The sequence below is a fragment of the Roseateles sp. PN1 genome (assembly GCF_038419725.1).
In the GTDB taxonomy this organism is placed as follows: Bacteria; Pseudomonadota; Gammaproteobacteria; order Burkholderiales; family Burkholderiaceae_C; genus Paucibacter_A.
The window spans coordinates 170,273-227,943 of sequence record NZ_JBCARA010000008.1 but is presented as its reverse complement, the minus strand read 5'-3'; the positions used below and the strand labels follow the sequence as shown (position 1 = coordinate 227,943).

Sequence of the window (57,671 nt, the reverse complement as noted above, 5' to 3'; positions counted from 1 at the left end):
CGCGCCCCCGTCAAAGACATGCTCTTCAATATGCAGGAGCTCGCCGGCCTGCAAGCCCTCAACAAGATCCCTGAGTTTGCCGACTTCGACATCGACACCGCCCAAGCCGTGTTGGAAGAGTGCGCCAAGATCAATGAAGACATCATCGCCCCGCTGAACTTCGAGAGCGATAAGAACCCCTCCTACCTGAAGGATGGCCAGGTGTACACCACGCCCGGCTTCAAGGAAGCCTTCCGCCAGTTCGCCGAAGGCGGTTGGCAAGGCCTGCAGCACCCCACGGCCTTTGGCGGCCAGGGCATGCCCAAGACCATTGGCGCCGCCTGCGGCGAGATGATGAACAGTGCCAGCATCAGCTTCGCCCTGTGCCCTTTGCTGACCGACGGCGCCATCGAGGCCTTGCTGACGGCCGGCAGCGATGAGCAGCGCAACACCTTCATCCCCAAGCTGATCGACGGCAGCTGGACCGGCACCATGAATCTGACCGAGCCCCAGGCCGGCTCCGATCTGGCCCTGGTGCGCACCCGCGCCGAGCCTCAGCCCGACGGCACCTACAAGATTTTCGGCACCAAGATCTTCATCACCTACGGTGATCACGATATGGCCGAGAACATCATCCATCTGGTGCTGGCCCGTGTGGCCGGTGCGCCGGAAGGCGTGAAGGGCATCAGCCTCTTCATCGTGCCCAAGTTCCTGGTCAATGCCGATGGCTCGCTGGGCGCGCGCAATGATGCGCATTGCGTGTCGATCGAGCACAAGATGGGCATCAAGGCCAGCCCTACGGCTGTGCTGCAGTTCGGCGACCACGGTGGCGCCATCGGTACGCTGATCGGCCAAGAAAACCGTGGCCTGGAGTACATGTTCATCATGATGAACGCGGCCCGCTTTGGCGTGGGCGTGCAAGGCATCGCGATCGCCGAGCGCGCCTATCAAAAAGCCGTGTCTTATGCCCGCGACCGCGTGCAAAGCCGCCCGGTCGATGGCTCGGTGGCCGGCAGCGCCGCCATCATTCATCACCCCGATGTGCGCCGCATGCTGATGACCATGCGCTCGCTGACCGAAGGCTGCCGCGCCATGGCCAGCGTGGCCGCATCGGCCTATGACGCCGCTCACCATCATCCGGACGCTGAGACGCGCAAGCAGAATCAGGCCTTCTACGAATTCATGGTCCCGCTGGTCAAGGGCTATAGCACCGAGATGAGCTTGGAGGTCACCGACCTGGGCGTGCAAATTCATGGCGGCATGGGCTTCATCGAGGAAACGGGTGCTGCCCAGCATTACCGCGATGCCAAGATCCTGACCATTTACGAAGGCACCACTGCCATTCAGGCCAATGACCTGGTGGGTCGCAAGACCAGCCGTGATGGCGGCCAGATGGCTCGCGCCTTCGCCGCCAATATCGAGGCGACTGAAAGCCTGCTAGCCAAGCGCGACAGTGCGGCCGCCAAGGCCATGCTCAAGCGCCTGAGCGCCGCGCGCCAGGCCTATCTGGACTCGGTGGACTTCATCGCCGCTCAAGGCAAGGGCAATCCGAATGCGGCCTATGCCGGCTCGGTGCCTTATCTGATGCTGGCCGGCAATCTGGTCGCCGGCTGGCAGCTGGCCCGCGCCTTGATGGTGGCTGAGGACAAGCTGGCCGCCGGTGAAGACGCGGCCTTCATGAGCGCCAAGGTTGCTACCGCGCGCTTCTACGCCGAGCACATTCTGACCCGTGCCGGTGGCCTGCGTGACGCCATCGTGGAAGGCGCCGACAGCGTCACCGCCCTGGCTCTGGACGCGTTCTGATTCGGCGGGTGGTGGGGCCGCTGATTCAGTTCAGTGGCCTCGCCACCGCCTTCGTTCCATCCCGCACAACAAAAGACATTTGGAGACTTTCGTGGCCCTGCCTCCCATTCTGCAAAACGCTCCCCTGCCCATCATCGGCTCGCCCCTGTTCATCATCAGCAACCCCAAGCTGGTAATCGCGCAGTGCAAGGCCGGTGTGATCGGCTCTATGCCTTCGCTCAATGCCCGCCCGGCTGAACTGCTGGACGAATGGCTCAATGAAATCACCACCGAGCTGGCCGCTTACAACAAGGCCAACCCGGACAAGCCGGCGGCGCCTTTCGCGATCAACCAGATCGTGCATAAGAGCAATGACCGCCTGGAGCATGACCTGGCCGTTTGCGCCAAGTACAAGGTGCCCATCATCATCACTTCGCTGGGCGCGCGTGAGGATGTCAACCAGGCCGTGCACGCCTGGGGCGGCATCGTGCTGCACGACATCATCAACAACAAGTTCGCCAAGAAGGCGATTGAGAAGGGCGCCGATGGCCTGATCGCCGTCGCCGCCGGTGCAGGCGGCCATGCTGGTGTGAAGAGCCCCTTCGCCCTGATCCAGGAAATCCGTCAATGGTTTGACGGCCCGCTGGCGCTGTCGGGCTCGATCGCTTCGGGCGACGCGGTGCTGGCGGCTCAGGCCATGGGGGCTGACTTCGCTTACATCGGCTCGGCCTTCATTGCCACCGATGAAGCGCGCGCGGCCGAGGGCTATAAGCAGATGATTGTTGAGAGCAATAGCGACGACATTGTCTATAGCAACCTCTTCACCGGCGTGCACGGCAACTATCTGCGCGGCTCCATCGTCAATGCCGGCATGGACCCCGACAACTTGCCCGAGAGCGACCCGAGCAAGATGAACTTCGGCGGCGACTCCAAAAAAGCATGGAAGGACATCTGGGGTTGCGGCCAAGGCATTGGCGCCATCGACAAGGTGCAACCCGCTGCCGAGCTGGTGGCTCGTTTGGTGAGCGAGTACCAGGCGGCGCGGCGCCGCCTCAGCCTGGGCTGATCAAGCCCCTCCAACCAGCCCGTGCTTGCGCATCAAGCGCTCGCGCTGGCTGGGCTCAAAGTTGATGCGTTGCGGGTCGCGGCCCACACTGTCCAGCAAACGCTGGTCCATCACTTTGAACCACAGAGGCGGTAGGTAGGCCACGCTGAACATGCCGAAGTAGCCATTGGGCAGTTGCGGCAGATTGTCGAAATGCCGCAGGGCCTGATAGCGCCGCAAAGGGTGGGCGTGGTGGTCCGAGTGCCGCTGCAGATGGAAGGTGGCCCAGTTGGACAGCAAGTGATTGCTGTTCCAGGAGTGATGGGGCTGGGTGGGCTCGTAGCGGCCGTCGGGTCGTTGCGCGCGCAGCAGGCCGTAGTGCTCGATGTAGTTGGCCGAGGTCAGCTGAAAGTTCGCCCAGAAGGCCGTGGCCAAAATGAAGGGCAAGACTTGCGGGCCCAGCCACAAGACCAGGGCGGTCCACAGGGCCACAGTGATCAGGGCGGGCTGCAAGATTTCGTTTTGCAAGGACCACACCGGCAACCCAGCCTTGCGCAGGCGGGTGGATTCCAGCACCCAGGCGCGGCGTGCGGCCCCCGGCATCTCGCGCAGCACAAAGCGGTAAATGCTTTCCCCCATGCGGGAAGAGGCGGGGTCCAGCGGCGTGGCTACGTCGCGGTGGTGGCCGCGGTTGTGCTCGATGAAGAAGTGGCCGTAGCCCGAGGGCGCCAGCACGATCTTGGCCAGCCAGCGCTCCAGCGCGGTCGGCTTGTGGCCCAGCTCATGGCCCAGATTGATGCAAAAGCCGCCCACCGAGCCAGCGATGATGACCATGGCCAGCAGGCCATACCAGGGCAGCGGATGCGTGGCCACAAACCAGACGCAGAACACAAACGAGGCCCACAGAATCGGCGCCAAGGCATAGGTGACGCGGCGATAGAAGGGGTCGGCCTGCAGGGCCGGCACCGCGTCTTCGGGGGGATTGCTGGTGTCCAGGCCCAGCGCCAAATCGAGCAGAGGCATCAGCCCGTAAAGCATCAACACCGGCAACCACAAGGTCCAGACCTGACCGGTCAGCAGCAGCAGGCCTGGCCCCAGCAGCACTGAGCTGGGCACCGCCAGGCTGAGCAGCCAGGCATAGCGTTTGGGGTCGCGGTAGGGCGGGCTGACCGCAATCGTTGTTGGCATGGCTGTCTCCTGGATTTGTGCTTGTTGGGAGGCGCCAGTGTGGCGCGGGGCAGCCGGGGCAAACACCGTAGCAAGTGGCAGGGTCTCGTCATAAAGTGCCAAGATGCATGTGTCGCCAGCCCCATCAGACGCCCTGGTTCACCCCACTTATGCCCGCTTGCTTTGCGTGCTGGTGCGTAGCCTGGGCGGCGATCTGGATGCGGTGCTGGATCAAGCGGGCCTGAGCTGGGAGCAGTTATCCACCCGCGAGCAGATGCTGGACTACCGCGTCGTCCAGGCCTTGGTGAGAACCGCTTTGCAGGTCAGCCAGCAGCCCAATCTCGGCTTGGCGCTGGGGCAGATGGCCCAGCTTTCCGCCCATGGCGCGATGGGTTATGCCGTAGTGGCCAGCCGCGATCTAGCGCAGGCGCTGGCCACGGCCTGCCGCTACGCCAGCTTGCGCAATAGCTTGCTGCGCTTTGATTTCGAGCTGCATGAGCCGCCGGAGGGATCGGGCGGCAACTGTGATGTGGGCGCCACCCTTCGCGTTCACGAAAGACTCGATCTTGGCGCGGCGCGCGGCTTTGTGCTGGACATGGCCTTGGGCACCGCGCTGCGCTTGATTGACTCGGTGGTGGGTCTGCGGCCCAGCGGCCTGCGAGTGGATGTTCCGCTGCCGGCGCCGGCCCAGCTCGCCCCGTATCTGCAGGTTTGCGGCGATGCGCAGCTGCAGTTCTCGGCCAGTCATCTGGCCCTGCATTTCAGCCCGGCCCAGCTGCGCTTGCCTTGCCTGACGGCCGATGCCAAGGTCTTCGAGCAAGCCAGTCAGGACTGCGAACAAGCCCTGCGCTTGGCGGGGCAGCATCTGGGCCATTGGTCGCAGAGAGTGCAAGCGCAGATGCGTTTGCGGCGGGAGGGCGAGCACTTTCAGGCCCTGGATGAGGTGGCCAAGGCCTGCCACGTCTCGGCGCGCACCCTGATCCGCCGCCTGCGCAGCGAGGGCCAGAGTTTTCAAGCCCTGCTGGACGCCGTGCGCCAGGAGCAGGCGCTGTGGCAGCTGCGCAATACCGCGCATCCCATCGAGGCCATCGCCGCCCAGCTGGGTTTTGAAGATGCCTCTAACTTCGCGCGCACGGTGCGCCGCTGGTATGGGCTCACGCCCTCGGCCCTGCGGGCCCAGTTGCAGGGTGAGCGGGCCTGAAATCAGGCCCGTGGGATTCGCTCAGGACCGGCGCTGCCGCCGAGCCCCGCGTGCCGCTTGAATGACCGACTCAGCGAATCGTGGTCCAGCGCGGCTCAGGCCTGTCGTCGGCGCGATGCGGTGTGTCCACATTGCTGCGCATGGCCCAAGGGCGCACTTGGTGGTGGATGGGGATGAACAGATATTCGTCCCGCACCCGCAACAAGGCCTCGCGGATCATGGCGTTACGCTTAGTTTGATCGCTTTCCACCTTCATGGCCTGCACCAGGGCGTCGAGCTTGGCATCGCTAACGCGGGCGTAGTTGCCCTTGCCGTCGGCGCCGCTGGTCTTGGTGTGGACGATGTCTTGCAAGGTGTACTGGGCGTCGAAAGTGTTGACGCCCCAGCCGTACAAATACAGCGGTGAATCCATGCGCTGCAGCAGCTGCGAGTGCTGCGACATCGGGCTGGTGCTGAGCTTGGCCTTGATGCCGACCTTGCTCCACATCGCCACCACCGCCTGGCAGATTTCTTCGTCATTGACGTAGCGGTCGTTCGGGCAGTTCAGCGGCACTTCAAAGCCGCTCGGGTAGCCGGCCTCGGCCAGCAGCTTCTTGGCCTTGTCGAGATCAACCTTGAGCGGCTGGTCGATATCGGCCGTGTGGCCATTCACCCCCGGCGCTACCATGATGGCTGCCGGCATGGATAGGCCCCGCATCAGGCTGCGCTTGATGGCTTCGCGGTCGATGGCCAGGTTCAGCGCTTCGCGCACTCGCTTGTCTTTGAAGGGGTTCTTGCCTTTGACATTGCTGCCCTTCAGTTCTTCGCTGCCCTCGTCCATGGCGATGAAGATGGTGCGGTTCTCATTGCCGTCCAGTACCTTGAGCTTGGGGTCGGCCTTGAGCTTGGCCACGTCTTGCGTGGGCAGGTCGGTTAGCAGATCAAGGTCGCCGGAGAGCAAGGCAGCCACTCGGGTGGCGTCGCTCTTGATGGGCAAATAGCTGATCTCGCTGATATTGCCGCTGGGCTTGTCCCACCAGTCTTTGTTGGCGACCAAGCTGATCTTCTGATCGGGCTGCCAGCCGGTGATCTTGTAGGGGCCGGTGCCCATGGCATTGCGGGAGGCGTAGGTGTCTTCCTTGGCCTTGTAGTCCTGGGTGTTGATGGCCTTGTTCTTCTCCGCCCAGCTCTTGCTCATGATGCGGAAGAAGACCAGATTGCGCAGCAGGATGGGGTTAGGCCCGTCCAGCAGCAGGTCGACGGTGTAGTCGTCGATCTTCTTGATCTCCTTGATGCCGCTGACAAAGATCTGCAAATTGGCCTGCGGCTGGCGGATGCGGGAAAAGCTGAACAGCACATCGTCGGCGGTGAAGGGCGTGCCGTCATGGAACTTGACACCGCGGCGCAGCTCGAAGCGCACTTGGGTGGGGCTGACTTGGGTCCACTTGGTGGCCAGGGCCGGTTCGGGTTGGAATTTGTCGCTGTAGCGGGTCAGGCCTTCGTAGGCAAAGCCGGCAATGGTGTTGGTGGTGGCGTGGTTCTGCGCGTGGGGGTCCAAGGTCTGGATATCGTTCTGCGCGGCCCAGCGCAGCGGTGAGGCCTGCACAAGCTGGCTGCTGAACCCGCCGCAGAGTGCGGCCACGCTGAGCAATAAGGCGTGGGCGGTGACTGGTTTGAATTTCAAGACGGGCCTCCTCGGGTTGATGAAGATGCTGATGATGCAGCTGATTACTTGAGCGTGGTGAAGCGGGCTTCGGGTCGGTCGTCCGAGCGATGCGTGGTGTCAACATTGGCGCGCATGGCCCAGGGGCGAACTTGGTGGTGGATGGGGATGAACAAGCTCTCATCACGAATGCGCTGCAAGGCCTCGCGGATCATGGCGTTGCGCTTGCTGAGGTCGGGCTCGACCTTCATCGCGTCGACCAGCCGGTCCATCGTTGCATCGCTGAGCTTGGCGAAGTTGAAGTTGCCATCCGCTCCGCTGGTCTTGGTGCGCGCCAAGGACTGCAGGGTGAACTGCGCGTCGTAGGTGGCCACGCCCCAGCCCAGCAGGAAGAGCGGTGCTTCAAAGCGCTGAAAGGTCTGGCTGTGCTGGGAGAAGGGCTGGGCGACCATATTCGCCTTGATGCCGACGCGTGCCCACATCGCCACCACCGCCTGGCAGATCGCCTCGTCATTGATGTAGCGGTTATTGGGGCAGTTCAGCGGGACCTCGAAGCCTTCCGGGTAGCCGGCCTCGGCCAGCAGCTTGCGGGCCTTGTCGGCATCCGCCTTGAGCGGCACGTCCAGATCGGGCGTGTTGCCATTGACGCCTGGCGCCACCATGATGCCGGCCGGAATCGACAGGCCGCGCATGATGCTGCGCTTGATGGCTTCACGGTCGATGGCCACACTCATCGCCTCACGCACGCGCCGGTCTTTGAAGGGGTTCTTGCCTTTGACGCTGGCGCCTTTGAGTTCCTCACTGCCTTGATCCATGACGAAGAAGATGGTGCGAACCTCGGGGCCTTCCATCAGCTTGAGCTTGGGGTCGGCGCGCAGCCGGGCCACGTCTTGGGTGGGCAGGTCGGTGAGCAGATCTACGTCGCCGGAGAGCAGGGCGGCCACGCGGGTGGCGTCGCTCTTGATCGGCAGATAGCTCAGTTCGGTGACATTGCTGCGCGTCTGGTCCCACCAGTCCTTGTTGGCGACCATGCTGATTTTCTGATCCGGCTGCCAGCTGGTGATTTTGTAGGGGCCGGTGCCGTTGACGTTGCGGGCCGCGAAGCTGTCTTCCTTGGACTTGTAGTCCTGGGTGTTGAGGGCCTTGTTCTTCTCGGCCCAGGTCTTGCTCATGATGCGGAAGTCGATGATGCTGCGCAGCAAGATGGGCTGCGGCGCGCTCAGAATGAAGTCGACGGTGTAGTTGTCGATCTTCTTCACTTCCTTGATGCCGGCCACATAGATTTGCAGCGTGCCCTGCGGCTGCATGATGCGGCCGAAGCTGAACACCACGTCATCGGCGGTGAAGGGCGAGCCGTCGTGAAACTTGACGCCCTGGCGCAGCTCGAAGCGGATCTGGGTCGGGCTGATGGCTGTCCACTTCGTCGCCAGCGCCGGCTCAATTTGATATTTCTCGTTGTAGCGCGTCAGTCCTTCATAGGCATGCATCAGCACCGCGATGGTGGTGGTGTGATTCTGCGAATGCGGGTCCAGGGTCAGGATGTCGTTCTGTGCGGCCCAGCGCAGATTGGCGGCTTGGCCGGGCAAGGACAAAGTGGCGGCCAAGGCCAGCAGCGCTTGCGCCAGGAATCGTGGGCGGACCAGGGTGGACTGCATCTTCTGCCTTGCATGGTTGGCCGGGGTGCCGCGATGCTAGCCCTGGCCGCCAGCGGATTGGCTAGAGGATTGCCCGCAGTGCTCGCCTCGTCTGGGCGCTCTGCGGCAGCCTCAGTCTTTGCGGAGCTCGGCGGCGGTCTCGGCCTGCAAGTCGGCATCGCAGCCAATGCCGGCGGCAATCCAGCGCCGGCTGCGCCGCGCCAGCCAGGGTGCCAGGTGGCGGTTGGGCCAGCCTTGCGGGCGCCAGCCCAGCACCTCGCCGGGTGCGAGCAACATGCCGCAGACATAGCGGCTTGATTCATCTGACCAACGCAGAGCGCTGCAAGCGCCGTGGCGGCGCCGGCTCACCAGCATGCCGATGGGGCAGGGCTCGCTCAGGCAACACAGGCCGCAGCCATTGCAGGCGGCACCGAGGGCCGGCTTGGGCGGCGCCTCGGGGTGGATGTGGATGACAGCGTGGCCCAGCGGCGCCCTCGCTTAAGTCTTGACGCCCAACTCGCGCAGCCGCTCTTGCAAATAGCTGTGGGCCGTGTGGCGGTCCGACAGCACCACTTCATTGCGCGGGTGCAGAAACAGCGGCAGCGAGACGCGGCTGCGGGTGGCGCCCTCGCCGGTGGGGTTCACCACCCGGTGCTGGGTGCTGGGGTAATAGCCTTGCGAGGCTTCTTCCAGCATGTCGCCGATATTGATGATCAGCATGCCGAAGTCGCAGGGTACGTCGAACCAAGCGCCGTCCATGTTTTGCACCTGCAGGCCCGGCTCGTTGGCGGCCGGCAGGATGGTCAGCAAGTTGATGTCGCCGTGCGCGGCGGCGCGCAGGGCGCCGGCCGGCTCTTGGCCGGTCAGCGGCGGGTAGCGCAGCACCCGCAGCAGGGTTTGCTGGCTGCCTTCAATCATCTGGGAGAGCGGCTCGCGATAGTGCTTGGCAATTTCGGGCGGGGTGTAACGCTCGACCCAGCTCAGCAACTCGCCGGCCAGGGCATTGGCCTCGCTGTAATACTGCAGCGCATCGGCTTTGAGGCTTTCCGGAATGCGGCCCCAGGGGTAGATGTGGAAGTATTCCTTGATGTCCTTCAGGCTGCTGCCCTTGGCTGTCTCGGAAATCTCGGTGGAGAAGTAGCCGTCTTGCTTTTCTTTAGAGAAGGGGAAGGCCAGCTTCTCGTCACCGTTGAAAAAGTTCAGCCAATCGGCGTAGATCTTTTCCACCAGGGTCTGCTGAATGGGGTGATTGACCAGCACCCCGAAACCCGTGTCGTGCAGCGACTGGGTGAATTTTTGGGCGGCATCGGGGGCGCGGTAATCAACGACTTGAACTTGCATCAGGCTTCCTGCGGCTGGAGAGAATCAGGCGGCGAGTTTAGGTTATCCCTGCCACCTTGGTTGCGGGCAAACCCGCCGCGACGGTGGGGCTGAAGGTGTTGGTCGAGGCGCAAGGGCAATGTGCGGCAATCTGCTCCGCGATGCGTTCAGGCCGCCCCTCGCACATTGGCATAGGTCAAGACAATTACCTCAATCTGACAGCGGAAATTAAGCCCACACGTGGCAGCAAGCGCTTCAGAATAGCCCCCTCGGGTCCGATATGGGCTCAGGTCTGCGTAGAGTCGCGTATGCCGCAATATGTCAACAGTGCTAAAGTGCCAGTTGTTTTTAAGACTTAGGTCCTTCCCGTCCCCTTTTCTGGCAACAGCGAAGGCGGGTCGCAATCCGCCAACCGGTCGAGCCGTGTCGCGGAAGGTTTCTCAACCAGCCAATGCCCTGGAAGCCGGGGTTAGAGGTGAGCGAAGATGATGCAGCAACACAGGTCAAATTCATACCTGTTCGGGGGCAATGCCCCTTACGTCGAAGAGATGTACGAGGCCTACCTCGACAACCCGGGTTCCGTGCCCGACAACTGGCGTTCGTATTTCGACGCGCTCCAGCATGTGCCGGCCACCGATGGTGGTGACGGTCGCGACGTGGCTCATGCCCCGGTGATCGAATCCTTCGCCCAGCGTGCCAAGGCCAATGCCTTTGCGAACAAGGCCTCCAGCGCCGATTTGGCCGTGGCCCGCAAGCAAGTGCATGTGCAAAGCCTGATCGCGGCCTATCGCTTCCTGGGCAATCGCTGGGCTGAGCTGGATCCGCTCAAGCGCGCTGAACGCCCCAAGATTCCCGAACTCGACCCGTCGTTCTACGACCTGACCGAGTCCGATATGGACATCAGCTTCTCGGCCTCCAACACCTATTTCGGTGGCGAGACGATGAGCTTGCGTCAAATCGTCCAAGCGCTGCGCGAAACCTATTGCAGCTCGGTCGGTTCCGAGTTCATGCACTGCACCGACCCCGGCGAAAAGCGCTGGTGGCAAGAGCGCCTGGAAAAGGCCCGCGGCAAGCCCACCTTCACCGCAGAAGAAAAGCGCCACATCCTTGACCGCCTGACCGCGGCCGAAGGCCTGGAGCGCTATCTGCACACCAAGTACGTCGGCCAGAAGCGCTTCTCGCTGGAAGGTGGTGAGAGCTTCATCGCCGCCATGGACGAACTGATCCAGCGCGCCGGCCAACGCGGCGTGCAAGAAATCGTCATCGGCATGGCCCACCGCGGCCGCCTGAACGTGCTGGTCAACACCCTGGGCAAGATGCCTGCCGACCTGTTCGCTGAGTTCGAACACAAGGCCGCCGAAGATCTGCCGGCCGGTGACGTCAAGTACCACCAAGGCTTCAGCTCCGATGTGTCGACCAAGGGCGGCCCGGTTCACCTGTCGCTGTCCTTCAACCCTTCGCACCTGGAGATCGTTAACCCGGTGGTCGAGGGCAGCGTCCGCGCTCGCCAAGAGCGCCGCGGTGACAAGATCGGTAGCCAAGTGCTGCCCGTGCTGGTGCACGGCGACGCCGCCTTCGGTGGTCAGGGCGTGGTGCAGGAAACCCTGTGCATGGCCCAGACCCGTGGCTACGGCACCGGCGGCACGGTGCACATCGTCATCAACAACCAGATCGGTTTCACGACCAGCGATCCGCGCGATCTGCGCTCCACCGCCTATTGCTCGGACGTCGTCAAGATGATCGAAGCGCCGGTGCTGCACGTCAACGGTGATGATCCAGAAGCGGTTGTGTGGGCCATGCAACTGGCCATGGACTACCGCGCCGAGTTCCGCAAGGACGTGGTGCTGGACATCGTCTGCTTCCGCAAGCTGGGCCACAACGAGCAGGACACCCCCTCGCTGACCCAGCCACTGATGTACAAGAAGATCGCGGCTCACCCCGGCACCCGCAAGGTCTATGCCGACAAGCTGGCTGCGCAAAACGTGGTCGATGCTGCCGGTGCCGATCAAATGATCAAGGCCTACCGCGCTGCCATGGACGAAGGCCGTCACACGGTCGATCCGGTGCTGACCAACTTCAAGAGCAAGTACGCCACCGACTGGTCGCCTTTCCTCGGCAAGAAGTGGACCGACAGCTGCGACACCGCGCTGCCGGTTTCCGAGTGGAAGCGCCTGGCCGACAAGCTGACCACGCTGCCCAAGGACCTGGTCGCTCACAACCTGGTGCAAAAGCTCTACGCCGATCGCGCCGCGATGGGCCGTGGTGAGATCAATGTGGACTGGGGCATGGGTGAGAGCATGGCTTTCGCCTCGCTGGTGGCCAGCGGCTATCCGATCCGCCTGTCGGGCGAAGACGCGGGCCGCGGTACCTTCACCCACCGTCACGCCGTCATTCACGACCAGAACCGGACCAACTGGGACGAAGGCGCCTACATTCCGCTGCAGAACGTGGCCGAAGGTCAGGCTCCATTCGTGGTGATCGACTCCATCCTCAGCGAAGAGGCGGTCTTGGGCTTCGAGTACGGCTATGCCGCTGCTGAACCCAATACGCTGACGATCTGGGAAGCGCAGTTCGGCGACTTCGTCAACGGCGCCCAAGTGGTGATCGACCAGTTCATCGCTTCCGGCGAAGTGAAGTGGGGCCGTTCCAACGGCTTGGTGATGATGTTGCCGCACGGCTATGAAGGCCAAGGCCCTGAGCACAGCTCGGCGCGCCTGGAGCGCTTCATGCAGCTGGCTGCTGACAACAATATGCAGATCGTGCAGCCGACCACGGCCAGCCAGATCTTCCACGTTCTGCGTCGTCAGATGCTGCGCATGTTCCGCAAGCCTTTGGTGATCATGACACCGAAGAGCCTGCTGCGTGCCAAGGATGCGACCTCGGCACTGACCGAGTTCACCAAGGGTGAGTTCCGCACCGTCATCGGTGAGCAGGATGCTGCGATCAGCGCCGACAAGGTCAAGCGCGTGGTTGTTTGCTCGGGCAAGGTCTATTACGACCTGGTGCGCAAGCGCGAGGAGAAGAAGGCCAGCGACGTGGCCATCATCCGCGTCGAGCAGCTGTATCCCTTCCCGCACAAGGCTTTCGCCGCCGAGATCAAGAAGTATCCCGGTGCGACCGAGTTGGTGTGGTGCCAAGACGAGCCGCAAAACCAAGGCGCTTGGTTCTTCGTTCAGCACTATGTGCATGAAAACATGAACGAAGGCCAGAAGCTGGGCTACGCGGGTCGCCCCGCCTCGGCTTCGCCGGCTTGCGGCTATGCCCACCTGCACCAGGAGCAGCAGAAGTCGCTGCTGGACCAGGCTTTCGGCAAGCTCAAGGGCTTCATCCTCACCAAGTAAGAGCAAGGCGGCGCCGGATGGCGCCGCTTTGTTCTCGGTCGTTTGATCGTTTGGCGTTTGGCCCGATCAGCACTCCGAACAAATAGAAAGTTAGAACATCATGGCAATCATCGAAGTCAAAGTCCCCCAGCTGTCTGAATCTGTGTCCGAAGGCACGCTGCTGACCTGGAAGAAAAAGCCCGGCGAAGCCGTGGCCATCGACGAGATCCTGGTTGAAATCGAGACCGACAAGGTCGTGCTGGAAGTGCCCGCGCCGAGCGCCGGCGTGATGGCCCAGATCGTCAAGAACGACGGCGAAAGCGTCGCCAGCGAAGAAGTCATCGCCCGCATCGACACCGAAGGCACGGCCCAGGCCAGCCCGCTGGAAGTCAAGGCTGTCGCCGCTGCCGCGCCTGCTGCCGCTGCAGCAGCCGCACCCGTGGCTGGTGGCAAGGGCGATGTCGCCATGCCCGCCGCCGCCAAGATCCTGGCTGAAAAGGGCTTGTCCGCCACCGACGTGGCCGGTTCCGGCAAAGACGGCCGTGTCACCAAGGGCGACGCCCTGGCCGCTGGCGCCAAGCCGGCTGCTGTGCCCGCACCGGTGGCCGTGGCTGCTGCGCCTTCGGTTGCCAAGCCTTTGCCTGCTGTGGCCGCACCTGCCGCCATGAACTTGGGCGACCGCCCCGAGCAGCGCGTGCCCATGACCCGTCTGCGCGCCCGCGTTGCCGAGCGTCTGCTGCAATCGCAAGCCACCAACGCCATCCTGACCACGTTCAATGAAGTGAACATGGCGCCGGTGATGGAAATGCGCAAGAAGTTCCAGGAAAAGTTCGAGAAGGAACACGGCGTCAAGCTGGGCTTCATGAGCTTCTTCGTCAAGGCTGCCGTTGCCGCCCTGAAGAAGTACCCGGTGCTGAACGCTTCGGTTGACGGCAATGACATCGTCTACCACGGCTACTTCGACATCGGTATCGCCGTCGGTTCGCCGCGCGGCCTGGTGGTGCCCATCATCCGCAATGCGGACCAGATGAGCTTCGCTGACATCGAGAAGAAGATCGCCGAATTCGGCCAAAAGGCCAAGGAAGGCAAGATCTCGCTGGACGACCTGACTGGCGGCACCTTCTCCATCTCCAACGGCGGCACCTTCGGCTCCATGCTGTCGACCCCCATCATCAACCCGCCTCAGTCGGCCATCCTGGGCGTGCACGCGACCAAGGACCGCGCCGTCGTCGAGAACGGCCAAGTGGTGGTGCGCCCGATCAACTATCTGGCCATGTCCTATGACCACCGCATCATCGACGGCCGCGAAGCCGTGCTGGGTCTGGTGACCATGAAGGAAGCGCTGGAAGATCCGGCTCGCCTGCTGTTCGACATCTAAACCCGTCGACGGCGCAATGACTCAAACCATGGCCTGGGTCTACCTGCTGCTGGCCGGTGTCTGTGAGATCGGCTGGCCCCTGGGCTTCAAGCTGTCTCAGCAAGCGGAGTACCGGGTCAGCGGCATCGTGGCGGCCGTAGCGTCCATGGGTTTGAGTGGTTGGCTACTCTGGATGGCGCAGCGTGAGATTCCCATCGGGACGGCCTATGCCGTCTGGACGGGCATCGGCGGCGCCGGCACTTTTTTGATCGGGGTGATGTTCTTTGGCGATGCCGCCACGCTGTGGAGATTCCTCGGTGTGGCGATGATCGTCGGCGGCGTTATCACCCTCAAGCTCGCCCACTGAAGCGTGGGTGCAGGAGCATTTGATGAGCACAAAACAATTTGACGTCGTCGTGATCGGCGGCGGCCCTGGCGGTTATATCGCCGCCATCCGCGCGGCCCAGCTGGGCTTCAACGCCGCTTGTATCGACGAGTGGAAAAACGACAAGGGCGGCCCCGCACCGGGCGGCACCTGCACCAACGTGGGCTGCATTCCGTCCAAGGCGCTGCTGCAATCGTCGGAGCATTTCGAGCACGCCAACCACCACTTTGCCGACCACGGCATCTCGGCCGACAACATCAAGATGGATGTGGCCAAGATGATTGGCCGCAAAGATATGGTGGTGAAGCAGAACAATGACGGCATCTTGTACCTGTTCAAGAAGAACAAGGTCAGCTTCTTCCACGGCCGGGGCTCCTTTGTCGCTGCCAAGGACGGCCTGTACGAGATCAAGGCCGGCGAGGAAGTCATCCTGGCCAAGCACGTGATTCTGGCCACAGGCTCGAATGCCCGCCAACTGCCCGGCGCTGCGTTCGATGAAGAGAACATCCTCAGCAACGACGGCGCACTGCGCATCGGCGCTGTGCCTAAGAAGCTGGGCGTGATCGGCTCCGGCGTGATCGGCCTGGAAATGGGTTCGGTCTGGCGCCGCCTGGGCGCGGAAGTGACCGTTCTGGAAGGTCTGCCGACATTCCTGGGCGCTGTCGACGAGTCCGTCGCCAAGGAAGCCGCCAAGCTGTTCAAGAAGCAAGGTCTGAAGATCGAGCTGGGCGTCAAGATCGGTGAAGTCAAGTCCGCCAAGGACGGCGTCACTGTGGCTTACACCGACGCCAAGGGTGCAGCGCAGACCCTGGCCGTGGACAAGCTCATCATCTCCATCGGCCGCGTGCCCAACACCATCGGTTTGAATTCCGAAGCGGTTGGCTTGAAGCTGGACGAGCGCGGTGCCATCGAGGTGGACGGCGACTGCAAGACCAATCTGCCCAATGTCTGGGCGGTGGGCGATGTGGTGCGCGGCCCGATGTTGGCGCACAAGGCCGAGGAAGAGGGCGTTGCCGTGGCCGAGCGCATTGCCGGTCAACATGGCCATGTCAACTTCAACACCATCCCTTGGGTGATCTACACCAGCCCCGAGATCGCCTGGGTTGGCCGCACCGAGCAGCAACTCAAAGCCGATGGCGTTGAGTACAAGGCCGGGCAGTTCCCCTTCCTGGCCAATGGCCGCGCACGTGCCCTGGGTGATACCAATGGCTTCGTCAAGTTCCTGGCTGACGCCAAGACCGACGAGATCCTGGGCGTGCACATCATTGGCCCGATGGCCTCGGAGCTGATCTCCGAAGCCGTGGTGGCGATGGAGTTCAAGGCCTCGGCCGAAGACATTGCCCGTATCTGCCATGCTCACCCGAGCCTGAGCGAAGCCACCAAGGAAGCGGCCCTGGCCGTGGATAAGCGCACGCTCAATTTCTGATGCTGATCTGAGCAGAACAAGGGGCGACCGTGGTCGCCCTTTTTTGTTGGAATCCTGAATGACCTCCGTCACCGAGCTTTACCAGCTGACCCTGCAAGAACGCGGCTACACCGCCGACCCGGCGCAGCTGCGCGCCGTCGCAGCCCTGCAGCGCTGCCAAGACGAATGGGCCGACTACAAAGCCCGCCGCAGCAATGCTGTCACCAAGCTGCTGCGCCACCCACCGCTGCCGCGCGGTGTGTATATGTTTGGCGGCGTGGGGCGGGGCAAGAGCTTTCTGATGGACTGCTTCTTCCAGGCCGTGCCGCTGACCCGCAAGACGCGCCTCCACTTCCATGAATTCATGCGCGAGGTGCACCGCGAGTTGCAGGAGCTCAAGGGCATTCCGGATCCGCTGGAAGAGCTGGGTAAGCGCATTGCCAAACGCTTTCGCCTGATTTGCTTTGACGAGTTCCATGTGTCGGATGTGACCGATGCGATGATTCTGCATCGCTTGCTGGACGCGATGTTCCGCAACCGCGTCTCCATCGTCACGACCTCCAATTTCCGGCCTGACGATCTTTATCCCAATGGCTTGCATCGGGATCGCATCTTGCCGGCCATCGCGCTCTTGAATGAGAAGCTCGAGGTCATCAATGTGGACAACGGCTTCGACTACCGGCGCCGCACGCTGGATCATGTGGAGCTGTATCACACGCCCTTGGGCGAGGTCGCCGATGCGGCGCTGACAAATGCCTTCGAGTCCCTGGCCGAAGCCAAAGAAGAGAACCCGCTGCTGCGCATCGAACACCGCGAGATCCGTGCGCGGCGCCGCGCCGGCGGTGTGGTCTGGTTTGATTTCAATGCCTTGTGTGGCGGGCCGCGATCGCAAAACGACTATCTGGAATTGGCCAGCCAGTTCCACACCCTGATTCTGTCCAATGTGCCCGAGATGCCGCCGCGCTTGAGCAGCGAGGCGCGCCGCTTCACTTGGCTGATCGACGTGCTGTACGACCGCCGCGTCAAGCTGTTCATCTCGGCCGCTGTGGCCGCCGAAGCGCTGTATACCGAAGGCCCTCTTGCGCATGAGTTCCCGCGCACCGTCTCGCGGCTGCAAGAGATGCAGTCGTCGGAGTATTTGTCGCTGGAGCGGCGTGATGTGGACACCTCGCTCACATGATTCGGATCGGTGGCTGAATGCGTGCGGACAAGAAAGCGGATGCGGCAATGCTTGATTTCAAGATGACCCGGCCCTTTGCTTGGGATCTGTTGCGTGCTCTGCCGCTGGCTCTGCTGTCTTTTGTGGCGGCTTCGGCTGGGCTAAGCGTCGGCGGCACCGGAGCAGAAAGCGAGCGGGCCGCTTTGCAAGGCCAAAGCGCAGCCATCGAAGCGCAGTTCAGTAAAGACAGCGAGGCCTGCCAGTCGCGCTTCATGGTCACTGCCTGCCTCGATCAGGCCCGCCAGCGCCGGGAACAAGCCTTGCGGCCACTGCAAAAGCGCCTTGACGCGCTGTCCTTGGCGGAGCGCCGTGCCCGTGCCGAGGCGCAGCGCGAGGCCGTGCAGGCCCGCCAGCGTGAGTTTGAAAGCCAGGAAGGGCAGCGCCGTACCGAGGCCTTGCTGCGTGCGCCCAGCGCGGATGCGGCCAGTCAGCCTTTGCGTGATTTGCGTGCGCCGCGCGCGCCGCTGATGGACCGGCGCGAGCGTGAAGACGCCAAGGCCGCCCAACAAGCACGCGCCGAGCAAGAGGCTGCCAAGCGCGCCGAGCAAGCGCAAAAGCGCCTGCAGCAGATGCAAGCGCATCAAGCCGAGGTTCAGCTCCGCAATGCAGAGCGGCAAAAAAAACAGGCCGCAAGCGGCAAGCCTGCGCCGGTCAGCCTGCCTGTGCCGCCTGCAGCGCAGTTGCCGGCGCGGGTGCAGGTTCCGGTCGCTGCATCGGGGCCCGCCTCAGCATCATCGAGCGCGCCAAAGCGCTGAGCTTGTTGGCTGTTTTCGGGCGCTGGTGATTGGGGCCCGCAGGCCCAAACTCAGATGAGCGCTTCGACCCGAATAATGGCCAGCGACAAATTGTCGCCAGTGCCGCGCGCGCGCTGCCGGGCCTTGGCAATCAAGGCCTCGGCTGCTTCGCGCGGGGGCAGTTGTTTAAGCGTATTGCCCAGTTCGGTCTGGCTGAAGTAGTGCCAAAGCCCGTCGGTGCAGCACATCAAGGTGTCGCCAATCTCCAGGCTGTCGATGCGGCTGAGTTGGGTTGCTGGCTCAGCCACCGTGCCCAAGCAGGCGGTCAGCAGATTGGACTGCGGATGGCTTTGCGCCTCTAGCTCGCTGATCTCGCCCTCGTCCACCAAGCGTTGCACATAGGAATGGTCGAGCGTGCGCTTGACCATCTCGGCGCCACGGAAGAGGTAAATGCGCGAGTCACCCGAATGCACCCAGTAGCATCGCCGGTCGCTATTGATCAGGAAGGCGGCGACGGTGCTGTGCGGCTCTTCCTCGGCCGACAAGGCCGTCAGCTTGATCATTAGATGGGCTTCGGACACCAGCTGCTGCAGCAAGTCTTCGGCCGATTCTTCCTCGGGCACAAAGCGTTCAAACAATTGTTGTGCGGTCAGCAGCACCTGATCGGCGGCTTTGCGCCCGCCGCTTTTGCCGCCCATGCCATCGGCCACGACGGCCAGCACGCAGCCGCTGTATCGGGGGTGGGAGATGACGCCAACCTGATCTTGCTGGTAAGTTCTGTCACCGCGATGGGTGCCGGTGGCGGCAGCAAGGCGAAAGCCTGGGAGGATGCGAGTCATGGCCAAAACTATAATCCCTAGCCCGGTAGATATTGCCCTGGAATGAGCGAATATCCGCCTTCTCTTTTGAAGCCCAAGACTGCGAGTTTGCACCGAGCCCATGGATGAAGAACTGCACTCGCTGTCGCGCCGCCTGATCGAGCTGCGCATGGAGCATGCCGATCTGGACTTGCTGATCGACCGACTCACGCTGGATGAAGCGCAGGCCAAGAGCCAAGGTCTGGCCTCGGACGAGCTGAGTTTGCGTCGCCTGAAAAAGCGCCGCTTGGCGCTGCGCGATCTGATTGCTAAGCTGGAACTGGAAAGCGACCCCGATGAACGGGCCTGAGCAGGTGTTGGGCGAGCCTGCTGAGGACTTGGCGATTCCTGAAGTCGACGATCTGTCTCCTTCCGAGTTGGAGCAGTGGGTGGCCGCGGCCTTTGCCCCGGGTGGCCCGATCTCTCAGGCCGACCCCGGCTACTCCCCGCGCGAGCAGCAATTGCAAATGAGCCAGGCGGTGGCGCGCGCCATTGCCCGCCGCGAGACCTTGGTGGTCGAGGCCGGCACGGGGGTCGGCAAGACCTTTGCTTACTTGGTGCCGGCGTTGTTGTCGGGCGGTCGTGCCTTGATCAGCACCGCGACCAAGAATCTCCAAGACCAACTCTTCATGCGCGACTTGCCGCGCCTGTGCAAAGCCTTGCAAACGCCGGTGCGAATCGCCCTGCTCAAAGGGCGCGGCAGCTATCTGTGTACGCACCGCATGCAACACGCCCGCCATAGCGAGGAGCTGACCGACAGGCGCGCCGTGCTGGCCCTGGCGCGCATTGAGCGCTGGGCGCTGCAAACGCAAAGCGGGGATCTGGCTGAATTGGACGGGCTGGATGAGCGCTCCTCGGTGATCCCGCTGGTGACTTCCTCGCGAGACAACTGCCTGGGTTCCGACTGCCCGGAGTACCGCGCCTGCCATGTGGTCAAGGCGCGCCGCGAGGCCATGGAGGCCGATGTGGTTGTGGTCAACCATCATCTCTTCTTCGCCGACATGACGCTGCGCGATAGCGGGGTGGCCGAGTTGCTGCCCAGCGTTGACCTGGCCGTCTTCGACGAAGCCCATCAGCTGGCCGAAGCGGGCGTGCAGTTTCTGGGTACGCAGTTGGGCAGTGCGCAGCTGCTGGACTTCGGCCGCGATGTGCTGGGCTTGGGCCTGGCGCAGGCGCGTGGCCTGCAGGATTGGCAGGGCTTGCAAGCGCGCCTTGAAAAGGCGGCGCGCGAGCTGCGCTTGGTCAGTGCCGGCCCTCTGGCCAGTGCTGGCCGCGAGGTGCGCGGCATGATCAAGCTGGCCTGGAAAGAGCGCGCTGGTACACCGGCTTTTGCGGCGGCCTTGGATGAGGTGGCGGAGGTGGCCGAGCTGGCGGTGGACTTGCTGGGCACGGTGGCCGAGACCTCGCCCGATTTCGTGCGCTTGCATGAGCGCGCCCAGCAATTGCTCAAGCTGGCCCAGGTGTTTGCGCAGGAGCCCGAGCCGGCCGACGTGCGCTGGATCGACCTCAGCCCGCATCAGGCGCGCTTGATCGAGTCGCCGCTGGACATTCGCGAAGCCATGCAAGAGCAGTTGGGCGCGGCACCCAAGGCTTGGGTGTTTACCTCGGCCACCTTGGGTGATGACGAGCGCTTGACGTGGTTCACCGAGCCGGCGGGTCTGGATGATGCGCGGATCTTGCGCGTCGGTAGCCCCTTCAACTATGCCGAGAATGCGCGGCTCTACATCCCGCGCAATTTCCCCAAGCCCAATGAGGCCGCGCACCCGCAGGAAGTGGCTGCGCTGGCGGCGCGTTGCGCCCGCGCCCTGGGTGGGCGCACCTTTGTGCTAACGACGACATTGCGCGCACTGCAAACCATTGGCGACAGCCTGCGCTGGGACTTTGAGCAGGCGGGTGATGACATCATGGTGCTGCAGCAAGGTGTGGCGCCCAAACGCATGTTGCTGCAGCAGTTCATGGAGCATCCGCGTGCCGTGCTGGTGGGCTCGGCCAGTTTTTGGGAGGGCATCGACGTGCCGGGCGACAGCCTGCAATGCGTGCTGATCGACAAGCTGCCTTTCCCTCCTCCCAATGATCCGCTGGTGGAGGCGCGGGTGCAGCGCCTGGAGGCTGCGGGCCGCAATGCCTTCGCGCATTACTTCATCGCCGAGGCGGCCATTGCCTTGAAGCAAGGGGGCGGGCGCTTGATTCGCACCGAGCAGGACCGCGGCCTGCTGGTGGTTTGCGACCCCCGCATGGCGGTGATGAACTATGGCCGGCGCCTGCGTGAGGCACTGCCGCCGATGACCCGCCTGGCTGAGGAGGCGGAGGCGCTCGACTGGCTGCAGCTTCTGGCCGAGATGCGCGAGGAAGCGCAATAAAAAACGCGCCGAATTGGCGCGCTTTCTTTGTCGGCCTTTTCCGGTCTTCACCGGCTAGGCTCGAGCTGGGGTCAGGTCTTGCCTAAGACCCCGGTTGCCGGCCTCACCAGACCTTCCACCAGGGCTTGTCTTTGCCGGGGTTGAGGTAGGCGCTCTTCGGGAAATTGGTGGCCAGCACGCGCTGGGCGCTATCGCGCAGCGGCAGCAGGTCCAGCTTCTCGTAACTCTTGACCATGATCTGCAGCGCGTGTTCGGCCGCCGGGGCGTACTGGAACTCCTGCACGGCTTGCTGGGCGCGATTGGCGGCCGCCACATAGGCGCCGCGCTCGTAGTAGTAGCGCGCCACATGCACCTCGTAATTGGCCAAGGTGTTGGTGATGAAGTCCACGCGAACGCGGGCGTCACTGGCGTACTTCGAGTCGGGGTACTGCTCAACGACTTGGCGGAAAGACAGCAAGGCGTCCCGCGAGGCTTGTTGGTCACGCTCCGAGATGTCTTGCGCGGCCAAGCGGCCAAACAGCCCCAGGTCTTCGTTGAAGTTGACCAGGCCGCGCATGTACAGCGCGTAGTCCATCGCCGGGCTCGACGGGTTGAGCTTGATGAAGCGGTCCAGCGTTGTTACCGCTTGGGCGCGCTCGCCGCTCTTGTGATACGCCCAGGCCAAATCCAGCTGCGCTTGTTGGGCCATGGTGGTGCCAGCGGCGCGGCCTTCGATCTTCTCCAAGGCCTTGATGGCGCGGTCATAACTGCCCGCCATCAGGTCATCTTTGGCCTCTGCGTACAATTTGTTCAGATTGGCCTGCGAATTCGGGTCATCTTTGGGGGCCGAATTACAGGCCGCCAGGGCCAAGGCTACCGTGACAGTCAGCCAGGTCGCGCGGGCCTTTCGCGCAATGCGAGGCATGGCGCAGGGCATTGCAGCAAGCTCTCCGGTCGGGAGGCTGGCTTGGCGCTTTACACATTTATCGATCATGATCCCTACAGGGCGGTGCATGGCACCCCCTCAGCTGAAGACGGAGCTTTCATTATATGGTTCAGGCCTTGCCTGCAGATTCAACAAACTCACCCGCGCAAGACGATGGTGAGTGGGACGCCGAGCAGAGCGTCGAGCAAGGCATAGAGGTGCGTGAGTCCCTGGTCACTGCCGAATGGCATGCCCAGCGTCTGGATCGCTGGATGGTGCAGTTGGCGCCGGAGTTTTCCCGCAATCATTTGCAGGGTTTGATCGAGCGCGGCTGCGTCAGCATCAATGGCCAGCCCGCCAATAGCGCGTCGAAAAAATTGCTGGCCGGCCAGTCGGTTCGGGTGGAGTTGCAGCCGACCGAAGAGAGCAAGGCCTTCCGCGCCGAGCCCATGGACCTCAATATCGTTTACGAGGACGCCCATCTCTTGGTGCTCAACAAGGCCGCGGGCATGGTGGTGCACCCGGCTTCGGGCAATTGGTCGGGCACGGTGATGAACGGCTTGCTGGCGCATCACCCGGCGGCGGCGACCCTGCCGCGTGCGGGCATCGTCCATCGCCTGGACAAAGACACCAGTGGCTTGATGATGGTGGGCAAGACTTCAGAGGCGGTGACGGCGCTGACGCGCATGATCGCGGCCCGTCAGGTGCACCGCGAGTACGTCGCGCTGGCCTACGGCCGTGTGCCGGAGGCCATGGTCATTGATGTGCCGATCCGTCGCGACTTGATCTCGCGCATCAAGATGGCGGTGCTGGCCACTGGCAAGCCCTCGCGCACCGATGTTTATGCGCTGGGCGAAGGGCAGGTGGGGGTGCGCAGCGTGTCGGCGGTGCACTGCGTGCTGCATAGCGGTCGCACTCACCAAATCCGGGTGCATCTGGCCTTCAAGGGTCATCCATTGGTGTCGGATGCGATGTATGGCGGCGTACCGGCACTGGGTTTGACGCGGCAGGCTTTGCATGCCGCGCGCTTGAGTTTTGCGCATCCCATCACCGGGGCGGCGCTGCAATTTGATGCGGTTTTGCCACAGGATTTGGCATCTGCCTGGGAATTGTTGGGCCTGCCCGAGTTGCAATTGCCGCCGGTGAGCTACTGAGGGCGCTACAATCGGGCTCTGCTGATGCAGTTGAGTGATCGCGCATCAGCCCGCTGCGTGAGCCTTGAGCTTGATTCTTGCGATAGCAAGCGCCGCTCGAGCCACGCATCAATTGCACAAACCCCCGCCCCTGCGGACATTGGTCCTGACGCCTACAAGCTGGTGAGTTGAACTAGCGAGGCGAGTGATCGATGCCTGGGCCAGGAATATCGCAAAACCCCCGTTTGAATCGGGAAAAATGACGAAAGTCAATGAATACACAGGATGCTAAGCGCGTCCTCGAGACCGCGCTCATCTGCGCCCAGCAGCCTTTGACTCTGCGCGAAATGCGCAGCTTGTTTGCCGATGCGGTTGGGCCAGATACCTTGCGCAGCGTCTTGGATGAAATCACCCGAGACTGGGAAGGTCGCGGCGTTGAACTGGTGGCCGTGTCTTCGGGTTGGCGTTTTCAAAGCCGGCCGGAGTTGCGTGAGTACCTGGATCGCCTGCACCCCGAAAAGCCTCAGCGTTATTCACGCGCCGTGATGGAAACCCTGGCCATCATTGCTTACCGGCAACCGGTGACCCGGGGGGATATCGAAGACATCCGGGGTGTGGTGGTGTCGACCCAGATCGTCAAGCAGCTCGAGGATCGCGGCTGGATTGATGTGATTGGTTATCGCGAGGCGCCGGGTCGCCCCGGCCTCTATGCCACCACCAAGCAGTTTTTGGATGATTTGGGCCTCAACAGCCTGGAGCAATTGCCGGAGTTGGAGGCCAGTGGTGCTAGCCCGACCCAGGCCTTGGCTGATGCGGCCGGGCTGCAAGGCCTTTTGATTGATGACATTGCTGAAACAAACGAAGTAAACCTTAATTCCAGCCCGGATTCATTGTCTGAATCCGAGCCTTCTGAATCTCTTGATTCCTCCTCAGCGCCAGCCCTCAATGACGGCGGCGCGTCCCCTCCGGCGACGCCGGACCCTTTGTCTGACGCCGCCGATAAGGTGCAAACCGACGCATGAATTCCAACGACCAAGAACCCCAAGACACTGCCGCCGCCGGCGCTCCTTTGACCGAAGCTGAAGCCGCGCCCAAGCGCAAGCGCAGCCCGGCCAAGCCCAAGGTGGCTGCCGAAGTCGCAGCGCCCGCCGATGAGGCAGTTGCTGCCGTGAGCAAGCCGCGCGCCGCACGCAAGACGGCTGTCAAGAAGCTTGAAGGCGCCGCCGCCGATGTGGCTGCAGCTGCTGAGCCGGCCGCAGTGCCTGAGGCTGGGGAAGTTGCTGAAGCTGCGCCCAAGCGCCGCGCGCCGCGCAAGACGGTGGCTGCTGCCGCTGACGCGGTGGTGGCAGTTGCTGCTGAGGCACAAGCTGCTGCACCGGCCACTGTGGCTGAAGTCGCTGAGGTGGCTGCCAAGCCAGCCCGTAGAACTGCTCGCGCCGAAGCCGCGCCGGTGTTCACGCTGGGTCCGGATCAGTCTGCCGCTGAGGGGGTTGTTGCGCAGTCTGCTGCTGGTGATGGAGGCTCTGAGTCAGGTGCTGCTGAGGGTACCGAGGGCGCTGAAAGCGTCGAAGGCAACGAGCGCCGTAGCCGCAATCGCAATCGCCGCCGTGGCCGCAAGGATTTCGCTGAAGGTGAAGAGCGCGCGCCGCGTGCTGCGGTTGAAGTCCAGGTGCCTGCACCTGAAGTGCTGGCTGCCGTCGGTGAGCGTTTTGCCGAAGTGCTGACGGGTGACTTCGACGCCACCGTGGAAGACATCGAATCGGATGAGGCGCAAGACGAAGGCGAGGGCGAAGAGCAGGATAGCAAGCGTGTCCTGGCGCCCGAGCCCGATGCGCCCAAGCTGCAAAAGGTGCTGGCCCAAGCCGGCATCGGCTCGCGCCGCGACATCGAGGACATGATTGCCGACGGCAAGATCGAAGTGAACGGCGAAGTGGCCCATATCGGCCAGCGCATCTCCTTCGGCGATAACGTGCGCGTGGCCGGCAAGCCGATCCGCGTGCGCATCTCGCCGCCGGCGCCGCGCATCCTGGCTTATCACAAGCCGGCCGGCGAAGTGGTGACCTTCAATGACCCAGAAGGTCGCCCCACCGTGTTCCGCCATCTGCCGCGCCTGCAACAAGGCAAGTGGCAGTCGGTGGGCCGTCTGGACATGAATACCGAAGGCTTGCTGCTGTTCACCAACTCGGGTGAGTTGGCCAATCAGCTGATGCACCCGCGCTTCGGCGTGGAGCGTGAGTACGCCGTGCGCGTGCTGGGTACGCTGACGCCAGATCAAAAGGCGCGCCTGCTGGAAGGCGTTGTCATCGAAGGCCAGAAGGCGGCTTTCAAGAGCATTGAAGACGGTGGCGGCGAGGGTGTGAACCATTGGTATCGCGTCGTCATCACCGAAGGTCGCAATCGCGAAGTGCGCAAGCTCTTCGAGGCCGTGGGCCTGGTGGTGAGCCGCCTGATTCGTATTCGCTACGGCACCGTGGTGCTGCCGCGTGGTCTGAAGCGCTGCGTCTGGATCGAGTTGGGTGAAGAGGATGTGAAGATCATCCGTCGCCTGGCCGGTGGCCCGCAGCAAGAGCGTGCTGATCGTGGTGAGCGTCCCGAGCGTGGTGAGCGCCCAGAGCGTGGCAACCAGATGCGCAGCGAGCGCCCGCAGCGCGGCAACGATCGCGGTGCGGAGCGTGGGCCTGATCGTGGTGCCGAACGTGGTCCTGAGCGTGGTGGCGAGCGTGGCGCTGAGCGCGGTGGCGAACGCGCCCCCGAGCGCGGCAATGACCGCAATGCCGACCGTGGCAACAACCGCGGCCGCCGTGCCGATGGTCGCCATGGTGGCGTCGGCCCGCGTCCTTCGCGTCCGGTGGAGCGCAGCGAGCGTCCGCAGGATCGCGGCCCAGAGCGCTTTGCCGAGCGTGGCAATGAGCGCGTGAACGAGCGCGGCCCCGACCGCCAGGACGACGATTTCGACGAGCCGATCCCGCGCAATATCAATCCGCTGGAGCAGACCTTTGATCGCCGTTTCGCGACCAGCAAGGGTCGTGGCATCCCGGCTGGTTTCGGTGCTGGCGGCAGTGCCGCTGACCGCGGAGGCCGTGGTGGCCGCCAAGGCGGTGGTGATGGCCCGCGCCAACCCGATCCGATGCAGACCTCGGTTGGCTATATCGGTGCCGACGCCTTCGTGCGCCGTGGCAACCGGGGCGGCGGCGGTGGTCGCGGCGGCCAAGGTGGTAATAACGGTGGCGGCGGCCGTTCCGGCGGCGGCTACGGCGGCCGTAACCGCTAAAAAAGTCCGGCCCGCAGGGTCGGCAAGGAATGACAACGCCGCACTGCATGCGGCGTTGTCATCCTCACACAGTACAATCACGGGCTTTGCTAAGCCCCCCGATTTCAGGAGAAAACCATGGCTATCGAACGCACTCTGTCCATCATCAAGCCCGACGCCGTCGCCAAGAACGTCATCGGCCAAATCTACGCTCGCTTTGAAGGCGCTGGCCTGAAGATCGTGGCTGCCAAGATGGCCCACCTGTCGCGTGGCGAGGCTGAAGCCTTCTACGCCGTGCACAAGGCACGTCCTTTCTTCAACGACCTGGTCAACTTCATGATCTCCGGTCCCGTCATCATCCAAGCTCTGGAAGGCGAGAACGCCATCCTGAAGCATCGCGATCTGATGGGCGCTACCGATCCGAAGAAGGCCGAGAAGGGCACCATCCGTGCTGACTTCGCTGACAGCATCGACGCCAACGCCGTGCACGGTTCCGACGCCGCCGAAACAGCAGCGCAAGAAATTGCGTTCTTCTTCCCCGGCATGAATGTTTACAGCCGTTAATTCGGCAGTCGCAAAGCCTCTTGTGCCTCGGCCTTGAGGCCGCGCGACACAAGAGGATTGAAGACTCATGGACGCAGCCGTCAACCTGCCTGGACTCACGAACCTACTCGGTTTCGACCTCGAAGGCCTGGCCGCGTACTGTGAGCAGCTGGGTGAGAAGCGCTTTCGCGCCACCCAGCTTTTCCGTTGGATCCATCAAAAAGGTGCGTCTGATTTTGATCAGATGACCGACCTGGCCAAGTCGCTGCGCGACAAGCTGGCTTCACGCGCATGCGTCACGGCGCTGCCCGCTATCTCCGAACATATTTCCACCGATGGCACTGTCAAATGGCTGTTTGACGTCGGTGCCGGCAATGCGGTCGAAGCGGTGTTCATTCCCGAAACCGACCGCGGCACCTTGTGCATTTCCAGCCAGGCCGGTTGTGCCGTGGGTTGCCGTTTCTGCTCCACCGGCCACCAGGGTTTTAGTCGCAATCTCGACACTGCCGAGATCATTGCCCAGCTCTGGTTCGCCGAGCACAGCCTGCGCAAGCGCTTCAATCAGACCGAGCGCGTCATCTCCAATGTGGTGATGATGGGCATGGGCGAGCCGCTGCAGAACTACAGCGCCCTGGTGCCCGCCCTGCGCATGATGCTGGACGACCATGGCTACGGCATGTCGCGCCGTCGCGTCACGGTCTCGACCTCGGGCGTGGTGCCCATGATCGAGCGCCTGCGTGACGATTGCCCGGTGGCTTTGGCCGTGTCCTTGCACGCGCCGACCGATCCGCTGCGCGACCAGCTCGTGCCGCTGAACAAGAAGTACCCCATCGCTGAACTGCTGGACGCCTGCAACCACTATCTGGAAAAGGCGCCACGCGACTTCATCACCTTCGAGTACTGCATGCTGGACGGCGTCAATGACACGCCCGAGCAAGCGCATGCCTTGGTGGAATTGCTGCGCGGCCATGTGTCCTGCAAGATCAATCTGATCCCCTTCAATCCCTTCCCGGCCTCCGGCTTGAAACGCAGTGCGAACGAGCGTGTCAAGGCCTTTGCCGATGTGCTGCTGCAGGCAGGCCTGATCACCACGGTGCGCAAGACGCGCGGTGACGATATCGACGCAGCTTGCGGGCAGTTGGCCGGTGAGGTGCAAGACCGCACCCAGGTGCATGTGCGCATGGTGCGAGCGCCAATAGTGGTAAAAGGCGCGAGCCCTTCCTGAACCTCCGTTCTTCAGCCAGCCCGCCGCCATGAAAAACTTCTCGTCAGTTTCCGATGCGCCTGTCTCGACTTGCTCGCATTTTTTGACCCGACCCTTGCTGGCGCTGATGGTGGCCGCCACCGCGCTCATGGTCGGTTGCGCCGCGCCGCAAGGCAATGAGCGGGAAGTGCCCCGCACCGATTTCGATTCCACCGACGCTGATCGCCGCGCTTCCGTGCGCATGGAGTTGGCCGGTGGCTACTTTTCGCGCGGCCAGTACGACACGGCGCTGAACGAGGTCAAGCAGGTCTTGGCGATCAAGCCGGATATGCGCGAGGCGCTGAATTTGCGCGGCCTGATCTACGGGGCCTCGGGTGAGACCCAGTTGGCCGAAGACAACTTCCGCCGCACCTTGAACCTGTATCCGCAAGACCCGGATACCTTGCACAACTACGGCTGGATTCTGTGCCAGCAAAAGCGCTGGGCGGCCGCGCAAGAGCAGTTTGATCGTGCGCTGGCCCAGACCAGTTACCGCGCGCCTTCGCGTACCTGGCTGGCCAAGGGGGTGTGTGAGGCGCGTGCAGGCCGCCAGGCCGCGGCCGAGCAGAGCCTGCAGAAGGCTTTTGAATATGATCCTGCCAGCCCAGCCGTGGCCTTCAATTTGGCCGAGGTGCTGTACCGCAGCCAGCAATATGAGCGCGCGCGTTTCTACATTCGGCGCGTCAATGCGCAGACCGAACAGAGCAATGCCCAAAGCCTCTGGCTGGCATTGAAAATAGAGCGCGGCATGGGCAGCAGCGCGGGCGTGGCGGATCTGAGCCAGCAGTTGCGCAAGCGCTATCCGCAGTCCTCGGAGCTGAAGGCTCTGGATGCGGGCCGCTTCGACGAATAAAGAAGAACAAGAGGGAATGAACGCATGACTTCGAATCTGAGCGGGTCTGCTGCCAGTGAGGCAGCCGAAGCAACCGACTTGCCCGCTGCAGAAGTGAGCAGCGGCGCGCCGCAATCGGCCGGTGCTTATCTGCGCGCCGCGCGTCAGCAAAGCGGCCTGCACATCGCTGCGCTGGCTGTCATGCTCAAGGTGCCACAGGCCAAGCTGGAGGCCATTGAGGGCGACCGTTGGCAGGACCTGCCCGATATGACTTTTGTGCGCGCCTTGGCCAAAGCCATGTGTCGTGCGCTGAAGGTTGACGCCGGCCCGGTGATGGCCATGCTGCCGAGCAGCGAGGACAAGGTTCTGAGCGTGTCGCGTGGCTTGAATACGCCTTATCGCGACCGCTCCGCCGACAGTTTTTCCCTGGAATTGCTGGGCCGCCCGGTCGTCTTGGGCGCGGGTGGCTTGCTGGTGGCTGCGGCCGTGGTCTTTTTCATGCCCGCTGACTGGTTGCAGAACTTGACCGCCAAGAGCCAGCCTGCGCTCGACATGCCCGCCGCAAGCGTGCCGGTTTTGGCCGCGCCTTCAGCGCCTGCTCAAGACTTGGCGCCGGTGGTGCCGGGTGCCAGTTCACTGGCCGCGTCCGTCGAGACCAATGCTCCGGTGTTGGCGAATGCGCCGGCATCCGCCGCTGCGGCATTGACGACGTCGTCATTGAGCCCGGCGCCGGTGAACACGGCCCAACTGGCGGCCAAGCCCGCTTTGGGCGCCACGCCGACGGCCAGCGCGCCTGTGCCCGCACCGGTTCCTGGCCTTGGCCAAGTGCCTTTGCGCGTCAAGATCAGCGACGAATCCTGGGTCGAGGTGGTGGACGCCAAGGGCCAGGTCTTGCTTTCCAAGTTGCTGCGCCCCGGCGATGAGCAGAACCTCGTCGGCACGCCGCCGCTGAAGATCCGCGTTGGCAATGTGGCCGGTACCGAGCTGACCCTGCGTGGCAGCTTGGTGGATTTGAAAGCCCAGTCACGTGACAACGTGGCCCGCATCGAACTGAATTGAACATCATGAGCAGCAGCGACATCATTTTGGACAGCAATATCGAGCAGGCGATTGCCGCCGCCATGCCGGCCCCGCGCCGCTCGCGCCAGGCGCAAGTGCGCCAGGGTTCGCGCATCGTCACCATCGGTGGCGACGCGCCGGTGCGGGTGCAGTCCATGACCAATACCGACACGGTGGATGTGATCGGCACGGCCATTCAGGTCAAAGAGCTGGCGATTGCCGGCTCGGAGCTGGTGCGCATCACCGTCAATACGCCGGAAGCGGCCGAAGCGGTGCCGCATATCCGCGAGCAGCTCGACCGCATGGGCATTGATGTGCCGCTGGTGGGTGACTTCCATTACAACGGCCACCGCTTGCTGACCGACTATCCGGCCATGGCGCAGGCCTTGGCCAAGTACCGTATCAACCCCGGCAATGTGGGCAAGGGCGATAAGCGTGATCGCCAGTTCGGTCAGATGATCGAAGCGGCGATCAAGTACGACAAAGTCGTGCGCATCGGGGTCAACTGGGGCAGCCTGGATCAAGAGTTGCTCGCCAGCATGATGGACGAGAACGCACTGCGCGCCGTGCCTTGGGATGCCAAGCAGGTGATGTACCGCGCACTGATCCAGTCGGCCCTGAGCTCGGCGGCCTATGCCCGTGAACTGGGCCTGAACCCCGACAACATCATCATCAGCTGCAAGGTCAGTGGCGTGCAGGACCTGATCTCGGTCTACCGTGCCCTGGCCGCGCGTTGCGATTACGCCCTGCATCTGGGCCTGACCGAAGCCGGCATGGGCACCAAGGGCACGGTGGCTTCTGCCACGGCCCTGTCCATCCTGCTGCAAGAGGGCATTGGCGACACTATCCGCGTCTCGCTCACGCCTCAGCCCGGTGAAGCCCGCACCCAAGAGGTGGTGGTGGCGCTGGAGATTTTGCAAAGCCTGGGTCTGCGCGCCTTTAATCCCAGCGTGACCGCTTGCCCCGGCTGCGGCCGCACCACCAGCACCACCTTCCAGGAACTGGCCAAGCAGATCGACGACTTCCTGCGTGCGCAGATGCCGGTCTGGCGTGCCAAGTATCCCGGCGTGGAAAACCTCAAGGTCGCCGTGATGGGCTGCATCGTTAACGGCCCCGGTGAGAGCAAGCATGCCGACCTGGGCATCAGCCTGCCCGGCACCGGCGAGGCCCCGGCCGCCCCGGTCTTTATCGACGGTGAAAAGGCCCTGACCCTGCGTGGTGACAATATCGCCAACGAGTTCCATGCCTTGGTGGAAAGCTATATCGAGAAACGTTTCGGCGCTGCGGCCCAAACAGCCTGAATCCGCCTGAAAACAAAGAGCGCCATTGATGACTGAAGTACAAGCGAAAAAATTGCCCCAGCTGCAAGCGGTCAAGGGCATGAACGACATCCTGCCGGCCGAGTCGGCCCGCTGGGAATGGCTGGAAGCCAAGATGCGCAATGTCTTGCAGCGCTATGGCTATGCGAATGTGCGCACACCTATCGTCGAGCCCACCGCCTTGTTTGTGCGTGGCATCGGCGAGGTAACTGACATCGTCGAGAAGGAGATGTACGCCTTCGAAGACCGCGCCGACAAGCATGGCCAAGCCGAGCATCTGGCCCTGCGCCCCGAGATGACCGCCGGCGTGGTGCGCGCCATGATCGAGCATTCCTATCTGCGTGACTCGGGCCGCCGCCTGTACTACTTCGGTCCTATGTTCCGGCGCGAAAAGCCGCAAAAAGGCCGCTATCGCCAGTTCCACCAGATGGGCGTGGAGGCACTGGGCTTTGCCGGCCCGGACGTCGATGCCGAAGTGATTCTGATGGGCAGCCGCCTGCTGCGCGAGCTGGGCCTGGTGGACGGCGAACATGTTCGCCTGGAGTTGAACTGCCTGGGTGAAGTGGCCGAGCGCCGCGCCCACCGCGAAGCCTTGATTGCCTATCTGGAGCAGCATAAAGAGCTGCTGGACGAAGATAGCCAGCGCCGCCTCTACACCAACCCGCTGCGCGTGCTGGACACCAAGAATCCGGCTCTGCAGGCCATGGCCAATGCAGCGCCCAAGCTGCTGGACTTCCTGGGCGAAGCCTCGCTGGCGCACTTCAATGGCGTGCGCGCCATTCTGGATGCGGCCGGTGTGGCCTACCAAATCAACCCGCGCCTGGTGCGTGGCCTGGACTATTACAACCTGACCGTGTTCGAGTGGGTCACCGACAAACTAGGCTCGCAAGGCACGGTCTGCGGCGGTGGCCGCTATGACGGCCTGATCGAACAGCTGGGCGGCAAAGCTGCGCCGGCCGTGGGCTTCGGCATGGGCATGGAGCGCATGCTCTTGCTGCTGGAAGAAGTGGGTGTCTTGCCCAGTGCCCCGGTGCCGCAAGCCTATGCCATCGTGCCCTCGGTCAAAGGCTTGCCTCAGGTGATGGTGACGCTGGAGGCGCTGCGAGCCGCCGGCGTGTCGGTGGTCTTGCACCCTGGCCAGAGCAGTATGAAATCGCAGTTCAAGAAGGCTGATGCCAGTGGCGCCGCCTTCGCCCTGATCTTTGGCGAGGACGAAGTCGCCCAGGGTCAGGTGGCGGTCAAGCCCTTGCGCGCCGAAGGGGCTGAGCAATTCATTCGTCCCATGGCCGATGCCTCGGCTTGGGCGGCCGAGCTGCTCAACGCATAATCGCGACCGGCTGAGTCCTTTGATGATTCATGCCGGCCACTTTCGCTAATTCAAAGAAACTTCTCATCCATGGCGTCGCATCTCGATCTCGAAGAACAAGAACAGTTAGACCAGCTGAAGGCATTCTGGAAGCGCTGGGGCAATCTCATCACCTGGGGCCTGACCCTGGCCGTGGCCGTATTTGCCGCCTGGACCGGCTGGAACTGGTACCAGCGCGACCAAGCCATCAAGGCCGCCGCCATGTATGACGAGCTGGACCGTGCGGTGCAGCTGGGCGAGGCCGACAAGGCCGGCCGTGTCTTCACCGACTTGAAGGATCGCTACCCCGGCACGGCCTACGCCGCCCAAGCTGCCCTGCAGGCCGCCAAGGTGCAGTTCGACAAGGGCAATGCCGATGCCGCCCAAGCCAGCCTGGCCTGGGCCGCCGATAACGCCAAGGCCGACGAGTACCGCGACATCGCGCGCTTGCGCCTGGCCGGCTTGCAACTCGACGCCAAGAAGTACGACGAAGCCGGCAAGACGCTGGATGGCATCAAGTCCAAGGAATTTGCTGCGCTGCAGGCCGACCGCCGTGGCGATCTGTTCAAGCTGCAAGGCAAGCCTGAGCAAGCCAAGGCCGAGTATCTGAAGGCCCATGCCGCGATGGACAAGACGCAGGACTATCGCCACCTGGTGGAAGCCAAGCTGGCCACCTTGGGTGTGGCCATGCCTGACGAAGCGGCTGCTGCCGCCGGAGCTGGCAAATGAGTCGCCTGACGAGCTGGGTCTCGGGTCGTCAGCTGCAGCGCGGCGCGGCGCTGCTGGCGGTGTCGGCATTGTTGTCGGCATGCTCCCTCTTCGGTGGGGACAAAGCGAGCAAGCCTGCTGAGCTGGAAAAGATCACACCCGCCATTGCTGGCCGCGTGGTCTGGAACAGCAGTCTGGACAGCGTGCAGTTCCCGCTCTCCATCGCTGCCGTGGCCGACCAATTTGTGGTGGCCGGCACCGATGGTGTGGTGACTGCTTTGCAAGCCGCTAATGGCAAGCCTTTGTGGCGTGCCGATGTCGGCCAAAAACTCAAGGCTGGTGTGGGTAGCGATGGCCGCTTTGCCGCCGTGGTGACCCGCAATAGCGAGTTGGTGGTGCTGGAAGCGGGCCGCGTGCTGTGGCGCAAGACCTTGCTGACACCGGTGATCACCGCGCCCCTGGTGGCGGGTGAGCGGGTGTTTGTGCTGTCGGTGGACCGTCAGGTTCTGGCCTTCGATGCCCAAGAGGGCCGCAAGCTTTGGGAAATGCGCCGCCCGGGCGACGCGCTGACTCTGGCTCAGCCGGGTGTGATCGGTGCCTTCAAAGACACCTTGATCGTCGGCCAAGGCGCACGCCTGACCGGCGTTGACCCGAACAAGGGCACTGTGCGTTGGGAGGCCAGCGTGGCCAATCCGCGCGGCACCAACGAAGTTGAGCGTTTGGCTGACCTGGTTGGCCCGATGTTCCGCAGCGGCGATCTGCTCTGCGCCCGTGCCTTCCAGTCGGCCGTGGGTTGCGTCAATGCTGACCGTGGCCTGGCCCAGTGGAGCCGCAATGTTGGCGGCATCAACGGTGTTGGTGGCAGCGCAAGCCTGGTGGTTGGCGGCGATGCTTCCGATCGTCTGACCGCCTGGAATATCAATAACGGCGAAGTGCAGTGGACGGCGGAGCAATTCCTCAACCGCAAGCTCAGCGCGCCGTTGCTGCAAGCTTCCACCGTGATCGTGGGTGATTTTGAAGGCCAGGTGCATTTCCTGTCTGCCGAAACCGGCAAGACCCAGCTGCGCCTGAGTACCGATGGCTCGCCCATCGTTGCCGCCCCCGTGGCCTTGGGGCAAACCGTGTTGGTCGCCACGCGCAAGGGCGGTTTGTACGCCTTTCGCCCTGAGTAAGCAGGCCGGCGGCCAGCAATTTGTAGTTCAGTAGTCAACAGCAAAAAGAAGAAAAATATGAAACCTGTCATCGCACTCGTCGGGCGCCCCAATGTGGGTAAGTCCACCTTGTTCAACCGGATGACCAAGAGCCGCGACGCCATCGTGGCCGACTTCGCCGGTTTGACCCGCGACCGCCATTACGGCGACGGCCGCATCGGCAATCGCGAGTACATCGTGATTGACACCGGCGGCTTCGAGCCCGACAGCACGACAGGCATCGTCAAGGAAATGGCCAAGCAGACCCGCCAGGCCGTGGCCGAGGCGGATGTGGTGATTTTTGTGGTGGACGTGCGCTTGGGCCTGTCGGCGCAAGACTCCGACATCGCCCGCTATCTGCGCCAAGCCAGCAAGCGCGTGTTCGTGGCCGTCAACAAGGCCGAGGGCATGAGCGAGTCGCCCCTGCTGGCGGAGTTCCATGAACTCGGCATGGGCAACCCGATCCCAATCTCGGCCGCACACGGCCAGGGCATTCGCAGCCTGCTCGACATCGTGCTCGAACCCTTCGAGTTCGCGGAAGAGGAAGACGGCGAATCCGGCGCCGCGCCGGACGGTGTGATCCGCTTGGCCGTGGCCGGCCGCCCGAACGTGGGCAAGAGCACGCTGATCAACACCTGGCTAGGCGAAGAACGCTTGGTGGCATTCGATATGCCCGGCACCACGCGCGACGCGATTGCCGTGCCCTTCGAGCGCAATGGTCAGCAGTTCCAGTTGGTGGATACGGCCGGCCTGCGCCGCAAGGGCAAGGTCTTCGAGGCGATCGAGAAGTTCTCGGTGGTCAAGACTCTGCAAGCCATTGCCGACGCCAATGTGGTGCTGCTGCTGATCGACGCCACTCAGGGTGTGTCGGACCAAGACGCGCACATCGCCGGCTATGTGCTGGAAAGCGGCCGCGCGGTGGTGATCGCCATCAACAAATGGGATGCCATCGACAGCTATCAGCGCGAACTGCTGGCACGCTCCATCGAGCAGCGCCTGGCCTTCATGAAGTTCGCGCCTGTGCTGCACATCTCGGCCTTGAAGCGTCAGGGTCTGGGGCCGCTGTGGGGCGCCTTGGCTGACGCCTATTCCTCGGCCTACAAGAAGATGACCACGCCGGTGCTGACCCGCCTGATCCAAGAAGCGGTGGAGCACCAAACGCCCAAGCGCAGCGGACACTATCGTCCCAAGCTGCGATACGCCCACCAGGGCGGCATGAACCCGCCCTTGGTGATCGTGCACGGCAATTCGCTGGAAGGCGTGACCGAGGTCTACAAACGCTATCTGGAAGGCCGCATTCGCGCGCACTACAAATTGGTCGGCACGCCGCTGCGGATCGAGATGCGTTCCTCCAAGAATCCTTTCGCGGACAAGGAGTGACCCCGTCACCTCCTGCCCCGCCGGCAGCACTGAGGCTTACCCTGTGTTAAGGTGGAAACCGTTAGTTCGAACTCGTTTGTTTATCCCTCTCACAACACGGAGCATATCGTGAGCAATAAAGGCCAACTCTTGCAAGACCCCTTCCTGAACCTGCTGCGCAAAGAGCATGTTCCGGTCTCCATCTACTTGGTTAACGGCATCAAGTTGCAAGGCCATATCGAATCGTTCGACCAGTATGTGGTGCTGCTGCGCAACACAGTGACCCAGATGGTCTACAAGCACGCCATTTCGACCGTGGTGCCAGGCCGTGCCGTGAATTTCCACACCGCTGACGCGGCCGACGACGCTGCTTGAATCCGGCGACCCGCCCCAGCCTGCCTCGCCTGAAATGCTGTCGCCTAACTCGGCGTTAGCACTTGAAGCAAAAGCAGGCGGGCGGGTTGTTTGATGACTGGGCTGGCCCAAAACAAAGACACCTTGAGTTCATCCGCTTCCACTGCTTCTTTCCCCACCGCGACGCCGCCCTCTGAGGCGGCGCGCGCCATTCTTGTCGGCGTTGATTTCGGCCGCAACGCCAAGGGTTCGACCTTCGATGCGACGCTGGACGAGCTGGCCTTGCTGGCCGAATCGGCCGGTGACACTCCGGTGGCGCGTGTCATCGCCAAGCGCCAGGCGCCCGATGCCGCGCTGTTTGTCGGCTCCGGCAAGGCCGATGAAATCAAGCTGCTGGTGCAGGCGCACCAGGCCCACACCGTGTTGTTCGACCAGGCGATTTCGCCCGCGCAACAGCGCAATCTGGAGCGCGTGCTGGGCGTGCCCGTGGCCGACCGCACCGCCTTGATCCTGGAGATTTTTGCCGCCCGCGCCAAGAGCCATGAAGGCAAGATGCAGGTGGAATTGGCCCGCTTGCAATACCTGGCCACGCGCCTGGTGCGGCGCTGGAGCCACTTGGAGCGGCAAAGCGGCGGCATCGGCATGCGCGGTGGCCCCGGTGAGGCGCAGATCGAGTTGGATCGGCGCATGATCGATGACCGCATCAAGACCATCAAGGACAAGCTCAAGAAGGTGCAGCGCCAGCGCAGCACCCAGCAGCGCGCCCGCGCCCGCAACAGCGTTTTCCGTGTCTCCTTGGTGGGCTACACCAATGCGGGCAAGTCGACCCTGTTCAATGCCTTGGTGAAGGCGCGCAGCTACGCGGCCGACCAACTCTTTGCCACGCTGGACACGACCACCCGCTCGCTGTATCTGGAGCAGGCTGGCATGAGCGTGTCGCTGTCCGACACGGTGGGTTTCATCCGCGACCTGCCGCACAAATTGGTCGAGGCCTTCCGTGCCACGCTGCAGGAAGCGGCCGATGCCGACTTGCTCTTGCATGTGGTGGACGCCGCCTCGCCGAACTTGGATGAGCAGATGCGCGAGGTCGAGCGCGTGCTGGCTGAAATCGACGCCGCCGGCATTCCGCAGATCCTGGTCTACAACAAGCAAGACATGCTGGACGAAGACCAGCGCCCGCGCGAGGCCATGGATTGGCTGGAGCGGCCCGATGTGGGGCGGGGCGGTGCGGTGCGCGTGCCACGCGTGTTTGTCAGTGCGCTGGACGGCACTGGCCTGGATATCTTGCGCGAACAGATCGTGCTGGCCATGCAGCGTGCGCCTAGCGACGCAAGCAGTGACCCCCGCGATCCGCGCGACTTGAATTTCCGCACATCCCCCCAAGCTGGCGGGATGGACTTTGATTCCGAGCAAAACCCTTTGGCTGACTCCGATCCGGATGCGGCTGACCCATTCCCTACACAGGCATGAGCATGAATACCTTTGAGCCCGTGAGCCGTGCGCGGCCGCTGACGACCACCCCGGGTGGGCAAGTCAAAGCCCTTGCACTCGCCGCCCAGGCCTTGATCGCCGGCGCCGCCTTCAAGCTGATGCCGCGCGGCTGGCAAGAAGGGCGCTTGCTGAACAATGGCCGCAATGACGGCCCGCCCGATTTGGACGAGTTGTGGCGTGACTTCAACAAGAAGTTGTCCGGCATGTTCGGTGGCGGCAACGGTGGCAATGACAAGCCCGGTGGCAATAACAACAACGGCAACAACAGCCCCAACTTCCAGCCCGATATGAAGAGCGCCGGCATCGGCGCGGCGCTGATCGCGGGTGTGGTGGTGCTGGGTTGGCTGGGCAGCGGCTTCTTCATCGTGCAAGAAGGTCAGCAAGGCGTGGTCACGTCCTTCGGCAAGTACAGCAAGACGGTCGAGGCTGGCTTCCAGTGGCGCCTGCCTTACCCCTTCCAAGCGGTGGAGGTGATCTCGGTCACCCAGCTGCAGCAAGTGGAAGTGGGGCGCGCGATCGTGGTGCCTTCTTCTGGCCTGCGCGATTCGTCGATGCTGACCCAGGACGAGAACATCGTCGACATCCGCTTCACCGTGCAGTACGTGCTGAAGAATGCGCGTGACTATCTGTTCGAGAACCGCAATCCCGATGAAGCCGTGGTGCTGGCGGCCGAGTCGGCCGTGCGCGAGATCGTCGGCAAGAGCAAGATGGATTCGGTGCTTTACGAGCAGCGCGATGCGATTGCTGTTGAGTTGGTGCAATCGGTGCAAGCGCAGTTGGATCGCCTGAAGTCCGGCATCCTGGTCAAGAGCGTCAATGTGCAGAACGTGGCTCCGCCCGAGCAAGTGCAGGCGGCGTTTGACGATGCCTTCAAGGCCGGCGCCGACCGCGAGCGCCTGAAGAACGAAGGCCAGGCCTATGCCAACGATGTGATTCCCAAGGCGCAAGGTACGTCGGCGCGCTTGATGGAAGAAGCCGAGGGCTACAAATCCCGCGTCGTGGCGCAAGCCGAAGGTGATGCGCAGCGCTTCAAGAGCGTGCTGGCTGAATACCAAAAGGCCCCCGCGGTGACGCGTGACCGCCTCTACATCGACACCATGCAGCAGGTCTACTCGAATGTCAGCAAGGTGATGGTGGACAGCCGCAGCGGCTCGAACCTGCTTTACTTGCCGCTTGATAAGCTGATTCAGCAGACGGGTGCGGGCAATGTGACGGTGTCGCCACCGGTCGTGGTGAGCCCAGCTACCGAGAGCCCGGCGCCCAGCACTGGCGCCAATGACCTGAGATCACGTGACGGCCTGCGTAGCCGTGACGGCCGCTGATTAGAGCCGGGAGATAAAGACATGAATCGTATTGCCGCCATCGTCGCGGGTGCTCTGGTTGCTTTCATGGTGGCCAGCTCCATGCTGTTCATCCTGGATCAGCGCCAGTTTGCCGTCGTCTACTCACTCGGTGAAATCAAGGAAGTCGTCACCGAGCCTGGCCTCAAATTCAAGATGCCGCCGCCGCTGCAAAACGTGGTCTTCCTGGATCGCCGTGTGCAAACGCTGGACAGCCCTGAGTCGCGCCCTATCTTTACCGCTGAAAAGAAAAGCTTGGTGATCGACTGGCTGGTGAAGTGGCGCGTGGCCGAGCCGCGTCAGTTCATCCGCAACAACGGCGCCAATATGCGTAACGTTGAAAACCGACTGAGCCCGGTGGTGCAGGCGGCCTTCAACGAAGAAGTCACCAAGCGCACCGTGCTGGCCGTATTGGCCACCGAGCGCGAGAAGGTGATGAACGATGTGCGCGCCCGTCTGGTGGACGAAGCCAAGCAGTTCGGTATCGAGATTCTGGACGTGCGCATCAAGCGCGTGGACTTCGCTGCCAACATCACTGATTCGGTCTACAACCGCATGAAGTCCGAGCGTCTGCGCGTGGCCAATGAGGCACGTTCTACCGGTGGTGCTGAAGGCGAAAAGGTTCGCGCCGATGCCGACCGCCAGCGTGAAGTGATCGTGGCGGAGGCCTATCGCGATGCGCAAAAGATCAAGGGTGAGGGTGATGCCAAGGCGTCGGCGATCTACGCCGAGTCCTTCGGCCGTGACCCGCAATTCGCCCAGTTCTATCGCTCGCTGGAAGCCTATCGCAACACCTTCCGCAACAAGTCGGACGTGATGGTGCTGGACCCCAGCAGTGACTTCTTCAAGGCCATGCGTGGCGCTGGCGCCAACGCCGCACCTGCACCTGCGCCGCGTAAATAAGCCTTAAGCCCGAGGTGTCGACCGATCTGATCTTCGGTGCCTTGGCGCTGATGTTGGTGATCGAGGGCCTGTTGCCCTTGATCAATCCGACCCTGTGGCGTCAGGTGTTCGCTCGTATGTTGGGCATGACGGACGGGCAGATTCGCTTCGTCGGTTTGTCAAGCATTTTGGCGGGAGCCCTGTTGCTGGCACTGGTCTGGCAGTGAATCTGGCCTTTGGGCCGGTACAATGCCGTTTTTAACCGCTGGCGAAAATTCACATGGCCTCTGCTTGGTTGCTACCCGAGCATCTTGCTGACGTTCTGCCCTCCCAGGCGCGTCGTATCGAAGAGATGCGGCGTGAGTTGCTGGACATGGCGCGCACCTACGGCTGTGAGTTGGTCATGCCGCCGCTGCTGGAGCATCTGGAATCCTTGCTCTCCGGCGCCGGCCATGAGCTCGATCTGAAGACCTTCAAACTGGTCGATCAGTTGTCAGGCCGCTCCTTGGGTCTGCGCGCCGACACCACCCCACAAGTTGCGCGCATTGATGCGCATTTGCTCAACCGAGCCGGCGTGACCCGCTTGTGCTACTGCGGCCCGGTGGTGCACACCCGCCCGGCTGGCCTGCATGCCACACGCGAGCCATTGCAGTTCGGCGCTGAAATCTATGGCCATGCCGGCCTGGAAGCTGACCTGGAAGTGCAGGAGATGGCGCTTGAAGTCGTGCGTCGTGCTGGCCTGCAAGGCGCCACCTTGGACTTGGGCGATGCCCGTCTGGTGCGCGGCGTCTTGGGTGATGTGAAGCTCAAGCCGGCCGATTTGCAAAACCTGGTGACGGCACTCGCCACCAAGGATGCGCCGGCTGTGCAAGCCATGTCGGCGCAGTTGCCTGCCACGGTGTTGCAGGGTCTGCAAACCCTGCTGTCTTTGTATGGCGGCGTGGAGGTTTTGGAGCGTGCGCGAGCGAGCTTGCCTGCGCACCCCGAGATCACCGCGGCCCTCAATGACTTGCAATGGCTGGCCAAGCATTTGCAGCTGACGCATCCCGAGATGCGCCTGAGCTTCGATCTGGCCGACCTGACTGGCTATGCCTACTACAGCGGCGTGCGCTTTGCGCTCTATGCTCAAGGCTCCAGCGATGCCGTGCTGCGCGGCGGCCGTTACGACGAGGTGGGCGCGGTGTTCGGTCGCCGCCGTCCGGCGGTGGGCTTCAGCCTGGATTTGAAGACGCTGGTGGCCCTGACGCCCAGCAGCCCCTTGCGTGCCGCTGTGCGGGCGCCCTGGGGTGAAGATGCCAGCCTGCGTGCTGCGGTGCGTCGCCTGCGCGAAGCGGGTGAGACCGTGGTGTGCATATTGCCCGGCCATGAGCACGAGGGTGACGAATTTGATTGCGACCGCGAATTGGTGCTGGTCGACCAACAGTGGGTGGCACGCGCGCTTTGAAAAGCTGCGCTGCTGACCTGACCTAATTTTTTTGATCATCGGAATGAGCAAGATGAATAGCGAAATCTCCCGCGGCCGCAATGTGGTGGTGGTTGGCACCCAATGGGGTGACGAAGGCAAGGGCAAGGTTGTTGACTGGATGACCGATCACGCCCAAGGCGTGGTGCGCTTCCAGGGCGGCCACAACGCCGGCCACACCTTGGTCATCAAGGGCGTGAAAACGGCCTTGCAACTGATCCCCTCGGGCATCATGCGCGACGGCGTGGCCTGCTATATCGGCAATGGTGTGGTGGTGGATCCCACCCACTTGCTGAGCGAGATCGAGCGCTTGGAAAAGGCCGGTGTGGAAGTGCGTTCGCGCCTCTTCATCAGCGAGTCCTGCCCGCTGATCCTGCCCTTCCATGTGGAAGTGGACAAGGCTCGCGAAGCCCTGCGTGAAAGCAGCGGCAGCGGCAAGATCGGCACCACTGGCAAGGGCATTGGCCCGGCCTACGAAGACAAGGTGGCGCGCCGCGCTCTGCGCGTGCAGGACCTGAAGCACCCCGAGCGCTTCGCCAAGAAGCTGCGTGAATTGCTGGAGTTGCACAACTTCGCTTTGTCGGGTTATCTGAATTCGACGGCGCTGGAATTCCAGCCCATCTTCGATCAAGCCATGAAGATGGCCGAGCTGATCAAGCCGATGATGGCCGATGTGGGTTACATGATCCACAAGGCTCACCTGGCAGGCGCCAACATCTTGTTCGAAGGCGCGCAAGGCACGCTGCTGGATATCGACCACGGCACCTACCCCTATGTGACCTCGAGCAACTGCGTGGCCGGCAATGCCGCCGCTGGCGCCGGCGTTGGCCCGCAAATGCTGCACTACATGCTGGGCATCACCAAGGCCTACACCACCCGCGTGGGTTCGGGCCCGTTCCCGACGGAGCTGGAGTGGGAAAAAGAAGGCACGGTGGGCTATCACCTCGCCACTGTCGGCCAAGAGCGTGGCACGGTCACTGGTCGGGCTCGCCGTTGCGGCTGGTTTGATGCCGCTGCGCTGAAGCGTTCGGTCATCATCAACGGCATCACTGGCTTGTGCATCACCAAGCTCGACGTGCTGGACGGCCTGAGTGAGATCAAGATGTGTGTGGGCTACGAGATGGATGGCCGCCAGTTTGACATCCTGCCCCTGGACGGCGATGAGATCGCGGCCTGCGTGCCGGTCTACGAAACCTTCCCCGGCTGGACCGAAACCACCTTCGGCGTCACTGAATGGGACAAGCTGCCCGTCAATGCGCGCCGTTACCTCGAGCGCATCAAGGAAGTCATCGGCGCGCCGATAGACATGGTCTCCACCGGCCCCGACCGCGAACACACGATTCTGCTGCGTCACCCCTATGTGGGCGCCGTCGCCTGATCCGCATTCACTAGATTTACAGGAGTTCCCCCATCATGTTGACCGACGACGGCAAGCACTTGTACGTGTCCTGGGATGAGTACCACATGCTCACCGAGCGCTTGGCGCTGAAGATCCACGCCTCCGGCTGGGAGTTTGACCAGATTCTTTGCCTGGCCCGTGGCGGCATGCGCCCCGGCGACGTGCTCTCGCGCGTGTTCGATAAGCCGCTGGGCATCATGTCCACCAGCTCTTACCGCGCCGAAGCTGGCACCATCCAGGGCCGCCTGGACATCGCCAAATACATCACCATGCCCAAGGGCGAGTTGGCTGGCCGCGTGCTGTTGGTGGATGACTTGGCGGATTCGGGCGTTACGCTCAAGGCCGTGGTCGAGCGCCTGCGTGGCATGCCTTCGATCAGCGAGCTGCGCTCGGCGGTGATCTGGACCAAGGGTGTGTCGAGCTACACGCCGGACTATTACGTCGAGATGCTGGATACCAGCCCCTGGATCCATCAGCCCTTCGAGGAATACGACGATATGCGCCCGGACGCCCTGGCCAAGAAATTCGTCGTCTGAACTAGAGCGCCCCACGCTTTTGTTCTTCAGCAATGACAAACAAGCCGACCGCACGCAAGTGCCGTCGGCTTGTTGTTTATTGCGGGGTGCTCAAGAAAAATTTGCGCCTGCATCGTTGTTTCGCCTGGCAAAGGCGCGGACACAAAGCAAAATGGCCGCATGTTCGCGGCCATCAAAAACAGTTCCAACAAAAACAAAAGCCAACGCATCAGCGTTGGCTTTTGAAAAATTTGGTGCCCAGGAGAGGACTCGAACCTCCACGGAGTTACCCGCTAGTACCTGAAACTAGTGCGTCTACCAATTCCGCCACCTGGGCAAGGTTTAAAACAGCTTCTTTTCAGAAATTGTTTTAACGTTTCAGGAAAGACAAGGATTCTATCATCAAAAACTTTAAGAACGCAAGTCAGTCCCCGCAAGAAGGTGCCAGCCTGCTTAGCGAAGTCGACGGCACCCTGCAAGGTCATCGCGACGGGCATGGCTTTTTGATCCCCGACGAGGGCCTGCAGGACGTCTATCTGCCGCAGCAGGAGATGCATGCCGTCATGCATGGCGACCGCCTGCGCGTGCGCATCACCCGCTACGACAAACGCGGCCGCCCCGAGGGCAAGGTGCTGGAGATTCTCGAGCGCAAGAAGAAGCCCATCATCGGCCGCCTGCTGCTGGAGTCGGGTATCTGGCTGGTGGCGCCCGAAGACAAGCGCATGGGCCAGGACATCCTGATCCCCAAGAACGGCACGGCCAATGCCACTGCCGGGCAGGTGGTGGCGGTCGAATTGATCGAGCCGCCTTCGCTGTATTCGCAGCCGGTGGGCCGTGTGGTGGAGGTCTTGGGTGAGATCGATGATCCCGGCATGGAGATCGAGATCGCGGTGCGTAAATACGATGTGCCGCATCGCTTCAGCGCCGAGACCCTGGCGCAAGCTGCCAAGCTGCCCGAGAAGCTGCGTGCCATCGATTTGAAGGGCCGCATCGACCTGCGTGACGTGCCCTTGGTCACCATCGACGGTGAAGATGCGCGCGACTTCGATGACGCCGTGTTCTGTGAGCCGCACAAGCAGGGCCGCGGCAAGACCGCCTTCAGCGGCTGGCGCTTGCTGGTGGCTATTGCGGATGTGAGCCACTACGTCAAGCCGGGTGACCCGCTGGACGGTGATGCTTACGAGCGCGCCACCTCGGTCTACTTCCCGCGCCGCGTCATTCCGATGTTGCCGGAAAAATTGTCCAACGGCCTGTGCTCGCTCAACCCGAATGAAGACCGGCTCTCGATGGTCTGCGACATGCTGGTCAGCGAAAGCGGTGAGGTGCAGGCATATCAGTTCTACCCTGCGGTGATCTGCTCGCACGCCCGCTTCACCTACAACGAGGTAGCGGCGATTCTGGGTAATACCCATGGCCCAGAGGCTGCCAAGCGGCGCGATCTGGTGCCGCATCTGCTGCATTTGCATGAGGTCTATCGCGCCTTGCTGGCCGAGCGTGGCCGCCGCGGTGCGATTGACTTCGACACGACTGAGACGCAAATCGTCTGTGACGATAACGGTCGCATCGAGAAGATCATCCCGCGCACCCGTAACGAGGCGCATAAGCTGATCGAAGAGGCGATGCTGGCGGCCAACGTCTGCGCCGCTGACTTCATTGCCGATGCCAAGCATGGCTCGCTCTTCCGTGTCCACGAAGGCCCGACGCCTGAGAAGCGCGTGGCCTTGCAGGCCTATCTGCGCGCCCTGGGTCTTGGCCTGAGCATTGGTGATGATCCCAAGCCCAAGGAGTACCAGGCCATTGCCGCGGCCACCAAGGATCGCGTTGACTCGACCCAGATCCACTCGATGCTATTGCGCTCCATGCAGCAGGCCATGTACACCTCGGCCAATGCGGGTCACTTTGGCCTGAGCTACGAGGCTTACACGCACTTCACGAGCCCGATTCGGCGTTATCCCGACCTGCTGGTGCACCGGGTCATCAAGTCGATTCTGGCGAACAAGCGCTATCACCTCGATGCTGGCAAGATGAATGTGCCGATGCCGACCAAGCGGCCGGGGCGTGCCCAGCCCATCGATCCCGCCAAGGCCTCCACCGAGATCGAACGCTGGGAAGTCGTTGGCGCCCATTGCAGCGCCAACGAGCGCCGCGCCGACGAGGCCTCGCGTGATGTCGAGGCCTGGCTCAAGTGCCGCTATATGCGCGAGCATTTGGGTGAAGAGTTCGCTGGTACCGTCAGCGCCGTGGCCAGCTTCGGTCTGTTCGTGCAACTCGACGCGCTCTACGTCGAGGGCATGATTCACATCACCGAGTTGGGTGGCGAATACTTCAAGTTCGACGAAGTGCGGCAGGAGTTGCGCGGCGAGCGCACCGGCCTGCGCTACGCCACCGGCGCCCGCGTGCAGGTGCAGGTCAGCCGCGTCGATCTGGATGCGCGCAAGATCGATTTCCGCCTGATCAACGACAGCGAAGAGGCCAAGCTGGTGGCGCGCGCACAGCGTGACAAGGCTGGCGCTGCGGCGCCAACGCGCGGCACCATGAGCGCGGCAGAGGCCTTGGAAGAAGTGCGCCGGCATGACCGCGAGGTCAAGTCATCGGGCAAGCGCTCGGCCAAGCCGGCGCGCCGCAAGTCCGGCCCCTCGCAGGCCATGGCTAGCCCGGCGCATCCGGTCAAGGCAGCGCGCGCGGAGGCTCGCAATGATGGGCGTAGTGGGGCGCGAAAGGGTGCCGCCAAACCAGCGGCGGCTGCGGCTGAACCGCGCGCTCGTAAGCGGCGCTGAGCGTTTTTTGGGGTGCCGCTGTGCACTCCGCGCTGGTGCCAATGATGCTGCCCTTTGCGGGCAGCATTGCTTGGCGTTGGCGTTGGTGGCAGGTGCTGCCGGCAAGTCTTGCCTGGCTCAGTCCTCGGCAAAGCGCGAGCGCATGGCATGCATCCGTTCCACAAGCGCCCCTGCGCGCATCGGCCCCAGGGCTTGGCTTTGCCCGGCGAGTCCGTGCCAATGCACGGCGGCTGCCGCCAGGGCTTGGGGATCTTGCTGAGGCGCCTGCGCCCATAGCCCAGCCAGCCAGCCGGCCAAAACATCGCCGGTGCCGGCGGTGGCCAGAGCGGCGCTGCCACTGGAATTAATGAGCGGCTTCTGCTGCATCTGCGATGGTGCCGTGATGACGGTGCCCGAGCCCTTCAGAACGACATAACTCTCAAATCGATCGGCGAGCTGCTGGGCGGCGGCCAGTCGGTCCGCCTGTACGGTCTTGGTGTCGCAGCCCAGCAAGCGTGCGGCCTCGAGCGGGTGAGGTGTCAGCAGTGTTGCCTGTTGGCGCGCGGCTCTTTGCTGCAGTTGCGATTGAAGGTTGGGATCGGCCGCGATGGCATTGAGCGCATCCGCGTCCAGCACCAGTCGCTCGGCCTGCGTCAGTACGGTGGGCAGCGTTGCCGCCACTTCTTGGCCGCCACCGCAGCCGCACAGCACGGTGCGCCCGGCCCATGTGCTGGGCTCGCCAAGCCGGCTGAGGCTTAGTTGCATCAGCTCAGGGGCTTGGGTGTCCAGCTCGTTCAATGGCGCGGTTTCGCGTGTGGGGTCCAGCGGGCAGGCGTACACCCTGCCGGCGCCTGCGGCCAATGCGGCTCGTGCTGCCAAGCGCAGGGCGCCGCGCAGGCCCGGTGCGCCGCCAATCGCCAGCACATCGCCTTGGCTGCCTTTGTGCTGCTTGTGGCTGGCGGGGCGTGTCCAATCGCGCAGGCAATCGAGGCCGATCATTCGGGCGTCGGGCTGGTCGGGTGGCACGCCCAAGGCGTCGAACCAGATTTCGCCGCAGCAGGCGCGGCCGGCGCCGGTGAATAAGCCGGGCTTCAGGCTCAGTAAGCAAAGCGTGTGCTGGGCCCGCACCACCAGGTCGGCGTAGCAACTGCCGCTGTCGGGTGCCAGGCCGCTGGGCAGGTCCACCGCCAGCACGGGCGCGCTCAACTGATTGAGCGCCTGAATGGCTGTGGCGATGGCGCCGCTCGGCGCGCGATCGGTGCCCAGGCCCAGCAGCGCATCGATGGCCAGGCCGCTATCGTCGGGCGGGGTCAGGTCTCGCGTGATTGGCACGCCAGCCGCTTGCGCAGCCAGCAGCGCCGTTTGCGCGTCGGCGGGTGTGTGCTTGGTGCTTGGGATCAGGCTGATCCGGACGCGCCGGCCATGAGCGTGCAGCAGGCGCGCAGCCACCAAACCGTCGCCGCCGTTATTGCCGGGGCCGCAGACGACCCAGAAGGCGCGAGCGGCATCTGGCTGCAGGGCCAGTGCCAGCTTGGCCAGGCCCAGCCCGGCGCGCTCCATCAAGCTTGGGCTGGCTTTCTGGGCCAGGGCGCGCGCCTCCATGGCGCGGGCGCTGGCGGCCATGAACAAGGGCAGGGTGTGTAGCGGCTTGTTGAGATGGATCACAGCTGGATTGTGAGCCTTATTTCCGTCGAGCCATCAGGCCCCTGGCCCCTAAGCCGCCAGGCGACTCAACTCCAGCCCTGTGGTGGCTGGAATATCGGCGCCGGCTTGATCGCCGCTGATCTGGCTGCTGATGACGCTGGCGGCGCCGCAGGCCAGGGTCCAGCTCAGCATGGCGCTGGGTTCATGGGCGAGATTGAGCCAAACCCCGCTGCGCCCGCTCTGGCCCAGCAGGGGTAGGCCATCGGGCAGATGCACCTGGCTGCCGCGCCACTGCTGTAGTTGACCGGCTTGCATGGCGCCGGGGAACCAGTCGTCCAGCACCTTGTGCATTTGCGTCAGCGCCGCAGGGCGTATGCGTGGGCTGGCGTCGAATTCACCGCTCTGGCACAGGCGGATGCGCTGGCCGATTCGGCTGATGCTGATGCCGGTGGCCTGGTCGAACAGCCCTGCGCGCGGCCCCAGATCCGGGTGGGCTTCCAGCTGCCGCAATAGTGCGGTGAGCGAGCTGCCGTGCAAGGTGGCCAGGGCAAGCTTGATGCCCAGGGGTTGCAGCAACGCGGCCGCACCGGTGCCGGCGCAAACCACGATGGCATCGAAGCTGTCTTGCTGCGGGCTATGTGGCGCAGGATGGGTGTCGGCGGCGTCTTTGCTCTCGGCGTAGCGGGTGCTGGGGCCGGGCTGCTCAGTGGGCGGCGTGTATTCGTGCACCAGTTGCGCGGGTGTGCCGGGACTGATGCTGCGCACGGTGGTGTGGAAACGGAACTGTGTGCCCAAGCGTTGGGCGGCCACTCGTATCTGGTGAGCAAACTGACGGCAATTGCCGACCTCGGCTTGCGCTAGGTGGATGCCGCCATGCAGGGCTTGATCGGGGTTCAGGCCGGGCTCGACGGCGCGGCATTCCTCGGCGCTGAGCAACTTGGCGCTGAGGCCGAACTGCGCCAGCCGGTCCAGCCCGGGCTGAATCTGTTTGAGCTCGCGCTCAGTGCGCAGAAGTACCAGCTGGCCCTCGGCGCGCTCGAAGTCCAGTTTCAAGCTGCGTCGCAGGGTTTGCAGGCGCTGCAGGCTGAATTGGGCGAGCTTGAACAAGTTCTCGTGCGCAGCTGCCGCGTTCTTGTCTTGGGTCGCGCGGCGGCGCTGCCATTGCCAGCCGAAGCTGCGGCCAGCGCCCAGGCTGGGCCAGCCGGGCATGGTCCAGGGCAGGGCGAGTGCGGGTGCAACGATGCCGGCGTTGGCAAAGCTGCCTTCGGCGGCGACGCTGCCGCAGCGATCGAAAACGGTGACCTGGTGGCCGCGTGCGCTGAGTTCAAACGCGGTGGTGACGCCGGCAATGCCGGCGCCGATGATGGCGATGCGCATGCTCAGTGTCCCCGCCTAGTTTTGGCAGGTGCTTGGCCCTGGCTAAGGGCCTGAATGGCGGTGAATCGAAGGGCTCGCAGTCGGCCTTCTCGCATGCGCTGCGGGGCGCTGCTCAGGTCGTTGGGCATAAGTCGTGTATAATCTTTGGGTTTTGCCGGGTGGCTCGAACAAGAATGTTCGGTCGCTGATTGGCGAAATAAATCGCAAACCGGCTATTCGAGAGGTGTTGCTGCTGTTCAGTCAAAGCCAAGTGCTTTGTCTCAGAAGTATTGCAGAGCAATTCGAGCCGGATTTTAGACACAACCTTCGGAGTAATAAAAATGTCCGTCACTATGCGCGAGATGCTGGAAGCCGGCGTCCACTTTGGTCACCAAACACGTTTTTGGCATCCCAAGATGGCCCCCTACATCTACGGCCATCGCAACAAGATCCACATCATCAACCTCGAGAAGACGCTGCCTGCGTTCGAAGAGGCGATGAAGTTCGTTCGCAACCTGGCCTCCAAGCGCGGCACCATCATGATGGTTGGCACCAAGCGCCAAGCTCGTGAAGTCATCGCTCTGGAAGCTCAGCGCGCCGGCATGCCTTATGTCGACCAGCGTTGGTTGGGTGGCATGATGACCAACTTCAAGACGGTCAAGGCTTCGCTGAAGAACCTGAAGGACATGCAAGCTCAGGTCGAAGCTGGTACCCAGCCTGCGATCAAGAAAGAAGCGCTGATGTTCCAGCGTGACTTGGCTAAGCTGGAAAAAGACATCGGCGGCATCCAGGACATGGCCGGCTTGCCCGACGCCATCTTCGTGATCGACGTGGGCTTCCACAAGATCGCCGTTGCCGAAGCCAAGAAGCTGGGCATCCCTGTCATCGGCGTGGTTGACACCAACCACTCGCCCGAAGGCATCGACTACGTCATTCCTGGTAACGATGACTCGGCCAAGGCCGTGGCTCTGTACGCCCGCGCCGTCGCTGACGCCGTACTGGAAGGCCGTGCCAATGCTGGCAACGAAGTCGTGCACGCTCAAGCCCCCGCTGGCGACGAGTTCGTGGAAGTGAGCGAAGGCGCTTAATCGCGTCTTTGGCTCCTAACGCCACGACCAAAAGGGGCTGATTCAGCCCCTTTTTTTCAGAAAAATTGGATGTCAACGAGCTGTCGCTGAACAAGCGCGAGGGCTCATGAAACCGGAGAATCAAAATGGCTGTTATTACCGCAAGCATGGTTGCTGAGCTGCGCGCTCGTACCGACGCTCCGATGATGGAGTGCAAGAAGGCCCTGACCGAAGCCGAAGGCGATCTGGTCCGTGCTGAAGAAATCCTGCGCGTCAAGCTGGGTAACAAGGCTGGCAAGGCTGCTTCGCGCGTGACCGCCGAAGGCGTGGTTGCTGCTGCTGTTGTGGGCACCACCGGCGCCTTGCTGGAAGTGAACTGCGAAACCGACTTCGTCACCAAGAACGATGCGTTCCTGGCCTTCGCCAACGCCTGCGCTTCGCTGGCTGCTGAGCATGGCGTGGCCGATGTGGCTGCTCTGGCTGCTTTGCCTCTGTCGCAAGAAGGCTTCGGCCCGACGGTGGAAGATGTGCGCCGTGGTCTGGTCGGCAAGATCGGCGAAAACATGTCGCTGCGCCGCATCAAGCTGTACAGCGCTGGCGGCAAGGTGGTTTCCTACCTGCACGGCACACGCATCGGCGTGATGGTTGAGTTCGACGGTGACGAAGTCGCCGCCAAGGACGTCGCCATGCACGTTGCCGCCATGAAGCCGGCCGCTCTGTCGTCGGCCGAAGTGTCGGCCGAGTTGGTCGAGAAAGAGCGCAAGATCGCTGCCGAGAAGGCTGCTGAGTCTGGCAAGCCTGCCGACATCGTCGCCAAGATGGTTGAAGGCTCGGTGCAAAAGTTCCTGAAGGAAGTTTCGCTGCTGAACCAAAGCTTCGTGAAGAACGACAAGCAGACCGTCGAGCAGATGCTGAAGGAAAAAGCCACCACGGTGAAGAGCTTCACGCTGTTCGTTGTGGGCGAAGGCATTGAGAAGAAGGTGGACGACTTCGCCGCCGAGGTGGCCGCGCAAGTGGCTGCCGCCAAGGGGGCTTAAGCCTCCTCAGTGTAAAGGGCGCCTCTGGCGCCCTTTACACTTGTGCCCGCGCTGACGCGTGGCCCATCCCACAAGGAGGGTGTCATCCGGCGCGGCACGCCAAGAATATTTTTAGCAACACGCAGCACATAGAGGTCACACATGCCCGCGCTCAAACGAATTCTGCTCAAACTCTCCGGCGAAGCTTTGATGGGCGATGACGCCTTCGGCATCAACCGCGCCACCATCGTGCGCATGGTGCAAGAGATCCGCGAGGTCACGGAATTGGGTGTGGAGGTGGCGGTTGTCATCGGTGGTGGCAATATCTTCCGCGGTGTGGCGGGTGGCTCGGTGGGCATGGATCGCGCGACGGCCGACTACATGGGCATGTTGGCCACGGTGATGAATTCGCTCGCCCTGGCTGACACCATGCGCCAGGAGGGCATCACCGCACGTGTGATGTCGGCCATCGGCATCGAGCAGGTGGTTGAGCCCTATGTGCGCCCCAAGGCTTTGCAGTATCTGGAAGAGGGCAAGGTCGTGGTGTTTGCTGCCGGTACCGGCAATCCCTTCTTCACGACCGATACGGCCGCTGCTCTGCGCGGCGCAGAGATGGGCGTGGAGATTGTGCTCAAGGCCACCAAGGTCGACGGCGTTTACACTGCCGACCCGAAAAAGGACCCGACCGCGACCCGCTACGCACGCATCAGCTTCGATGAGGCGATCACCAAAAATCTGCAAGTTCTGGATGCCACCGCCTTCGCGCTGTGCCGCGACCAGAAGCTGCCGATCCGGGTGTTCAGCATCTTGAAGCCAGGTTCGCTCAAGCGGGTGGTCATGGGTGAAGACGAAGGCACGCTGGTGCACGTTTAAGTACTTGCCGGCGTTAGAACTGATCAGACATTCAGAGAAGCATCATGAGCATTGCAGACATCAAGCAGAACGCTGAATTGAAGATGGCCAAGTCCATCGAAGCTTACAAGAACGAATTGGTGAAGATTCGCGTGGGCCGCGCCCACCCCGGCATCCTGGACCAAGTCAGTGTCGATTACTACGGCTCCATGGTGCCGATCAGCCAGGTGGCTAACGTGTCTTTGCTGGATGCGCGCACCATCAGCGTCCAGCCCTGGGAAAAAGGCATGGGTGCCAAGATCGAGAAGGCGATTCGCGAGTCCGATCTGGGTCTGAACCCCTCTTCGCAAGGCGATTTGATCCGCGTGCCGGTGCCGCCGCTCAACGAAGAGCGCCGCCGCGAGCTGACCAAGGTCGTGCGCAATGCCGGTGAAGACGCCAAGGTGGCCGTGCGCAATCTGCGCCGCGACGCCAATGAGCAAGCCAAGAAGCTGACCAAAGACAAGCTGATCAGCGAAGACGACGAGCGCCGCAGCCTGGACGATGCGCAAAAGCTCACCGACCGCACGATCGCCGAAATCGACCGCCTGATCGCGGCCAAAGAAGCCGAAATTCTGGCTGTCTGAGCGGACCCGCTGCGCGTGAGTTCCGAACAGACCCTCGTGCCCCGCCACATTGCCGTCGTCATGGACGGCAATGGGCGCTGGGCCAAAAAGCGCTTCCTGCCCCGATTCTTCGGCCACAAACAGGGCGTTGATGCCCTGGTCAAAGTGGTGCAGGCCTGCATCGACCGCGAGGTCGAGTACCTCACGGTCTTTGCCTTCTCGAGCGAGAACTGGAAGCGCCCCTCCGACGAAGTTTCCGGCCTGATGGGCTTGGTACTGGCGGCGGTGTCGCGCTATCTGGCGCGCATGGGGGCGATGGGCGTGCGCATTCGCATTGTGGGTGACCGCGATGCGGTTTCACCTAAGCTGCGCAATGCCTGGAATGAGGCTGAATCTGCCACTGCGCACAACACCAAGCTGACGCTGTCGGTGGCCTTCAATTACGGCGGCCGTTGGGATGTGGTGCAGGCTTGCAAGGGCGCCATGCAAGCCGGCGTGCCACCCGAGGAGCTGACCGAGGCCAAGCTGAGCGAATTCATGGCGATGAGCTATGCGCCGGACCCGGATCTCTTCATCCGCACCGGCGGGGAAGTGCGCATCAGCAACTTCCTGCTGTGGCAGGTGGCGTACACCGAGTTCGTCTTCTCCGACTGCCTCTGGCCCGAGTTCGGCGAGGCGCAATTGGATGCGGCCATCGAAGCTTTCCGCGAGCGCGATCGGCGTTTCGGTGGCGTCAAGCCTGAGCCTGCCGTCAGCGCATCTGTCTGAACTTTATTCAAAGGCCTCAATGCTGAAGCAACGCATCATCACGGCCCTCGTGCTGTTGGCCGTTTTGTTGCCTGCCGTGTTTGCGGCATCCAGCTGGCCTTTTGCTGTTCTGACCCTGATCCTCATCGCCGCTGCGGGCTGGGAATGGGCCCGCTTGAATGCGCGCGCCGGTGAGTCGCGGTTGCTGCCGCTGGTTTTCGGCGGCGCGGTGGCCGCGGCCTGTGCCGCCACCCTGGCTGGTTTGGGCTTGGAGCCGCCACCGATCTGGTGCTGGTGGCTGGCCAGTTCGATCTGGGTCCTGGGCGGTGCATTTGCCTTGCGTGGCGGGCCTACGGCTTGGCCGCATGCCTCGCACGCCCTGCGCCTGGTCCTGGGCGCCCTGGCGCTGTGGGCGGCCTGGATGGCCATGGTGCAGGCCAAGGCCATCGGCATCAATTTCCTCTTGTCTGTTTTCTGCCTGGTGTGGATGGCCGATGTGGCCGCCTATTTCGGTGGCCGCAGCTTTGGCCGCCGCAAGCTGGCGCCCTCGATCAGTCCCGGCAAGAGCTGGGAAGGCGTATGGTCCGGCATGATCGGCGTCTTGATCCTGGCCTTTGTGTGGGTGCACGTCATCGAGGTGCAGTTCACCGTGGACTCACCCAGCCTCTACCAATTGCTGGCCCGTCAGGGCTGGGTCGTCAGCTTGCTGAGCTTGCTGGTGCTCAGTGCCATGAGCGTGGTGGGTGATTTGTTTGAATCCCTGATCAAGCGTGCCGTGGGTGCCAAGGACAGCAGCCGTCTGCTGCCCGGCCATGGTGGCGTGCTTGATCGTGTGGACGCCTTGCTGCCGGTGTTTCCGCTGGCCATGGCACTGAGTAGTTTGAGCTTGATCATCACATGAACCCAATCTCCAGAATCCAGCGCATCTGTGTGCTGGGCTCCACCGGATCCATCGGCGTCAACACCCTGGATGTGTTGTCGCGGCACCCCGAGCGTTATGAGGTGTTTGCGCTGTCGGCCATGAGCCGGGTCGAAGACCTGCTGGCGCAATGCCTGCGCTGGAAGCCGCGCTTTGCCGTCATGCCCGAACGTGTGCCCGCCGCGCGTTTGCGCGAACTGCTGCGTGAGCAGGGCAGTGCCACCGAGGTGCTGGATGGCGCCGACAGCCTGGCCCAGATCGCCGCGCACCCGGATGTGGACATGGTGATGGGCGCCATCGTTGGCGCCGCTGGTCTGGCCCCTTGCCTGGCGGCCGCGCGAGCTGGCAAGCGCCTGCTCTTGGCCAATAAGGAGGCCATCGTCGTCGGTGGTGCCTTGTTCATGCAGGCAGTGGCGCAAGGTGGTGCCACCTTGCTGCCGATCGACAGCGAACATTCAGCCATCTTCCAATGCCTGCCCGAGGACCGCTCCACCTGGGCGCAGCGCATCGATCACATCGTGCTGACGGCGTCCGGCGGCCCCTTCCGGCAACGCGACCCAGCCACGCTGGCCGAGATCACGCCCGAGCAAGCCTGTGCGCACCCGAACTGGGTGATGGGCCGCAAGATTTCGGTCGACTCCGCCACCATGATGAACAAGGCGCTCGAAGTGATCGAAGCGCGTTGGCTCTTCAATCTGGCGCCCGAGCAGATCCGCGTCATCATCCATCCGCAAAGCATCGTGCATTCGATGGTGGTGTGCCGTGATATGTCGGTGCTGGCCCAGATGGGTACACCGGATATGCGCGTGCCCATCGCCTACGGCTTGTCATTCCCTGAGCGCATTGAAGCCGGCGCCAGCCGCCTGGAACTCGACAAGCTCAGCGCGCTGAGCTTCGAGGAGGCCGATGAAAAGCGCTTCCCCGGCCTGTTCCTGTCTTGGCGCGCGCTGCGCGGGGCCGAGGGTTCGACAGCGGTGCTGAATGCCGCCAACGAGGAGGCGGTTGAGGCTTTCTTGAACAAGCGCTTGCGCTTTGACCAGATTCACCGCGTCAATGTGCAATGCCTGGATGAGTTGCTACCCGAGGCGGGTGAATCGACCAGCGTTGACGGTTTGCTGGGCCTGGATGCGCGTGTGCGCCGCCATGCGCAAGGTTTGATCGCCGGGCTGTCTGCATGAGTACCTTGCTGGCCTTTCTGGTCACGCTGGCGATTCTGATCGTCGTGCATGAGTACGGTCACTACCGTGTGGCCAAGGCCTGCGGGGTGAAGGTCTTGCGTTTCTCGGTGGGCTTTGGCCGCGTCATCTGGCGCCGCCAGGCCACGCCCGATGCTACCGAGTTCACGCTCTGCGCCATCCCGCTCGGCGGCTATGTGCGCATGCTGGACGAGCGCGAAGCGCCGGTCGATGCCGGTCTGCGTGCGCAGGCCTTCAATAGCAAACCTCTGCGCCAGCGCGTGGCGATTGTGGCTGCCGGTCCGCTGGCCAATTTGCTGCTGGCGATTGCCCTGTTTGGCGCGGCCAACTGGGTCGGCATGGATGTGCCAAAGGCCGTGCTGGGCACGCCGGTGGCGGGCTCGCTGGCCGAGCGTGCGGGCGTGCGAGCAGGGGACTGGGTGCAGTCGGTGTCCACGGATGGGCAGGACTGGCGTGACATTAGCTCCTTGTTGGATCTGCACGAGCAAGTCGCCACCGCCGTGGCCCATGGCCACAAGCTGCATTTGAGCGTCAGCCAGGGCCAAGGCCATGGCCGGCGTGAGTTGCTGCTGGACACCGAATCGTTGGCTGGCGCCGAGATGGACGCTGCATTGGCCGCCAAGCTGGGTCTGGGTGGGCCCTTCAGCGAAGCGGTCTTGGGTCGCATCAGCGCCGGCGGCGCGGCCGCACAAGCGGGCTTGCGCGAGGGCGATCGGGTGCTGGCTGTGGACAGCCTGCAGGTGGCCGATGCCGCCAGCCTGCGGGCGCTGATTCGCGCCGCTTCGGCCGATGGCCAGCCGCATGTTCAGGCTTGGCGTGTAGAGCGCGCCGGCCAGTTCATCGAGATTGAAGTGACGCCGAAAGTGGTGGTCGAGGGCGAGCGCAAGATCGGCCGCATCGAAGCCATGGTGGGCGCTGCGCCGCAAATGGTGCATTTGCGTTACGGCTTTTTCGACGGTCTGGCGCGCGGTGCCGTGCGCACCTGGGAAGTGTCCTGGTCCACCCTGAAGGTGTTCGGCCGCATGCTGATCGGGCAGGCCTCGCTGAAGAATCTCAGCGGCCCGCTGACCATTGCTGAGTACGCCGGCCAGTCGGCCAAACTGGGCTTGACGCAGTACCTTGGCTTCCTCGCGCTGGTGAGTGTGAGCCTCGGCGTCTTGAACCTCTTGCCGTTGCCCATGCTCGATGGTGGACACCTGATGTATTATCTTTTCGAGGGTTTGAGCGGCCGCCCCGTCTCGGAGTGGTGGCAAACGCAACTGCAGCGCGCAGGTGCGTTGATCCTGATGCTGATGATGGCTTTAGCCCTTTCCAACGACGTGGCCCGGTTTGCGGGCCTGCATTGATCCTAAGCATGTCCTCATTTCTAAGAAGAATAGGTGCGCCCAAGCGCGCCTCGATCCTGACTTTGGCCTTGGTGGCCACACTGCAGTCAGGCGCCGCCTGGGCGGTGGATCCCTTCGTCATCAAGGACATCCGGGTGGAGGGCCTGAATCGGACCGACCCCGGTACCGTGTTCGCGTCGCTGCCCTTTCGGATTGGCGACACCTACAACGACGACAAGGGCGCGGCTGCCTTGCGCGCCTTGTTTGCCACTGGCTTGTTCAAAGATGTGCGCATCAATATCGACGGCAGCTCCGCTGTGGTCATCATTGAAGAGCGCCCCATCATTGCCAACGTCAGCTTTGTCGGCCTGAAAGAGTTCGACACCGAGGCGCTGACCAAGTCGCTCAAGGACGTGGGCATTGGCGAGGGCAAGCCCTTCGACAAGGCCCTGG

General features: G+C 62.9%; 50 protein-coding genes and 1 tRNA gene (2 of these 51 running past the window's edge). 41 read left to right on the top strand and 10 right to left on the bottom strand.

Translation table 11 applies throughout. The features are described 5' to 3' along the window. Positions 1–1,782, top strand: the 3' portion of a protein-coding gene (locus AABB87_RS14385) for an acyl-CoA dehydrogenase (RefSeq protein WP_341971859.1). 9 nt of this gene lie to the left of the window's left edge; only the last 1,782 of its 1,791 coding nucleotides appear in the window; its start codon lies beyond the left edge, outside the window; it ends in the stop codon at positions 1,780–1,782. A 91-nt stretch (positions 1,783–1,873) separates the two neighbouring features. Continuing rightward, positions 1,874–2,827 (top strand): NAD(P)H-dependent flavin oxidoreductase, encoded by a 954-nt coding sequence (locus AABB87_RS14380; RefSeq protein ID WP_058722303.1) that lies wholly within the window; start codon positions 1,874–1,876, stop codon positions 2,825–2,827. On the opposite strand, the gene AABB87_RS14375 is transcribed toward AABB87_RS14380, so the two are convergent. Further along, the gene (locus tag AABB87_RS14375; RefSeq protein WP_341971858.1) at positions 2,828–3,994 is read right to left on the bottom strand and encodes an alkane 1-monooxygenase; all 1,167 of its coding nucleotides are present in this window, start codon (positions 3,992–3,994) and stop codon (positions 2,828–2,830) included. A gap of 103 nt (positions 3,995–4,097) precedes the next feature. Between AABB87_RS14375 and AABB87_RS14370 the strand changes: the two genes are divergently transcribed. Further along, positions 4,098–5,174, top strand: coding sequence for an AraC family transcriptional regulator (locus tag AABB87_RS14370; protein WP_341971857.1), 1,077 nt, complete (start codon positions 4,098–4,100; stop codon positions 5,172–5,174). Positions 5,175–5,244: 70 nt separating this feature from the next. Here the strand turns inward: AABB87_RS14370 and AABB87_RS14365 are convergent, their stop codons facing one another. The 4 genes from AABB87_RS14365 to AABB87_RS14350 all read right to left on the bottom strand — a co-directional run bounded on the left by AABB87_RS14365 (position 5,245) and on the right by AABB87_RS14350 (position 9,791). Further along, on the bottom strand, positions 5,245–6,837 hold the full coding sequence (locus AABB87_RS14365; protein ID WP_341971856.1) for an ABC transporter substrate-binding protein: 1,593 nt from the start codon (positions 6,835–6,837) through the stop codon (positions 5,245–5,247). Positions 6,838–6,881: 44 nt separating this feature from the next. After that, positions 6,882–8,471, bottom strand: coding sequence for an ABC transporter substrate-binding protein (locus AABB87_RS14360; RefSeq protein ID WP_341971855.1), 1,590 nt, complete (start codon positions 8,469–8,471; stop codon positions 6,882–6,884). Positions 8,472–8,582: 111 nt separating this feature from the next. Then, a complete protein-coding gene (locus AABB87_RS23105; RefSeq protein ID WP_445944870.1) occupies positions 8,583–8,747 on the bottom strand; it encodes a hypothetical protein in 165 nt (54 codons plus the stop codon). A 201-nt stretch (positions 8,748–8,948) separates the two neighbouring features. Then, positions 8,949–9,791, bottom strand: a complete 843-nt coding sequence (locus AABB87_RS14350) for a 2OG-Fe(II) oxygenase family protein (protein ID WP_341971854.1) — start codon at positions 9,789–9,791, stop codon at positions 8,949–8,951. 464 nt (positions 9,792–10,255) lie between these two features. On the opposite strand from AABB87_RS14350, the gene AABB87_RS14345 reads away from it, so the two are divergent. From AABB87_RS14345 to AABB87_RS14320, 6 genes are all read left to right on the top strand, one after another. Continuing rightward, positions 10,256–13,111: a 2-oxoglutarate dehydrogenase E1 component gene (locus AABB87_RS14345; protein WP_341971853.1), complete on the top strand. Its 2,856-nt coding sequence runs from the start codon at positions 10,256–10,258 to the stop codon at positions 13,109–13,111. A gap of 100 nt (positions 13,112–13,211) precedes the next feature. Continuing rightward, on the top strand, positions 13,212–14,468 hold the full coding sequence (gene odhB / locus AABB87_RS14340; RefSeq protein WP_341971851.1) for a 2-oxoglutarate dehydrogenase complex dihydrolipoyllysine-residue succinyltransferase: 1,257 nt from the start codon (positions 13,212–13,214) through the stop codon (positions 14,466–14,468). Between the two features lie 16 nt (positions 14,469–14,484). After that, positions 14,485–14,814 (top strand): DMT family transporter, encoded by a 330-nt coding sequence (locus AABB87_RS14335; protein WP_341971850.1) that lies wholly within the window; start codon positions 14,485–14,487, stop codon positions 14,812–14,814. Positions 14,815–14,836: 22 nt separating this feature from the next. Next, positions 14,837–16,258, top strand: a complete 1,422-nt coding sequence (gene lpdA, locus AABB87_RS14330) for a dihydrolipoyl dehydrogenase (RefSeq protein ID WP_058720398.1) — start codon at positions 14,837–14,839, stop codon at positions 16,256–16,258. A 58-nt stretch (positions 16,259–16,316) separates the two neighbouring features. After that, positions 16,317–17,417, top strand: coding sequence for a cell division protein ZapE (zapE, locus tag AABB87_RS14325; protein WP_341971849.1), 1,101 nt, complete (start codon positions 16,317–16,319; stop codon positions 17,415–17,417). Between the two features lie 47 nt (positions 17,418–17,464). Further along, a complete protein-coding gene (locus AABB87_RS14320) occupies positions 17,465–18,211 on the top strand; it encodes a hypothetical protein (RefSeq protein ID WP_341971848.1) in 747 nt (248 codons plus the stop codon). 50 nt (positions 18,212–18,261) lie between these two features. Here the strand turns inward: AABB87_RS14320 and AABB87_RS14315 are convergent, their stop codons facing one another. Continuing rightward, positions 18,262–19,029, bottom strand: coding sequence for a PP2C family protein-serine/threonine phosphatase (locus tag AABB87_RS14315; protein ID WP_341971847.1), 768 nt, complete (start codon positions 19,027–19,029; stop codon positions 18,262–18,264). 100 nt (positions 19,030–19,129) lie between these two features. On the opposite strand from AABB87_RS14315, the gene AABB87_RS14310 reads away from it, so the two are divergent. Both AABB87_RS14310 and AABB87_RS14305 read left to right on the top strand, forming a co-directional pair. Then, positions 19,130–19,357 (top strand): YdcH family protein, encoded by a 228-nt coding sequence (locus AABB87_RS14310; RefSeq protein WP_058720395.1) that lies wholly within the window; start codon positions 19,130–19,132, stop codon positions 19,355–19,357. Then, positions 19,344–21,407 (top strand): ATP-dependent DNA helicase, encoded by a 2,064-nt coding sequence (locus AABB87_RS14305; protein WP_341971846.1) that lies wholly within the window; start codon positions 19,344–19,346, stop codon positions 21,405–21,407. The genes AABB87_RS14310 and AABB87_RS14305 overlap by 14 nt, the downstream gene beginning before the upstream one ends. Before the next feature lie 103 nt (positions 21,408–21,510). Here the strand turns inward: AABB87_RS14305 and AABB87_RS14300 are convergent, their stop codons facing one another. Further along, positions 21,511–22,311, bottom strand: coding sequence for an outer membrane protein assembly factor BamD (locus tag AABB87_RS14300; protein ID WP_058720394.1), 801 nt, complete (start codon positions 22,309–22,311; stop codon positions 21,511–21,513). A gap of 125 nt (positions 22,312–22,436) precedes the next feature. Between AABB87_RS14300 and AABB87_RS14295 the strand changes: the two genes are divergently transcribed. From AABB87_RS14295 to AABB87_RS14200, 20 genes are all read left to right on the top strand, one after another. Continuing rightward, positions 22,437–23,465 (top strand): RluA family pseudouridine synthase, encoded by a 1,029-nt coding sequence (locus AABB87_RS14295; RefSeq protein ID WP_445944869.1) that lies wholly within the window; start codon positions 22,437–22,439, stop codon positions 23,463–23,465. A 251-nt stretch (positions 23,466–23,716) separates the two neighbouring features. After that, positions 23,717–24,466, top strand: coding sequence for an SMC-Scp complex subunit ScpB (gene scpB, locus AABB87_RS14290; protein ID WP_341971844.1), 750 nt, complete (start codon positions 23,717–23,719; stop codon positions 24,464–24,466). Beyond that, positions 24,463–26,715 (top strand): pseudouridine synthase, encoded by a 2,253-nt coding sequence (locus AABB87_RS14285; RefSeq protein ID WP_341971843.1) that lies wholly within the window; start codon positions 24,463–24,465, stop codon positions 26,713–26,715. The genes scpB and AABB87_RS14285 overlap by 4 nt, the downstream gene beginning before the upstream one ends. Before the next feature lie 117 nt (positions 26,716–26,832). After that, positions 26,833–27,258 (top strand): nucleoside-diphosphate kinase, encoded by a 426-nt coding sequence (gene ndk, locus AABB87_RS14280; RefSeq protein WP_058720391.1) that lies wholly within the window; start codon positions 26,833–26,835, stop codon positions 27,256–27,258. A 67-nt stretch (positions 27,259–27,325) separates the two neighbouring features. Continuing rightward, complete coding sequence (gene rlmN, locus AABB87_RS14275; protein ID WP_341971842.1) at positions 27,326–28,462, top strand: 23S rRNA (adenine(2503)-C(2))-methyltransferase RlmN; 1,137 nt, start codon at positions 27,326–27,328, stop codon at positions 28,460–28,462. Positions 28,463–28,490: 28 nt separating this feature from the next. Continuing rightward, a complete protein-coding gene (gene pilW / locus AABB87_RS14270; protein WP_341971841.1) occupies positions 28,491–29,333 on the top strand; it encodes a type IV pilus biogenesis/stability protein PilW in 843 nt (280 codons plus the stop codon). Positions 29,334–29,357: 24 nt separating this feature from the next. Continuing rightward, the gene (locus AABB87_RS14265; protein WP_341971840.1) at positions 29,358–30,371 is read left to right on the top strand and encodes a helix-turn-helix domain-containing protein; all 1,014 of its coding nucleotides are present in this window, start codon (positions 29,358–29,360) and stop codon (positions 30,369–30,371) included. Between the two features lie 5 nt (positions 30,372–30,376). Then, positions 30,377–31,672, top strand: a complete 1,296-nt coding sequence (gene ispG / locus AABB87_RS14260) for a flavodoxin-dependent (E)-4-hydroxy-3-methylbut-2-enyl-diphosphate synthase (RefSeq protein WP_058720388.1) — start codon at positions 30,377–30,379, stop codon at positions 31,670–31,672. Between the two features lie 28 nt (positions 31,673–31,700). Next, on the top strand, positions 31,701–33,017 hold the full coding sequence (hisS, locus tag AABB87_RS14255) for a histidine--tRNA ligase (RefSeq protein WP_341971839.1): 1,317 nt from the start codon (positions 31,701–31,703) through the stop codon (positions 33,015–33,017). Positions 33,018–33,086: 69 nt separating this feature from the next. Then, positions 33,087–33,764 carry a YfgM family protein gene (locus tag AABB87_RS14250; protein WP_341971838.1) on the top strand — a complete coding sequence of 226 codons (678 nt, stop codon included), beginning with the start codon at positions 33,087–33,089 and terminating at the stop codon, positions 33,762–33,764. Next, the gene (gene bamB / locus AABB87_RS14245) at positions 33,761–34,915 is read left to right on the top strand and encodes an outer membrane protein assembly factor BamB (protein WP_341971837.1); all 1,155 of its coding nucleotides are present in this window, start codon (positions 33,761–33,763) and stop codon (positions 34,913–34,915) included. The genes AABB87_RS14250 and bamB overlap by 4 nt, the downstream gene beginning before the upstream one ends. A 57-nt stretch (positions 34,916–34,972) precedes the next feature. Further along, positions 34,973–36,313, top strand: coding sequence for a ribosome biogenesis GTPase Der (gene der / locus AABB87_RS14240; RefSeq protein ID WP_058720385.1), 1,341 nt, complete (start codon positions 34,973–34,975; stop codon positions 36,311–36,313). Positions 36,314–36,421: 108 nt separating this feature from the next. Further along, positions 36,422–36,667 carry an RNA chaperone Hfq gene (gene hfq / locus AABB87_RS14235; RefSeq protein ID WP_058720384.1) on the top strand — a complete coding sequence of 82 codons (246 nt, stop codon included), beginning with the start codon at positions 36,422–36,424 and terminating at the stop codon, positions 36,665–36,667. A gap of 189 nt (positions 36,668–36,856) precedes the next feature. Continuing rightward, on the top strand, positions 36,857–38,116 hold the full coding sequence (gene hflX / locus AABB87_RS14230; RefSeq protein WP_341971882.1) for a GTPase HflX: 1,260 nt from the start codon (positions 36,857–36,859) through the stop codon (positions 38,114–38,116). A 2-nt stretch (positions 38,117–38,118) separates the two neighbouring features. Next, positions 38,119–39,459 (top strand): FtsH protease activity modulator HflK, encoded by a 1,341-nt coding sequence (gene hflK / locus AABB87_RS14225; RefSeq protein WP_445944874.1) that lies wholly within the window; start codon positions 38,119–38,121, stop codon positions 39,457–39,459. Positions 39,460–39,480: 21 nt separating this feature from the next. Then, a complete protein-coding gene (gene hflC / locus AABB87_RS14220; RefSeq protein ID WP_341971836.1) occupies positions 39,481–40,380 on the top strand; it encodes a protease modulator HflC in 900 nt (299 codons plus the stop codon). A 14-nt stretch (positions 40,381–40,394) separates the two neighbouring features. Beyond that, positions 40,395–40,586, top strand: coding sequence for a DUF2065 domain-containing protein (locus tag AABB87_RS14215; protein ID WP_058720382.1), 192 nt, complete (start codon positions 40,395–40,397; stop codon positions 40,584–40,586). Between the two features lie 53 nt (positions 40,587–40,639). Next, a complete protein-coding gene (locus AABB87_RS14210; protein ID WP_341971835.1) occupies positions 40,640–41,803 on the top strand; it encodes an ATP phosphoribosyltransferase regulatory subunit in 1,164 nt (387 codons plus the stop codon). A 52-nt stretch (positions 41,804–41,855) separates the two neighbouring features. Continuing rightward, on the top strand, positions 41,856–43,199 hold the full coding sequence (locus AABB87_RS14205; protein WP_058722294.1) for an adenylosuccinate synthase: 1,344 nt from the start codon (positions 41,856–41,858) through the stop codon (positions 43,197–43,199). A 35-nt stretch (positions 43,200–43,234) separates the two neighbouring features. After that, positions 43,235–43,756 (top strand): phosphoribosyltransferase, encoded by a 522-nt coding sequence (locus AABB87_RS14200; protein WP_058720380.1) that lies wholly within the window; start codon positions 43,235–43,237, stop codon positions 43,754–43,756. 231 nt (positions 43,757–43,987) lie between these two features. Here the strand turns inward: AABB87_RS14200 and AABB87_RS14195 are convergent. After that, positions 43,988–44,072, bottom strand: a tRNA-Leu gene (locus tag AABB87_RS14195). Positions 44,073–44,184: 112 nt separating this feature from the next. Between AABB87_RS14195 and rnr the strand changes: the two genes are divergently transcribed. Then, entirely contained in the window at positions 44,185–46,512 is a 2,328-nt protein-coding gene (gene rnr / locus AABB87_RS14190; protein WP_445944873.1) for a ribonuclease R, read from the top strand. Between the two features lie 117 nt (positions 46,513–46,629). Here rnr and AABB87_RS14185 read toward each other — a convergent pair whose 3' ends face one another. Both AABB87_RS14185 and AABB87_RS14180 read right to left on the bottom strand, forming a co-directional pair. Beyond that, entirely contained in the window at positions 46,630–48,156 is a 1,527-nt protein-coding gene (locus tag AABB87_RS14185; protein ID WP_341971834.1) for an NAD(P)H-hydrate dehydratase, read from the bottom strand. Positions 48,157–48,204: 48 nt separating this feature from the next. Then, entirely contained in the window at positions 48,205–49,512 is a 1,308-nt protein-coding gene (locus tag AABB87_RS14180) for an FAD-dependent oxidoreductase (RefSeq protein ID WP_341971833.1), read from the bottom strand. A gap of 320 nt (positions 49,513–49,832) precedes the next feature. Between AABB87_RS14180 and rpsB the strand changes: the two genes are divergently transcribed. The 9 genes from rpsB to bamA form a co-directional block, all read left to right on the top strand. Further along, positions 49,833–50,579, top strand: a complete 747-nt coding sequence (gene rpsB, locus AABB87_RS14175; RefSeq protein ID WP_058720377.1) for a 30S ribosomal protein S2 — start codon at positions 49,833–49,835, stop codon at positions 50,577–50,579. Positions 50,580–50,704: 125 nt separating this feature from the next. Beyond that, positions 50,705–51,595: a translation elongation factor Ts gene (tsf, locus tag AABB87_RS14170; protein WP_058720376.1), complete on the top strand. Its 891-nt coding sequence runs from the start codon at positions 50,705–50,707 to the stop codon at positions 51,593–51,595. A gap of 141 nt (positions 51,596–51,736) precedes the next feature. Further along, the gene (gene pyrH, locus AABB87_RS14165; RefSeq protein ID WP_058720375.1) at positions 51,737–52,447 is read left to right on the top strand and encodes a UMP kinase; all 711 of its coding nucleotides are present in this window, start codon (positions 51,737–51,739) and stop codon (positions 52,445–52,447) included. A 44-nt stretch (positions 52,448–52,491) separates the two neighbouring features. Next, positions 52,492–53,052: a ribosome recycling factor gene (frr, locus tag AABB87_RS14160; RefSeq protein WP_058720374.1), complete on the top strand. Its 561-nt coding sequence runs from the start codon at positions 52,492–52,494 to the stop codon at positions 53,050–53,052. A gap of 15 nt (positions 53,053–53,067) precedes the next feature. Then, complete coding sequence (gene uppS, locus AABB87_RS14155; RefSeq protein ID WP_058720373.1) at positions 53,068–53,799, top strand: polyprenyl diphosphate synthase; 732 nt, start codon at positions 53,068–53,070, stop codon at positions 53,797–53,799. A 19-nt stretch (positions 53,800–53,818) separates the two neighbouring features. After that, positions 53,819–54,679, top strand: a complete 861-nt coding sequence (locus AABB87_RS14150) for a phosphatidate cytidylyltransferase (protein ID WP_341971832.1) — start codon at positions 53,819–53,821, stop codon at positions 54,677–54,679. Next, on the top strand, positions 54,676–55,875 hold the full coding sequence (locus AABB87_RS14145) for a 1-deoxy-D-xylulose-5-phosphate reductoisomerase (RefSeq protein ID WP_341971831.1): 1,200 nt from the start codon (positions 54,676–54,678) through the stop codon (positions 55,873–55,875). Before AABB87_RS14150 ends, AABB87_RS14145 begins: the two co-directional genes overlap by 4 nt. Next, complete coding sequence (gene rseP / locus AABB87_RS14140; protein WP_341971830.1) at positions 55,872–57,239, top strand: RIP metalloprotease RseP; 1,368 nt, start codon at positions 55,872–55,874, stop codon at positions 57,237–57,239. Before AABB87_RS14145 ends, rseP begins: the two co-directional genes overlap by 4 nt. 8 nt (positions 57,240–57,247) lie before the next feature. After that, positions 57,248–57,671: the start of an outer membrane protein assembly factor BamA gene (gene bamA / locus AABB87_RS14135; RefSeq protein ID WP_058720369.1), read on the top strand. The gene runs 1,892 nt beyond the window's last position; only the first 424 of its 2,316 coding nucleotides appear in the window; its start codon is at positions 57,248–57,250; the stop codon falls past the right edge of the window.

Bases quoted from the DNA above. Each gene is read 5' to 3' on its own strand.
- AABB87_RS14180 (WP_341971833.1), bottom strand. From the start codon at position 49,512: ATGCGCATCGCCATCATCGGCGCCGGCATTGCCGGCGTCACCACCGCG.
- AABB87_RS14145 (WP_341971831.1), top strand. From the start codon at position 54,676: ATGAACCCAATCTCCAGAATCCAGCGCATCTGTGTGCTGGGCTCCACC.
- AABB87_RS14370 (WP_341971857.1), top strand. From the start codon at position 4,098: ATGCATGTGTCGCCAGCCCCATCAGACGCCCTGGTTCACCCCACTTAT.
- AABB87_RS14305 (WP_341971846.1), top strand. From the start codon at position 19,344: ATGAACGGGCCTGAGCAGGTGTTGGGCGAGCCTGCTGAGGACTTGGCG.
- AABB87_RS14265 (WP_341971840.1), top strand. From the start codon at position 29,358: ATGACTTCGAATCTGAGCGGGTCTGCTGCCAGTGAGGCAGCCGAAGCA.
- frr (WP_058720374.1), top strand. From the start codon at position 52,492: ATGAGCATTGCAGACATCAAGCAGAACGCTGAATTGAAGATGGCCAAG.
- AABB87_RS14315 (WP_341971847.1), bottom strand. From the start codon at position 19,029: ATGACTCGCATCCTCCCAGGCTTTCGCCTTGCTGCCGCCACCGGCACC.
- pyrH (WP_058720375.1), top strand. From the start codon at position 51,737: ATGCCCGCGCTCAAACGAATTCTGCTCAAACTCTCCGGCGAAGCTTTG.
- ndk (WP_058720391.1), top strand. From the start codon at position 26,833: ATGGCTATCGAACGCACTCTGTCCATCATCAAGCCCGACGCCGTCGCC.
- AABB87_RS14250 (WP_341971838.1), top strand. From the start codon at position 33,087: ATGGCGTCGCATCTCGATCTCGAAGAACAAGAACAGTTAGACCAGCTG.
- pilW (WP_341971841.1), top strand. From the start codon at position 28,491: ATGAAAAACTTCTCGTCAGTTTCCGATGCGCCTGTCTCGACTTGCTCG.
- AABB87_RS14150 (WP_341971832.1), top strand. From the start codon at position 53,819: ATGCTGAAGCAACGCATCATCACGGCCCTCGTGCTGTTGGCCGTTTTG.
- AABB87_RS14320 (WP_341971848.1), top strand. From the start codon at position 17,465: ATGCTTGATTTCAAGATGACCCGGCCCTTTGCTTGGGATCTGTTGCGT.
- lpdA (WP_058720398.1), top strand. From the start codon at position 14,837: ATGAGCACAAAACAATTTGACGTCGTCGTGATCGGCGGCGGCCCTGGC.
- hflC (WP_341971836.1), top strand. From the start codon at position 39,481: ATGAATCGTATTGCCGCCATCGTCGCGGGTGCTCTGGTTGCTTTCATG.
- AABB87_RS14295 (WP_445944869.1), top strand. From the start codon at position 22,437: ATGGTTCAGGCCTTGCCTGCAGATTCAACAAACTCACCCGCGCAAGAC.
- AABB87_RS14200 (WP_058720380.1), top strand. From the start codon at position 43,235: ATGTTGACCGACGACGGCAAGCACTTGTACGTGTCCTGGGATGAGTAC.
- rpsB (WP_058720377.1), top strand. From the start codon at position 49,833: ATGTCCGTCACTATGCGCGAGATGCTGGAAGCCGGCGTCCACTTTGGT.
- AABB87_RS14375 (WP_341971858.1), bottom strand. From the start codon at position 3,994: ATGCCAACAACGATTGCGGTCAGCCCGCCCTACCGCGACCCCAAACGC.
- hisS (WP_341971839.1), top strand. From the start codon at position 31,701: ATGACTGAAGTACAAGCGAAAAAATTGCCCCAGCTGCAAGCGGTCAAG.
- AABB87_RS14310 (WP_058720395.1), top strand. From the start codon at position 19,130: ATGGATGAAGAACTGCACTCGCTGTCGCGCCGCCTGATCGAGCTGCGC.
- AABB87_RS14300 (WP_058720394.1), bottom strand. From the start codon at position 22,311: ATGCCTCGCATTGCGCGAAAGGCCCGCGCGACCTGGCTGACTGTCACG.
- scpB (WP_341971844.1), top strand. From the start codon at position 23,717: ATGAATACACAGGATGCTAAGCGCGTCCTCGAGACCGCGCTCATCTGC.
- ispG (WP_058720388.1), top strand. From the start codon at position 30,377: ATGAGCAGCAGCGACATCATTTTGGACAGCAATATCGAGCAGGCGATT.
- AABB87_RS14345 (WP_341971853.1), top strand. From the start codon at position 10,256: ATGATGCAGCAACACAGGTCAAATTCATACCTGTTCGGGGGCAATGCC.
- AABB87_RS14350 (WP_341971854.1), bottom strand. From the start codon at position 9,791: ATGCAAGTTCAAGTCGTTGATTACCGCGCCCCCGATGCCGCCCAAAAA.
- rlmN (WP_341971842.1), top strand. From the start codon at position 27,326: ATGGACGCAGCCGTCAACCTGCCTGGACTCACGAACCTACTCGGTTTC.
- zapE (WP_341971849.1), top strand. From the start codon at position 16,317: ATGACCTCCGTCACCGAGCTTTACCAGCTGACCCTGCAAGAACGCGGC.
- AABB87_RS14285 (WP_341971843.1), top strand. From the start codon at position 24,463: ATGAATTCCAACGACCAAGAACCCCAAGACACTGCCGCCGCCGGCGCT.
- AABB87_RS14360 (WP_341971855.1), bottom strand. From the start codon at position 8,471: ATGCAGTCCACCCTGGTCCGCCCACGATTCCTGGCGCAAGCGCTGCTG.
- bamB (WP_341971837.1), top strand. From the start codon at position 33,761: ATGAGTCGCCTGACGAGCTGGGTCTCGGGTCGTCAGCTGCAGCGCGGC.
- rseP (WP_341971830.1), top strand. From the start codon at position 55,872: ATGAGTACCTTGCTGGCCTTTCTGGTCACGCTGGCGATTCTGATCGTC.
- hflK (WP_445944874.1), top strand. From the start codon at position 38,119: ATGAATACCTTTGAGCCCGTGAGCCGTGCGCGGCCGCTGACGACCACC.
- tsf (WP_058720376.1), top strand. From the start codon at position 50,705: ATGGCTGTTATTACCGCAAGCATGGTTGCTGAGCTGCGCGCTCGTACC.
- AABB87_RS14210 (WP_341971835.1), top strand. From the start codon at position 40,640: ATGGCCTCTGCTTGGTTGCTACCCGAGCATCTTGCTGACGTTCTGCCC.
- AABB87_RS14205 (WP_058722294.1), top strand. From the start codon at position 41,856: ATGAATAGCGAAATCTCCCGCGGCCGCAATGTGGTGGTGGTTGGCACC.
- AABB87_RS23105 (WP_445944870.1), bottom strand. From the start codon at position 8,747: ATGTTGCTCGCACCCGGCGAGGTGCTGGGCTGGCGCCCGCAAGGCTGG.
- AABB87_RS14335 (WP_341971850.1), top strand. From the start codon at position 14,485: ATGACTCAAACCATGGCCTGGGTCTACCTGCTGCTGGCCGGTGTCTGT.
- odhB (WP_341971851.1), top strand. From the start codon at position 13,212: ATGGCAATCATCGAAGTCAAAGTCCCCCAGCTGTCTGAATCTGTGTCC.
- der (WP_058720385.1), top strand. From the start codon at position 34,973: ATGAAACCTGTCATCGCACTCGTCGGGCGCCCCAATGTGGGTAAGTCC.